The following is a 56854-nucleotide window of genomic DNA, read 5'->3' as shown; positions in this document are numbered from 1 at the left end:
TTCCCTTCAAAACCGATGGAAGAAAGGCGACGACATGCCGATTGAGGAAGCGGGTAAACCGGAAACCGCTGACTTGGAAAACTCCAAAATGGTAAACGAGGGATCTCAGTTCGGAGTACAATACTATAATGAACTGACAGAAAAGGAAAGAGAAATCCTGGAAAAAAGTAACAGCTAAATCCTCTTTAGGATTTAGCTGTTTTTCTGTACTAATCAGAATAAGACTGCTCATTTTCTACTTGATCCAGATTCTTCTGTTCTTCTTCCGGGATAGAGTCCTGGTTGTTATTTGACTTCGGCTCTTCATTGACAGGGCCTTCAGGCATATAGCGGGCTACAATCTGGCTGAGTTCGTCGGTTAATGCGTCTACAGGGTGTCCCTGGGCAATTTTGTCCCCAAGCCCCCTGAGTCGTTCGACGACATCAGCATCTGCAAAAACGGCGGCCTGTTTTCCGTAAGGGTCATTCTTTAGTGCTTCTGCAACAGAATACTTAATTACGCCGACACGGGAGCGGTCCAGGTCCTTGTCCACATCAATCCCGACGGCGACGTAATCACCTAGAACAACGGCTGTAGCATCGTGGACGTCGGGGACCTGTACTGCAAGCCCCGCTAAATGCTCAGCTGCTTCTTCTCTGGTCATCGTCTTTTTCTCAATGGGATCGGAGTCAGACACGTATTTGAATTTCGGATCGTTCTGCTTCTCCTCCAGGAGCGACTGTTCATTTCCGCCCTGCTGACAAGCGCTCAGTAAAAGGAAAGCCGTTAATAATAGGAATGTCTTCAAAGGAAACCACCACTTTTTTTACTTATAGCCTGTGCCGGAGAAGAGATAATATACAAAAAGGACAGCTGCGGGGAGCCGTCCTTCCTGATTATTGAAATACGATTTTTTTAATCCCTTTCACAGGTGTTTCCTTGTTGGAACCATCTCCAAAGTACAAGTGGACAGGGCCGTCCGTTTTCAATGGTTTTCCATTTTCCGCAAATAACAGCAGGGCATCCTTTAAATCATCGGCTTGGACAATTTCTTCTCCCTCATCGGAAACGAGGGCCGCTTTTTCTGCCTGCACCGATGGCTCGCTGGTTTGCAGAAAAGGCAGAAGGGGCATTAGAAAAGTGCCGTTAATGATCCGCTGCTTTTCATAGCGGTTGATGCTTTTATTCACAGGTGGATTCAGTTTCTGCTGATATACTTCCCTGTCGAAGCGGAGGGATTTCCGTTTCAATTCATCTTCCTCCTCGGGGGTTGTTTCTGATGGGCCCCCTTCAAATGCTTCAGAAAATGTTACTTTGCGGTCATCAAAAATCCATACGGTGGGATCTAAAGTAATGGGAAACTTTACTTTTCCAGTTAGTTGAACAATCATGGCTGAAGCCACCTTTCAAAATAGTAAGAATCATCCATCCAAAATCATAGCAGATAATGAATTCGATTTCATTAAAGGAGGCTCTTTTCTTTGATTAAAGATATTTCCGAACAAGTATTAAATGAATGGCTTGAAAATGTGCGTCCCTATGCGTACGACGGTCAGGTAGCCGACTATATACCGGCATTGGGCAGGCAGAATCCGGAAGACCTTGCCGTAGCACTCCATTATCTCGATGGGGACACGGTGGAAGCCGGACGGACGGAAGTGCGCTTTACCCTTCAAAGTATTTCCAAAGTCATATCACTCGCCCTGGCGCTTATGGATAACGGGGAGGAGTATGTATTTGACCGAGTAGGGATGGAGCCTACCGGCGATCCGTTCCACTCCATTTACAGACTGGAGCAGATCCCGTCCAAGCCGTTGAATCCGATGATTAATGCTGGAGCATTGGCTGTAACGAATATGATACACGGGGCAACCCCTGACGAAAAAGTCGGCAGGCTTTTGAGCTTTGTTCATGATTTAACGGATGATCACAGCATCGGATATAATGAAGAGGTAGCCAGTTCTGAATTTGAAACGGCATTTCTGAACCGTTCCCTGCTGTTTTATATGAAGCAGCACCAGATTGTTACAGGAAGCGTGGAGGAAACGCTCGATGCTTATACAAAGCAGTGTGCCATTGAAGTCAACGTCTGTCAGCTTGCACGGATCGGCGCTCTCCTTGCGAATGAGGGGCGCGATATTGCCTCCGGACGGCGGATTATTCCGAAGCACCTGGCCCGTATCTGCAAAACTTTCATGGTCACCTGCGGGATGTACGATGCCTCCGGCTCCTTTGCCATCAAAGTGGGGATTCCCGCAAAAAGCGGTGTTTCCGGATCGGTTTTAGCTTCACTGAATGATTTCGGAGGAATCGCCGTGTATGGTCCAAGCCTGGATGAAAAAGGAAACAGCGTCGTGGGCTTGAAACTTCTGGAAACGTTGTCCAACCGATACGACCTCTCCATCTTCTGAGCCGGCTCCATTCCATTGTTGCAATTTTCACGCCGAAACGATAATATAGTTAGAAGAAAGACTTGTGTAATGGAGGGGATTTCAATGTTGTCTGATGTGGCTGTGGATCATCGGGAAAAAGCCTATGCCCTTCTAAAAGCTGACGCTGATAAAATATTAAGACTGATTAAAGTCCAAATGGATAATCTCACAATGCCCCAGTGTCCACTATATGAAGAAGTATTAGATACACAGATGTTTGGATTATCCCGTGAAATACATTTCGCAGTTCGCTTGAATTTAATCAGCGAAGTAGAAGGTAAGGATTTACTGGATAACCTGGAGAAGCAGCTGAACGTTCTGCACGAAGCTGCCCAGAAGTCATAATGTAAAGCTCAAATTGCGACAGATGCTGTTGTGGTTTGAGCTTTTTTTATATCCTTCCATTGATGTTTGGCGTTCTTCCATCTGTTTAGACGTAAAATTGTCAGATTTGAAGGAATTTTGCAACGCAGCGGAGAATCTATGTAAGCGGAGAAGAAGATTTTACGTACATAGAGGGAGTGGGATAATGACAGAGGCAGTAAAAATCAATAAAGTGCTTGTAGCGAACCGTGGAGAGATCGCGATTCGTGTATTCAGAGCGTGTACAGAACTTAATATTCGGACAGTAGCGGTGTATTCCCAGGAGGATACCGGCTCCTACCATCGTTATAAAGCGGATGAGGCTTATCTTGTCGGGGCAGGGAAAAAGCCGATTGATGCGTATCTTGATATTGAAGGAATTATCGAAATTGCCAAAAGTGTCGGAGTAGATGCCATTCACCCCGGTTACGGTTTTCTTTCGGAGAATATTCAGTTTGCCAAACGCTGTGAAGAGGAAGGGATCGTTTTCATCGGTCCTACAAGCGCACACTTAAACATGTTTGGAGATAAGGTGAAAGCAAGAGAGCAGGCTGTTCAGGCAGGAATACCAGTGATACCGGGCACCGATGGACCGGTGAAAGGCCTGAAGGAAATCCACGATTTCGGAGCCCGGCATGGATTTCCGATTATGATCAAAGCGGCTATGGGCGGCGGCGGTCGTGGGATGAGGGTGGTCCGAAGCGCTGAAACCCTCGACGAGTCGTATGAACGGGCCCGTTCCGAAGCACGCGCAGCTTTTGGAAGTGATGAAGTCTATGTGGAAAAGCTGATTGAGGAACCGAAGCATATCGAAGTACAGATCATTGGTGACAGAGATGGGAATATCGTTCATTTGTATGAACGGGACTGCTCAGTTCAAAGGCGTCATCAGAAAGTGGTCGAAATTGCGCCCAGTGTGAACTTAAGTGATCAATTGAGAGAGGACATATGTCAGGCTGCGGTCAAGTTAATGGAAAACGTTTCCTATATTAATGCGGGCACCGTTGAGTTTTTAGTGACGGATGAAGAGTTCTATTTTATTGAAGTGAATCCCCGTGTCCAGGTAGAGCATACCATTACGGAGATGATTACAGGGGTGGACATTGTTCAAACACAGATTATGGTGGCTGAAGGCCGCAGCCTCCACAGCAGCTGTATCGGAATTCCAAAGCAGGAGGAGATCCGTACCCACGGGTATGCGATTCAATCCAGGGTCACGACAGAGGATCCATTGAATAACTTCATGCCGGATACCGGCAAGATTATGGCCTACCGATCCGGTGGAGGGTTCGGCGTCCGTCTCGATGCGGGGAATGGATTCCAGGGAGCTGTTATTTCCCCTTATTATGATTCCCTGCTCGTAAAACTATCGACATGGGCCCTGAGCTTTGATCAAGCCGCACATAAAATGCTGCGGAACCTTAAAGAGTTCCGGATCCGCGGAATTAAAACGAACATTCCGTTTCTTGAAAATGTCGTCCAGCACAAGCAGTTCCTGTCAGGAGAATATAATACGACATTTATCGACCGGTCTCCGGAGCTCTTTGTTTTCCCTAAGCGGAAGGACCGGGGGACAAAGATGCTTACCTACATTGCCGACCGGACCGTGAATGGGTTTGAAGGGTATGGAAACCGGAAGAAGCCGGTCTTCCACAAGCCGCGTATACCTGCAGTCAAACATTCTGAACCAATGCCGGAAGGGACGAAACAGCTGCTTGACGAACGAGGACCTGAAGGCCTGGCCGAATGGCTGAAAAGTCAAAAGGAAGTGTTATTGACAGACACGACTTTCCGCGATGCCCATCAATCCCTTCTGGCTACACGTGTCCGGACGAAAGATCTGGAGAACATTGCCGAACCGACCGCCCGTCTGCTTCCAGATTTGTTTTCGCTTGAGATGTGGGGAGGGGCGACCTTTGATGTATCCTACCGCTTCTTAAATGAAGACCCATGGGAAAGGCTGTTGAAGCTGAGGGCCAAGGCACCGAATCTCCTGTTTCAAATGCTTCTGCGTTCCTCCAATGCTGTCGGTTATAAAAACTATCCGGATAACCTGATTCGGGAGTTTGTTGATAAAAGTGCGTCAGCGGGCATTGATGTGTTCCGTATTTTCGACTCGCTGAACTGGGTGGAAGGGATGAAGCTCACTATCAATGCTGTTCGGGAATCCGGTAAAGCAGCGGAAGCCGCTATGTGCTACACCGGTGACATCCTTGACAGAGGGAGAGGGAAATATGACCTGGCCTATTATAAAAAACTGGCCCGGGAACTGGAAGCTGCCGGTGCGCACATCCTCGGAATCAAAGATATGGCCGGCCTGTTAAAGCCTGAAGCAGCCTATCAGCTGATCTCCACCCTGAAAGAAACTGTGGACATTCCGATTCATCTTCACACGCACGATACAAGCGGCAATGGACTCCTGACGTATCATAAAGCTGTTGATGCAGGTGTGGATGTCGTTGATGTTGCTGCAGGAGCGATGGCCGGCCTTACTTCCCAGCCGAGTGCCAACAGTCTCTATTACGCATTAGAAGGTCATGAGCGGAAGCCGAAGCTGAACATCGATTCCTATGAGAAGCTCGGCCACTACTGGGAGGATATTCGAAAGTATTATAAGGATTTTGAAAGTGGGATGAATGCCCCCCACACGGAAGTGTACAAACATGAGATGCCGGGAGGTCAGTACAGCAATCTCCAGCAGCAGGCGAAAGCCGTCGGCCTTGGTGAACGCTGGGATGAAGTGAAGACCATGTACCGCCGGGTCAACGATATGTTCGGAGATATTGTGAAGGTCACCCCTTCTTCCAAGATTGTAGGGGATATGGCGCTTTATATGGTTCAGAATGAGTTGAATGAGGATGACATTTATGAAAAAGGGGAATCCCTGGATTTTCCTGACAGTGTCATAGAATTTTTCCAAGGATACCTCGGCCAGCCTTATGGAGGATTTCCAGCTGAACTGCAGCGGATTATCCTGAAGGGGCGGGAACCGATTCAAGTGCGCCCGGGAGAACTGCTGGAACCGGTCGATTTCAATAATTTAAAGGAAACGCTCTTCCATTCTCTCGACAGACAGGTCACAAGCTTTGATATGATCAGCTATGCCTTGTATCCAAAAGTATTCATGGATCACCAAAAGTTCAGAGAGCAGTATGGGGATATGTCTGTACTCGATACACCCTCCTTCCTTTATGGGATGAGGCTGGGAGAGGAGATCGAAGTCGAAATCGAGCAGGGGAAAACCTTGATTGTAAAGCTTGTTTCAGTCGGTGAACCTCAGGTGGACGGTACGAGGATCGTGTATTTCGAGCTGAACGGTCAGCCAAGGGAAGTTGTAGTGAAGGACGAAAATGTCAAAGCGGCCGTACAGGAGCGTCCGAAAGCGGATAAAACGAATGAAAGACATATCGGTGCGACAATGCCGGGGACCGTCATCAAAGTTTTATCCAAAAAGGGAGAAAAGGTGAACAAAGGGGACCACTTGATGATCACAGAGGCTATGAAAATGGAAACCACTGTTCAGGCTCCGTTTGATGGTGTGATCAAAGACATCTACGTCAACAATAATGAAGCCATTCACGTCGGTGATCTCTTAATTGAGTTTGAGTAAAAGATTTAATGAGCAGCTAAATGATTCAGACTATCGCAGCCCCCGCTTCCGCGCTCTTAAGAGAGCAGGAAGGCGGGGGTTTGTTCTGCTTCATGATTCAGCATGAAAAAGGTTAATAAATGGGTAGGAACAGGAGGGAATCGGGGCAGACTGATGAAAAAGGGCATTTTTGTCATAGAACGTTCACTCCTCGTGGTCCATGTTTCCCGAAACGTCGTGTAAAATAGTTGAGGTGGAATTTTACAGTGTTATGACACTTTGAGCTTCTTTCTTTTTAAAGCCGGTCAGCGTATGAAAACAGCTGAGCATTCCCATGAATGTTGTCAGCGCTCCCGAGAGTGAATGAATAAAAGCGGTCGTGGTAGATACTAAACAGGAGGAGGGCGGGCTTCACAAATTTGTCACAAATTCATAAAATTGTCCGGTTTAAATAGATAGAAAAAACATTACATGATACAATTATTTTGATGTTTCTTGTCACTGTAATACGTGCAAGGACGGAAACATCTCCTGTTTTGTCATGAAATTGTTACAATGATGAATCAGGGGAAGTAGAAGGAGGGAGATAAACGATGGACAATCCAAGAACAGTCGAATCTGCTTCTACAGAAATGATCCAAACAAAAACCCAGGAAACTACTTTGTTAGCTGATATAAAAAGTTTAATCAAAGTTGGTATTATTAACTCTAATTTGATTACCGCGTTTACAGGGTTCTGGCTGGCCTTATACTTTACAGGCACTCCATTCACAGACCAGTGGGTCACTTTCCTGTTAACGATGCTTGGTACCGCTCTGGTCATAGCGGGTGGCTGTGTTATTAATAACTGGTATGATCGGGATATTGACCCGATCATGTCGAGAACTCAAACGCGTCCCACCGTTACAGGCTCCATATCACTGCCTGTAATTAAAAATATGGGAATCGCCCTCTCCATACTGGGGTTTGTTGTTCTGCTTTTCACGACATGGCAGGCAGCATTATGGGGGGCGTTCGGCTGGTTTGTCTACGTCGTTCTTTATACGATGTGGTCAAAACGCCGGTACACGATCAACACGGTGATCGGAAGTTTCTCGGGTGCTGTCCCGCCTTTAATCGGCTGGGCTGCGGTAGACCCGGGACTTCAGCTTGAAGCCCTGATTCTATTTCTCATCATGTTCATCTGGCAGACGCCTCACTTCCTGGCTCTTGCCATGAAGAAAAAAGAGGAATATAAAGCAGCAGGGATTCCGATGCTGCCGGTGGTCCACGGTTTCAAGATGACAAAGCGCCAGATCGTCGTCTATGTCGCCTGTCTGCTGCCGCTTCCCATATATCTGGCATCTCTAGGCCCCGTTTTCCTTGTCACAGCCTTTCTATTATCCTTCGGCTGGCTGGCTCTGGGGATCGCCGGCTTCTTTATGAAGAATGATGATAAGTGGGCCACATGGATGTTTGTTTATTCTTTGAACTATATGACTATCCTGTTTTTTATGATGGTAATTGTTACACTACCTTTCCCATTTTAATGAATCGACCCCCTTTCCGGGGGTTGGTTATTAAATAAATCATGCATGACAAAAGAAAGAGAGGTATTACAGATGAGAGGTTGGATGGGAAAATTCCGTTCGTTATTTCTCTTTGGTGCACTGACACTGATCCTTACTGGTTGTGGTATTGAAAATGTTAGCGCTTTAAAACCAAAGGGGTACGGCTCGGAATTATTATTTGATCTAATGATGATCAGCATTGCAATCATGATCTTTGTCTTTGTTATCGTCATGGCAATCTATGCCTTCGTTCTATTCCGGTTCCGGGAGAAAAAAGGGCAGGAAGACAGGATTCCAAAACAGACGGAAGGAAACAAGGCGTTGGAAGTGATCTGGACAGTCATTCCAATTATCCTCCTGCTTGTACTTGCGATACCGACGGTACAGGCAACGTTTGATCTTGCGGATCAATCTTCCCAGGATGATGAAGGGACATTGACGATTGATGTAACAGGAAACCAGTATTGGTGGCAGTTTACATACGCCGACCAGGAAATTTCAACGAGTCAGGAACTCTATATACCTACAAATGAAAGGGTATACTTAAACATGAAATCCAGTGATGTTATTCATTCATTCTGGGTTCCTGCTATTTCTGGTAAGATGGACACCAACCCTGGTGAGAACATGAACACGATGTACTTAGAAGCTTATGAAGAAGGGGTTTATGAAGGATTTTGTGCTGAATTGTGCGGTCCTTCCCACTCATTGATGTACTTTAAAGTCATCGCGGTCAGCCCTGATAAGTATGACCAGTGGGTGGAAGATATGAAAAATGTAGACCCTGAAGCCGAACCTGAAACCGCTTCAGCTCAGGAAGGTCAGGAATTGTTTAACAACAATTGCATGAGCTGTCATGCCATCGGCGGAGGTTCCGCCGGAGTCGGACCCAACCTGGCCAACTTCGGTAACCGTTCTAAAATCGCCGGTATTCTTGAACCTACAAAAGAAAACCTGAAAGACTGGATTGTACACCCTGACGAAATCAAGCCGGGCAACCAAATGCCTGCAGAGCTTGTGACAGAGGAAGAAGCTGATAAAATTGCGGATTACCTGTTGGAACTGCAGCACTCTGATGTCGGTCAGGACGTACCTGTAATTGAAGAAAGCGATTAAGTTATAAGAAAGAGGTTGAAAAGGGAGGTTAAAGCGTGAGTACTGCAACAGCACAAAAGCGTGGGCTCGGCGCTGCGATTTGGGATTACTTAACAACGGTAGATCACAAAAAGATAGCCCACTTATATCTGGTAGCCGGTGGATTGTTTTTCTTAATCGGCGGAATTGAAGCCATGCTGATCCGTATCCAGCTGATGAAACCGGACAATAATTTCATCTCTGCTGGACTATATAATGAAATGATTACGATGCATGGAACAACAATGATCTTTCTGGCAGCAATGCCGCTTATATTTGCTCTTATGAATGCGGTCGTCCCTCTGCAGATAGGGGCCAGGGACGTAGCATTTCCATTCCTGAACTCACTCGGCTTCTGGCTGTTTCTGTTCGGGGGGCTTTTACTGAACGTATCCTGGTTTACAGGCGGAGCGCCTGATGCAGGCTGGACCAACTATGCACCACTTTCCACGTCTTCACCAGGGCACGGGGTTGATTATTACGTAATGGGGCTTCAAATTTCAGGTGCAGGTACGTTAATCGGGGGGATTAACTTCCTTGTCACAATCGTGAACATGAGAGCACCTGGTATGACCTATATGCGTATGCCGCTGTTTACATGGTCAACCTTTGTCACGAGTACGCTGATCTTATTTGCATTTCCGGCTTTGACCGTCGGATTGTTCCTGATGATGTTTGACCGGATGTTCGGGTCTGCGTTCTTTGATGTAGGTCTCGGCGGAAACGTCATTATCTGGGAACACCTTTTCTGGATATTCGGACACCCGGAAGTATACATTCTGATTCTTCCATTGTTCGGAGCATTCAGTGACATTTTCTCCAACTTCTCCAAGAAGCGTTTGTTCGGTTATTCCGCAATGGTATTTGCAACTGTTCTGATCGGCTTCCTTGGATTCATGGTATGGGCTCACCATATGTTTACAGTCGGGATGGGACCGATAGCCAACTCCATTTTCGCTGTTGCTACCATGGCGATTGCCGTACCTACAGGAATTAAAATCTTCAACTGGCTGTTTACGATGTGGGGCGGTCAGATTAAGATGACTTCCGCTATGCTGTGGTCCATTGCCTTTATCCCGTCATTTACTATTGGGGGAATGACAGGAGTTATGCTTGCAGCAGCTGCTGCAGATTATCAGTATCACGATACGTATTTCGTCGTCGGACACTTCCACTACGTTATTGTTGGAGGGGTTGTCTTCGGTCTATTTGCATCCCTTCATTACTGGTGGCCGAAGATGTTCGGTAAAGTTCTGAACGAGAAGCTTGGAAAACTGGCTTTCTGGCCGTTTTTCATCGGTTTCCACCTGACATTCTTTATCCAGCACTTCCTGGGTCTTATGGGTATGCCCCGCCGTTACTGGGTCTTCCTGGAAGGTCAGGGACTTGATTCAGGAAATTTAATCAGTACGATTGGTGCTTTCCTGATGGCCATTGGTACTGTGATTTTCCTGATCAACGTTGTCTACACGTCTGTAAAAGAGAAAAAGGTCAGTGGCGACCCTTGGAACGGCCGTACGCTTGAATGGTCCATTCCATCACCACCGCCGCACTACAACTTCGTTCAAACGCCGCTGGTACGTGGTCTTGATCCACTGTGGGTTGAAAAGATGGATGGAAAAGAAGGGATGACACCGGCTGAACCGCTGGGAGATATTCACATGCCTAACGCATCGATTCTTCCGTTCACAATTTCTCTTGGACTGTTCATCGCAGGGTTTGGGTTTATTTACCAGGTGGATGATTCAGCATGGCTGATCGCTGTTTTCGCAGGTATGGGCATCACGCTTGCTTCTATGCTGATCCGCTCCCTGAAAGATGATCTCGGACATCATATTCATAAAGAAGACCTGGAAGAAGATATTAAGAAAGGGGTGGGCAGATAATGAGTCATGACGACGTTCTAAATCCGAAACATATGCCCCATGATCCTGAAAAGGCCACCCTGGAAGGTAAAAATAAATTCCTCGGTTTTTGGTTTTTTCTAGGCGGAGAAACGGTCCTTTTCGCGAGTCTCTTCGGAACCTATCTCGCCCTTAATGGATCCACACAGGGGGAGAACACACCTGAGCACCTGTTCGGGCTGGAACTTGTTTTCATCATGACAATGCTCCTCCTTACCAGCTCATTGACAAGTGTGTATGCGATGTACCATATGAAAAATCATAACTTCGGCAAGATGCAGACGTGGCTTGCTATTACAGTCTTTCTTGGCCTCGCGTTTCTTGGTTGTGAGATCTATGAGTTCTATCATTACATCCATGAGTATGGATTCACGTTCCGCTCTTCGGCCTTCGGCTCTGCGTTTTATACGCTTGTCGGTTTCCACGGCGGACACGTCTTATTCGGACTCAGCTGGATTACGGCTCTTCTTCTTCGAAACCGGAAGAGAGGACTGAACCTGTACAACGCTCCGAAGTATTACATTGCCAGCCTTTACTGGCACTTCATTGACGTTGTATGGGTGTTCATCTTTACCGTTGTATACCTTATGGGAAAGGTGGGTTAACGGATGGCTGATCAAACACAATCCAAACCGATGCACAAAGTTGAATATGAGAAACAGCTGCACAAAGAGGAAATGAAGCATCAGGTTCTGACTTTTGCGTTAATGATCCTGTTTACGCTGATTGCCTTCGGAATGGTCATCATGGAAGTCAATTCCTACTTCATCATTCCTACTTTGATTATCCTGGCTGTTGTCCAGGTCGCTTTTCAGCTTTACTATTTCATGCATATGAAAAACAAAGGCCATGATATGGTTGCATTGATGATGTATGGAGGGGCAGCTGTCGCCCTTCTGACCATTATCACCTTTACTTCCATCATCTGGTGGTAAGTACTCAAAATCAGATAGGTGAAATGCAGAAAAGACCGGATATCCGGTCTTTTTGCGTCTATCAGCAGTTATGGCTAATTTATGAACAATCGTAAAATTCTGGCTGGAAGGCTCGTTTTTTATGAAAAACTTAGGTAAAATGAAATCGTATAAGTCTACAATCTGAGGTGAGACACCAATGTGGTTGGAACTACAAATATTCGGGTTTCGGGCATTATGGAGTCCTTTCTACTTCCTGTTTGTTTTTGGACTGGCCCTGGCCTATTTTTATTTGACAGGTCCCGGCAGGAAAAAGGGGGAGGAGAGGCCGAATGCAGCTCAGCAGTTTATGTTTTATTCCGGCCTTATCCTGCTGTACATCGTAAAGGGATCGCCTGTCGATCTACTGGGACACATTATGTTCACGGCTCACATGACACAGATGGCTTTGTATTATCTTTTGTTCCCGATCCTCATTATCCGCGGGATTCCCGCATGGATATGGGAATGGGTGTTTAAACAGAAGATTGTCCGTCCGGTATTGAAGCTGTTGACGAAGCCTCTCATATCTTTGATTTTGTTTAACGGGTTGTTTTCGCTTTATCATATGCCGGTCATCTTTGACTATGCTAAATCCAGCGAAACCGCCCATGCGGTGATTACAACGGTCATTTTGATTACCGCCTTCTGTATGTGGATATCGATATTTCCACCGCTTGAAAACATGGACGCTCTCAGTCCGATAATGAAAATTGGATTTATATTTGCCAACGGTGTATTAATCACACCTGCCTGCGGATTGATTATTTTTGCGGGGTCTCCGCTGTATGCGACTTATTCAGAAGCAGGTTCATGGCTGCAGGCGATGAGTTTGTGTGTCCCGGCCAACGTGCTGTCCGATTTGTCCGCAAGCTTAAGTGGGCCTGCTTATTTCACTCCGATGCCGCTTATCGAGGACCAGCAGCTGGGAGGAATCATTATGAAGGTGACCCAGGAAATCATTTTCGGTTCTGTGATCGCCTACATTTTCTTCAGCTGGTTTAACCGTGAGCGTGATACCATTGATCCGCTTCCTGGTGAGCTGTCGTCGGAAACATAGAGAGATTTGATTGAGGAGAGGTGAAGGTATGCCTTTGCTGCCGACGTTGAGTACGTTTTTCATCGTTTTAAGCGCTGTATTGGTTGCGATCGGCTGGGTACTGATTGTAAAGGACAGGCGGGATCCACACAGGAAAGTGATGATCGCCGCCGCTGTCAGCGCCCTGACGTTTTTTATCATTTACTTAAGCCGGACCATTGTTGTAGGAAACACCAGTTTCGGTGGTCCGGACGATATTAAAATTTTCTATACCATTTTTTTGATATTCCATATCTTCCTGGCAACCGTAGGGGCAGTCTTTGGAATTGTCACGCTCGTTCTTGCTTTTAAGCGGAAGATCGGCAGGCACCGGCGGGTGGGCCCCGTGACAAGCGTGATCTGGTTCTGTACGGCGGTTACCGGCGTAGCCGTTTATCTGCTTTTATACATTATCTATGATGGTGGAACGACCACAAGTATGATTAAAGCCATATTGGGAGGGTGAGAAACAACGGGCCGTGCGGACGGTCCGTTGTTTTATTTTGAAAGACGTGTTTTTGTTGTTTAAACCACAAAGATAAAAGGAATAGGAGAAGCGATGGACATAATCTTCCTACATAGCGAAAGGGATGGATACTAGTGGAAATAAATACAGAAAGGCTGCGGATTTTTCCGGTTACCCTTGATCTTGCTCAAACATTGATGAAGAATTCCCTGGCTTTTTACTACCAATATCAGCTGCCGTGGAACAAAAACTGGCCGCACGACGGGTTGAAGGCGATGCTGCCGATTTATACTGAGCGGTTGGAAAATAATGCTGGGGAAATGGGTTTCGGCCCCTGGGTGATGATTGATGCAGCCGGAGAACATGTCATTGGGGATATCGGATTCAAAGGGAGCCCCGATGAGGATGGAAATATTGAAATCGGCTATCACGTCGTTGCCTCTGAGCGCAATGCAGGGTATGCCTCTGAAGCAGTCGGAGAACTGTGCCGCTGGGCTTTTACAAAGAACGGTGTGGAAGGCATTGAAGCCCAGTGTGATAAGGGAAACATTCCTTCTCAGAAAGTTTTGATCAATAATGGCTTTTCCCATACAGGAAGAAGTCAGGATATCCTGGTTTTTAAGAAGGAAAAAGCAAGGAACGATCATAAACAAAACTCATATAAGGCAAAAGAATAGAGCGTACAAAAAAACCTGAAGCACAGCTTCAGGTTTCTTTATGTTCTTTATAGTTTATAGTTCCATTTAATTATCCCGGCTTCCTTAGCTGAGTTAAAGGCGATGACGACCAGTGGTCCAAGAATGAAACCTAGAAGGCCGATCAACTGAAGTCCAAGATACATGGCAATCAATGTAGCCAATGGCGATAATCCGATGTGCCGTCCCATGACTTTCGGCTCGACGGTTCTTCGTATAGCCAGCAGGATAACCGCCAGTACACCGAGCTGTGTGCCCATTGCAATATCTCCAACTATAAACATATACACCGACCACGGGCCGAGAATAACAATGGATCCGATAATCGGGACAAAATCAATGGCCCAGATAATCAGGGACATGATAACAGCCACGTCCGGCGTAATCCAGAGCAGGCCGATGAGGGAAACTACAAAAATAAGGATACTTACGAGAAACTGTGCCTTTAAAAATCCGAAAACGACATACCCAAGACGGGCGTTCATGAACTTCACTTTTTCAGAAGTCGCTTCGGTAAAGGAATCGTGCATTTTTTCACGCAGCCGTGGAAGTTCAAGCATGAACAGGAACAGCGCAATTAAGTATACGAGGAAGCTGACCAGCAGTTCGGGTATTTTCGCTGCAGCTGCCGCAATATTTCCAAGCTGGAGCTTTTCAGAAATCGCTGTTGTCGTCCGGTCGACGGTGTTGTAAATTTCATTGGTCACTTTATCGACGAATTCCTTCGGCATGTTTTGAGTAAAGCTGGCCATATGTTTTTCCCAGTCCAGCAGCACATTGTTAATTTGATTAATGTACAACGGTGCATTATCCGCAAGCTGAACCACCTGTGTGACCGCTCTTGTGACGGCAAAGGCCCCAAGCAGTCCAAGCAGAATGAGGAACAGCAAAAAGACGATCGTTACCGACATTTTCCTGTTAATCCGAAAACGGAACTGGATCAGACGGACGGCGGGGTTTAAAAACAAAGCCGTCACAAACGCAATGATCAAGGGAATGGATACAGGAAGGATAAAGTAACCAGCTATTATGAGCAGGATGGAAAGTATAATCAGAATCCATTGTTTTTTTGAAAGAAATCGTAACAATTTATGTAATTTTCTCCTTTCCCCATTAAAGTCAAGTGACTTTATGAACCGGGGTATTCCGGTTTTAAAAAAAGCCGCTCACCATACAATGATGTGCGACTAAAGAAATCACTTATTGGGTGAACCTCAGCGGCGTTCCGGGTTGTTTGAAAGCTCTTCCACTTTTTGAAGGACTTCGTCGTTTTCATTTTCCTGCGCCCATTTTTTCAGCTTGTCCAGAACGACGTGCTCCGGCACCTGGCTGTGATATTTTTTCGCAGGTTCAGCTACTTTGGCGATCAGTGTTTTGGCTTTCTGGATCATGTCATCTGAGAATCCTTCCTGATGGCCGTACTCTACACCGTGAGGGTAGTAATGGCGGCCGAGCAGGGGCTTCATCATCCGGATCACCGCATCTCCTTTATCAACGTCACCTTCAAGGGCGAAGCCTTGGATCCGGACGTAGTGGGTAATGTTTTTCTCAGGAGCCATTAGTTTGTAATCATATGTAACACGTTCATAATCCCAGGAACCACCAAGGATGAATCCGTTTTTTTCCATGATTTCAGTCAATGGTTTGTAATCGACCACAAGACCTTCAATACCAGTGCCTTCTAATTTCATTACTTTCCACCTCACTATTTGGTATGTATCTTTCTTCATTTTAGTATGAATTGAGTCCGGTTGCAATTCCTGGCAGAATCACCAGGGCGTGTCAGCGTATTCTACATCATTATACTATAAATGACCGGCGGCTGCATGTAATAAATTCGATCAATCGGGGACACTAAACAGTGATCATGATCAATGAGGAGGATCTTTGAATGAAAACAGTAAAAGATATCATGACAAAGGATGTTTCCGTCTGTCAGACGAGTGACCAATTAAGTGATGCAGCAAAGCTGATGAAAGACAAAAATGTCGGTGCTGTACCTGTGTGTGATGATCAAGGCAATGTGATGGGTATGGTGACAGACCGTGACTTGGTTATCCGGGGCTATGCGGATAAAAAACCGGATTCCACACCGATCCAGCAGGTAATGAGTGACCGGATGTACAATTGTGCGCCGGATTGTTCACTGGAGGAAGCGAGCCGGATCATGGCAGATCACCAGGTTCGTCGTCTGCCGGTCGTTGAGAACGGACGTCTGGCTGGAATCATCTCCCTCGGAGACTTGTCCACGGAAGAGATGTCTGATCATGCAGCAGGAGCAGCGCTGCAGGATATATCCGAACGTCCTGAACTTCATTAACGATGGGAAAGCCTGCCTGCCGCAGGCTTTTTTTATTGGATGGCAGAGGTGGATTTCCTGTTTTGAATGAACGCCTGAGACGGGGATGCATAGGCTATACTGTAGTTTTAGTGTGAGGTGGGATGAGGATGAGTACAGGGGAACTGCATCCATCTGTCCAGCAATTCAAAGCATTTGTCGATCAGCACCCCAGCGTCAAAAACCAGCTGAGAAAGAATCATAAGCTTATTCAAAGCTATTATGAAAAGTTTATGATCCTCGGTGAAGATGATCCATTCTGGGAAAACCTGCCCGAGGATGATAAAAGAAGTGAGTTGACAAAGAAAATGGATTGGCTGAAACAACTGGGTGTACTTATGGAGGATGTAAACTGGGAAGAGGTCTCAAAGCAGATCGATGAATTGAACGGGGCGATTGGACAGTTTCAGCAGTTTATGACGGATGTAAGAAAAACGAGGGAAAAAGACGAGCAGGAATTTGAATATCCGTATTATTAATTTGAAGCAGGTGGAAAGTTTCTCTCATTTCCATCTGCTTTTCTATTTGATAAGATAGAGAGGGAGGTGGACATACAGTATGTTAGCAACAATGGAAATTGTCGATCTTTTAGACCGTTCAGAATCGATTGGACAGATGGTTCTCCATTCTGAAACGATGCAGCAATATCAAGAGGCAAAAATGGCCCTTGAACAAGATAAAGAGGCGCAGAGACTCATTAAAAGCTTTGCAGATATGAAAGACCATTATGAGGATGTACAGCGCTTCGGACGCTATCACCCTGATTATAACTCCATCATGAAGCAGGTCCGCTCCGTGAAAAGGGACATGGATATGCATGAAACGGTGGCGCAGTTCAAGCGGGCGGAACGAAACCTTCAAAAACTGCTCGATGAAATCAGTGAAAGTGTCGCGTTCAGTGTCAGTGAGCAGATCAAGGTGCCGAAAAACGGCATGGCCCTCACCGATACCGGATGCAGCGGCGGCTGTGGCAGTGGTGGAAGCTGCGGCTGCGCTTCCTGATTACGGATTCGTAAAACGGATGCAGTCATCACAAAAATTCCCACAGCAGAACATTTTTCTCTGTGGGACAAGAAACCGCACACGGTAAACATAAAACGTCTGAGTTCTGCGTACATAATTCATCGCAAGACTCAGGCGTTTTCCTTTCATTGCTTTCGCCGCGCACCACTTTAACCGGTCTTCAATACCTTCACGCGCGGTGTTTCCGCTTGGATACACATAAACAAAAGGAAGGCCCGTAAACGATTTAAACTCCGCCCCCGCTATCTCCGCGGATTCATTCAGCAGCTGCTCAAACAGATGAACGGCTTGTTCCTGGTCTGTCCACATCATTGGATCCCTCCCTGAAATTGTCTGATTTCATTGCCCCCGACCTTAGGATTTGGTACACTTACGGTAGAAATCAACGTTCCACAGGGAGTCGAGGGATGGTATGAACAAAACAAACCGGCAAGGTCTTATCGTATATTTTCAGCATATGAAAAATATTAGACAGATAAAAAAACACGGCCATTTGATCTACGCCTCCAAAAAGATGAAGTATGCGTTACTTTATGTGAATCAGGAGGATGTCGAATTCAAGATGGAAAAACTGGAGCGTTTACCCTTCGTTTCCCGTGTTGTCCCATCGTATAAACCGGAAGTGCGTACGGACTATGAAAATTCGAAGCCTGATAAAGCGAAACAGTATGATTATAAAATGGGAATATAACCAAAAAAAGCGCCCTCAGGGGCGCTTTTTTCAGCTTAATGGAGCAATGTAACGGTTCATGCGTAAAATTCCAATCAAATGCTGGTAGTACAATTCAGTTTCAGGAAACAGGGAGGAGGGCTTGATCGTAAACTCATGCACTTCTTTTCCAGCTTCCTGTACCATCTTTTGAAAAAGCTCGAACCGCTGATTCGGCACTTCGTGGGGGTTTGGAATTCCTTCCCGACACATGTAAATCGGCTGGAACCTGCCGTTGTCCGTCGGGTGCATAATTAACGCAAGGGATGCGGAGGGCCTCCCGTCTTTTTCGCAGTAAAAAGCAACGGCATGCTTAATGCGGCCGGGCATCTGCTTCCCCATTTCAATCAGTTCATAAATATCCGCATAGCCTTCGCCGAGTTCAATAAATTTTTGTATCATGATGATGTACGTCCTTTCTCCTATCCATTAAACTAAACGTAGCATGTTTTTTTCTAAATGTGAACGGTAAATATAGCAGAAGCTGCAGGTGGGTGTACGTATGAAACGCTTTATAAAGATCGCGTCCACCGTTTTGATGAGCGGGGCGGTTTTTTTATTTTTCCAATGGAGTATGACAGAGCAGATGGATCAGGAAGCCGCAGGGGCAGGGGAGATTGTCGTTCATAAGGAAAGTGGGGCACTCACCGTTTCCTTGACTTATCATAATCTGGCTCCCGGCATTTATAAAGTGTCATGGCCGGAGCCGGCCGGGGAGGTTTCCTGTTCGTATGAGGACGAACGTCCCTGTTGGTTGGAAAGGGATCAGTTGAACTACGAAGGCGGTGATCCGGTCACCGTTCATTATCAACGGCCTTTTGATGGTGGTTTTCTGCCTGCGTCGTGGCTGGTGGAGCTGTATAAAGATGGTGAATCCAAGGATATTCCTTTGACCGTGACCGTAAAGGATTTTTCAGGGGAAGCTTTTGTATGGACAGCGCCCGTGACAGTAGAAAGTGATATTGCTATGGAACATGTCCATTATTACCGTTTCCAGCGGACTGGAGAGCCTTTTCCTCTTTTTGCAGCCCATGCAGCCGAGGATGTATGGAGGACTGGAGATAATGTGGTGATCTACCATAAGAGTGATCCTCTGACTTATGCACAAAAAAAGGTCCTCCGCCGGGCGTTGAATGGGCTGAACGGGACAGTGGTTGAGCTGGATCACAATCACACAGGCGGCACGGTTCCCTTTATGACCGTGAAGAACAGGGAAGTGGAGAAGCTTGAGGGGGAAATTCTTGGTGCGCACCTTCAACAGGCATCCTCCGGTTCATCCGATTTTTATGAACGCGTGCTGAAGGACCTCTATCTTTCTGAACCTCCGGGTACGAAAGCTTCTGGTAAGCTGAGGGAAGGACTGGCAGAACCGCAGCTCCAGGCGTGGAAAAAGCGGATGCTCGCAGCTGAGCAGGTGGAAGACATACCGGCTTTTTTGGATGGGACGCTCTCCGAGGTGAATCAGGGGGAGACCCGTTTCTTTCAAAAGAGGAGAAATGATAAGGATGCGCCCTTCTTTTTCACGTTTGATCACGACCTCTATTTTCATAATACCCGGATGGAGGGGCAGGTGGTCCAATACAAGCAGACCATTTATTTTCCCCTCGTTTCCATATTGGAAGCCTCCGGGTATTCGTGGGCCGTTCTGGACGACGGGAAGGTCTTCCGGATACAGACAGAGGATAACCATTATCGTTTTTTCCTGGATCAGGAGACCTTTATCGTAAACGAAGAGAGTTTTGGCACGGGGAAAGAGGTGATCATCTCCCTGGATAAGACGGTATACATGAAGCAGGACGAGTTGAAGCAGCTTCTTGACATTCAAGCGGTAAAGGGAAAAGGTGTGTGGAATCTCCAAAAAAAATAGGGCTGTCCATGAAGGACAGCCCTGCTTTTTTGTATCATGTGAAATGAAACAAAAAAGTAAAGGGAGAGGAGAAACCGGAGGAAGAGCTTATGGGGATGTAAGCCTTCTCCGTTTTCAGAAGCAGTATCATCCGCTTCAACAACTAGTATGGACGGTGGGGTTTTCTTTTATTCATGATTGGATAAATTTTTTTCTTCCTGCTGGGTCACAGGGTTGTACTTCCCTGCTTGTTCGGATTTGTGGTAGGATTATGGGGAATGCTGACAAGTGAGGTGTACTGGATGCGAGTAATTGCAGGCGATTATAAGGGAAGACCATTGAAGTCGGTCCCTACACATAAAACACGTCCAACGACAGATAAAGTGAAAGAAGCTGTATTTCACGGGATCGGCCCTTTTTTTGACGGAGGCAGAGCTCTTGATCTTTTTGCGGGAAGCGGAGGTCTTGGAATAGAGGCGATCAGCCGGGGGGTTGATTCCTGTGTGTTTGTTGACCAGCAGCATCAGGCGGTCAAGACAGTGTATGAAAATATAGAACTGCTGAAGCTGGAGGACCGCGCAGAGGTATTCCGCACGGATGCGTACCGGGCTATGAAAGCGGCTGGTAAACGCGGGCTTCAATTCAACTATATCTTCCTCGACCCTCCTTATAAAAAGTTTTCCTATAAGGAACTGATGGAAGCGCTTTTAAAGTACGGTCTTACCGCAGAAGGAGCGAAAATCATCTGCGAACACGATGCTTCGGAAAAAATCCCTGAGCAGGTGGGGCCGTTTAAACGGGTGAAAACCGATCATTATGGCAGTAATATCGGTGTATCTATTTTTGAATGAGGAGTGAAACGTATGACACGGCTGGCAATCTGCCCGGGAAGTTTTGATCCCGTTACATATGGACATCTGGATATCATCCGCAGGGGGGCAAAAGTATTTGACCACGTCATTGTGGCGGTCTTTAATAACCAGAGTAAATCCCCGTTGTTTGATGTGAATGAAAGAACGGCCCTGTTAAAAGAGGTGACAAAAGATCTTGATAACGTGTCTGTGGATGCGTGTAACGGTCTTTTAATGGATTACGCAGAAGAAAAGGGCGCCCAGGCCATTATCCGTGGATTAAGAGCGGTTAGTGACTTTGAATATGAAATGCAGATTACGTCCATGAACAGAAAATTGAACGATGATATTGAGACGTTTTTTGTCATGACAAATAATCAGTATTCCTTCCTGAGTTCCAGTATTGTGAAGGAAGTAGCTAAATACCGGGCCAATATCGGTGATCTTGTGCCGCCGCCGGTGGAAAAGGCACTCGCTGAAAAGTTCTGATAAAAAAAGTGCTTTTCACCCTGGTTAATATAAGATTGTCTGTCCATGTACGGCAGACCATAGGGAAACGAACGGTCATTCTAATAAAAGACCTTGTTTCACAGAATAACAAATCCATCAACGAAGGCTGTCGGGCATTTGCCCGACAGCCTTATTTTTTCAATGAAAAACATTCATCAGACACGGGAGGTGTTTCCCTCATGGAATGTGAAAAATCAATTCCTCGGGCGTGCCCGCCAGCGGATGAAGATCATCAGCAGGATTGCCCCCATAGTCACAGGAGGCCCATACTGCTGGAAAAACGCCAGTATGGAAAAAGGATCCGACCGGGCAGGGTTCCAGCTTGGGATGGTGGATGTTTGAAAGGGCTGGTACAGAAAGTACAGCAGGTAGATCAGGCAGGCGGCGATAACGGCATGGGCACACCTGGCCAGTGCATAGGGGAGAAAACGAATATCTGTTTCTGCCAGAATGCTTGCGATCTGGGCTTGTATAGAAAAACCGTGAAACCCGAGAATGAAGCTTACTGCCACCAGCTGAGCCAGGAGTGCCTCATGGGATTGGGTGACAGCGCCGATTCCTGTCGTCAGTTCCAGCAGTCCTGCTGTTAAAGGGACATGGAAACCCTCCGGCAGGCCGGTAAGAGCCAGTACATGAGTGAAGAGATGGATGAGCCCGGTCTGCTTCAGTAATTCAGTGAGAACAGAAAACAACATAATGAATCCGCCCACCATCAGCAGGGTATCGACGGATTTTGTCACAGCGTCGCCCAGCAGTTTTCCGAGCGTCCGTCCATCTTTGATTCTGGAATGGTGCATGATCCAGAAGGCTTCCTTGAGAGAGGGAGAGGTGTGGTCCCGGATATGTGACCGCTCATTACCTTTATAGAACCTCATCATGATACCAATGAGAAAGCCGCCGCCGTAATGGGCGAGGGCAATCAAAATCCCAAGCCGGGCGTCGTGGAAAAAGCCGACGGCGACGGCACCGAAAATGAATAAAGGGCTGGAGGCATTCGTAAAAGCCACGAGCCTTTCCGCCTCTGTTTTTGTTACCTGTCCATTTTTGTACAGGTCCGTCGTCCACCTTGCGCCTGCAGGGTATCCGCTTGCCATCCCCATGACCCAGACGAATCCTCCGCAGCCGGGCACGTTGAATAACGGACGCATGATCCGTTCACTGACGGCTCCGAGACCGTGTACAACGCCGAATCCGATTAAAAGTTCGGCTGTGATGAAAAAAGGAAGCAGCGAAGGGAAAACGACTTCCCACCAAAGATCAAGTCCTCTCAAACTTGCTGTTAATACAGGGGTGGGGAAAAGGATTAAGGCAGCAGCCAGCCCGGCTGCGAAAACAGCGAAGACGATGGTTTTAATCACAGGTATGGAACCCCCTCCTTTCCATTCGCAGTTTCCTGTACTTATGACTGGGGAAATAGTAAAATGGTGATAGATTTCGACAAAGATACGACTTGTCCCTATATCATTTGTACGCTCATAAGGGAATGGTTTATTCCATAAAATAAACCACATGATGAAGGGGGAATAGGCATGAATAAACCTGTCGTTGGACTGGCGCTTGGTTCAGGCGGAGCGCGTGGTTTCGCTCATCTGGGCGTCATAAAAGTCCTTCATGATCATGATATTCCTGTGGATATGGTGGCGGGAAGCAGTATGGGAGCTCTTGTCGGCTCTTTTTTTGCTGCGGGGCAGAGCATCGAGGATATGTATAAGCTGGCCTTAACCTTTAAGCGGAAGTATTACCTGGATTTTACCGTACCTAAGATGGGCTTTGTGCTGGGACGCAGAATTAAGGAGTATATCCGGCTGTTTACATTCGGAAAGAATATCGAGGACTTCAATATTCCTCTCTCGATTGTAGCTACAGATTTGTATGCAGGAGAAAAAAAGGTGTTCACCACCGGGCCCGCCTGTGATGCCGTCCGGGCGAGTATCGCCATACCGGGGATCTTTGTGCCTGAAAAAATTAATAACCGGCTGTATGTGGATGGCGGTGTCATTGACCGCGTTCCTGTTTCCGTTGCCAAGAAGATGGGGGCTGATTTCATTATTGCCGTGGACTGCGCCCATTTTGATTCTGATCCCAATATTCATTCCATTTATGACGTGATTACCCAGAGTATCGATATTATGCAGGATGAGCTCGTCAACGCCATCGGGGTGTCCTCAGACGCGGATGTTATGATAAAGCCCGACGTTGCTGCCTACAGTTCAAGGGCGTTTACGAACCTGGAGGATATAGTGAAAGCGGGGGAAAAGGCTGCGGAGGACAGGATAGAGGAAATCAAGGAAAAGCTTGCGGCTTGGAAGGAGTTAAAAGATCATGAAAGCGAATAGAAAGCTGGTTATTACAGGAATAATCGTTATCTTAGTGACGGTCCTGTTAACCTCATGGCGACTGCCTTATTACATATATAAACCAGGAACTGCGGATGCGCTGGATGATATTGTGGAGGTGGCCGGGGGCTATCCGAGCGAAGGGGATATGCACCTCGTCACGGTCCGGGGTGGACAAGCGACACCCATTCTCTGGCTGCTTGCCCAGTTTCAGCCGTTCCATCAAATCTACCCTATCGAAGACATTCGTCCGGAAGGGGTAAGTGAGGAAGAATACTATCACGCCCAGCTGCAGATGATGGAATCCTCCCAGGAGGCGTCCAAGGTAGTCGCTTACCAGGCAGCAGATCGGGATATTGATATCAATTACGAAGGCGTCTTTGTCATGAGTGTCATTGAAGGAATGCCGGCGGAGGAAGTATTGGAGATCGGTGATCAGATTACAAAAGTAGATGGAAAAGATATTCAGGAAACGAGTGATTTGATTGATTATGTCAATGGAAAAGAAGCCGGTTCTCAAGTTACCTTAACCCTCGTCCGGGGAGAGGAAACTCTGGAGCGCGACATTGAGCTGGCTCCTTTTCCTGACACGCCTGAAAAAGTCGGTGTAGGGATTTCCCTGGTAACAGACAGAACGGTCGAAGTGGACCCTGAAGTAAAAGTGAAAAGTGGAGAAATCGGAGGACCGAGTGCTGGTTTAATGTTCTCCCTTGAAATCTATGACCAATTGACAGAAGAGGATATCACACAAGGCCTTGAGATTGCTGGAACAGGCGAAATCAATTACGAGGGCGTCGTCGGCAGAATCGGTGGTATTGATAAAAAAGTTGTTGCGGCTTCGGAACATGGAGCTGACGTTTTCTTCGCCCCTAATGAAGAAGGAAGACAGGGTTCGAACTATGAAACAGCTAAGGCAGCAGCGGAAGATATCGATACAGAAATGGAAATTGTCCCTGTAGATACCTTCCAGGATGCCCTGGATTATTTGAAGAATCGAAACGCTGATCAAACCTGATCTGCTGATAAAAAGCGCTGGGTCACCTGAGAAAACAGGCGACCCAGCGCTTTTTTTTTACATATTCGTAGACAAAATGACCGGGGCTTCGTATTCCCGGTTTAACCGGCTGACGCGATCAGCAGCAGGTAAAAGGCTGTAATAAGCCGCTGCCGCCCGTGATTCCAGATCCAGGAGCGGGTGCTGCATCGCCTGGGGCTGGGTGATAAACGATGTTTCGGTCTCTTTCTTGGCCCATTTTAAATATTTCCTTCCGGTCTCGTTCATGCCGAGGATACGGGCGTAGGGAGGGGGCGTTTCTCTTAAACCCCGTCGTGCTTCATCCTTGTCTGTACCGACGAGAAGATGCGTCATCGTGCGCTGCAGCCTCGTCCATGTATACCGTTTTGTTTTGACGCGGTTCATGAAATCCTCAAATGTAACAGCTTTTTTCATCGCTCGTTTCAGCCGGTATTCAAGCCCCTCATCCATGCCGTGGAAACACCGTAGTGTCTCTTCATCCATCGTGAGGACTTTGTATTGGAGCAGGTGGAAATACGCTTCCCACTGATGCCAGCAGCCGTAGGTGTTTTTATAGTCATCAAGAAGGTCAGGGACCTCTGCGGGCATCGTCTGCTTTGTTTCCTTTGTCAGGGCTCCAGCCTCGATCATCTGCCGGCGGATGCTTGTAGCACTGGCGATAGGCCCTGTGATGTGCTCGTCGTGGTAATGGCTGCTCTTCCTATGGATGGTCAAAGGGGTGACAGAAGGGGCGTAGGACATGATCTGCTTTACATAGCTGTATCCCAGGATGTTGTTGGGCTGGGATAGATCAACGGCTTCTGAAGGGAACTGGATGGACTCATAAGCCAGACGTGAGGATTCGGGGAACGAGTGTCCTTCGTTTAAATGGGTCCTTAAGGCTGTGTTATATTCCTCCTGATAGTCATTCATATGGCTGTATGCCTTCATAAAAGCATCGATATCCCCGCTTTCACTACCGAAGCATATGGCGTCGACTCCGGCTTCAATAAGTGTCTGTACAGCGCCCTGGCTGAAATAATCGCTGTGCTGGACGGCATACAGGAACGGTAATTCAAGCACAAGATCCGCTCCGTTTTTCAAGGCTGCCTCGGCCCGGTGCCATTTATCCATTATGGCCGGTTCCCCTCGCTGAAGGAAATGACCGCTCATAATGGCGATCATCACATCCGCACCGGAATGTTCCCTGGCTTGTTCCAAATGATAGTAATGCCCGTTATGAAACGGGTTGTACTCGACAACAACCCCGCATGATCTCATAAAAAGCCTCCTTTAGCTGATTTCCGCTGTTGAACATGTGTTTGGTTTATTTTATCATGGAATAGGGAAAAATTCGCTTGTCATCCCCGAAATATGTTATCTTTATTAAACAACACAGCTGAGAGGAAATGCTGTAAAGAAAAAATATTGACAAATCAGCGAAATCCTTTTACAATAACTCTTGTTGCCATGAGGTGATAACTATGAAATTTCCTCTACAAAAACTCAAGCAGGCGGGTGATGATCCGTTTTACTTTGAGGAACATGTAGATATTCGCGAATTAGAGCAGATGAACAATGACATTCGCAGGATTTCCCCTGTTCATGTCAAAGGTCAAGCAGACACACGAGGAAATGATATAACGGTAACTTTTTCAATTGATGGAGAAATGGTGTTGCCTTGTGCCCGGACGTTAGTAGATGTGACTTATCCATTTCACATTGATGCTCTGGAGGCATTCAATCTGTCACCTTACCATACAGAAGAAGATGACTCTGAAGTTCATCCCGTGAATGGAGAAGTGCTTGACTTAACGCCTTATATCAAGGAAAATGTACAACTGGAGATTCCGACACGCGTATTTTCCGAAGATGATGAGGCTCATGAAGCAGCCCCCGGACAAGGGAAAGGCTGGCAGGTGGTTACAGAGGAACCAGAGGAAAAGAAAGTGGATCCTCGAATGGCTAAACTGCAATCATTATTGAATGACAAAGAGAACGAATAAGACTATCTTCATGGTTCTCAGATTCTTACTTAAAGGAGGTGTACAACATGGCAGTACCTAAGCGCAGAACGTCTAAGAAAGTCAAGAACCAACGCCGTACGCACAAGAAACTTCACGCACCAGGAATGGTGAAATGTGATAACTGTGGCGAGTTCTCAAAACCACACCATGTTTGCAAATCTTGTGGACAATATAATGGAAAACAAGTGGTGAACAACTAATTCACCAGGAAAGCCTGACTTCGGTCAGGCTTTTTTTTATGCCTGTATAGGATTGAATGCCATCATCTGGTACATTGAAGAAAGAAGAGGAAGGGAGAGGTGCAGATGAACCAGATTACCGTAAGGCGCTGTGAAGGTATGGCTGAAATCGTGCTCAACAGACCGGAGAAGATGAACGCTCTGTCTTCGGACATGGCCATGGAACTGAAGCGTCAGCTGGAAGAACTGCGGGAAAGGGAGGATGTGAGCTTTGTCGTTCTTACGGGAGCGGGCAGTAAAGCCTTCTGCACAGGCGGGGACTTGACAGAGTTCCACGGGGATTTAACAGCACTGGAGGCGTACGAGAAGCTGAACCGGGTCAAGGACGTCGTCTACGATCTTCTGACATTTCCTGCTCCCGTCCTTGCGCTTCTGAACGGTCAGGCGAGAGGGGGAGGCTGTGAACTGGCTACCGCCTGCGATTTCCGATATGGTCTCGAGACAGCTTCCTTCGGTTTCGTTCAGGGAAACCTCGGTCTTGTACCGGGGTTCGGCGGCGGTGAACTGCTTTATGAACGGGTCCACCCATCCATGGCAGCGCACTGGCTGATGAGCGCACGTATGTATACAGCAGAGGAGGCTTTTCGAATCGGCTGGCTTCAGAAGATATGGACTCAGGAAGACATAGAGGCGGAGGTTTTTTCAAGCTTCATGAACAAAACGCCGAGACAGATGAGAATTTTGAAAGGGCAGTATCTGAAACATATGGATACAGGGAACCTTTTGGACCGGATGGAGGCGGAAGTGCTGCAATGCTCCAGGCTCTGGGAGTCTGCGGAACATAAAAGAGCCGTAAAAAAATTCTTGCAGACGAGAAAAAGATAAAAGGTTACGATTCTATCAAACATCCCTCCTGCATAACTATAAGCAAACGATAGAGGAGGGATGTTTATGGATGCCCCTAGGCAAGACGCGTGGAAAGATGATGAGGATCTACTGCTCGCGACAACGGTCTTAAAATACATCCGGGAAGGGAAGACACAGCTGGAAGCATTCCAGGAAGTAGCCACTCATCTTCACCGGACACCGGCAGCCTGTGGTTTCCGCTGGAATGCCACCGTCAGAAAGCAGTATCATAAGGAAATCCAAGAGGCGAAAAACAGCCGTAAAGCCACACGCACTCTCTACACCCCCCCGGCAACTGCGGAAGAAACCCCTATGTCTCTCGATGCAGCGATTTCTTTTTTGAAAGAAATGAAATCAAGGCAGCATGACGAAGAAGGAAAGGCGAGTCTCGAAGATCAGTTGAAGCAGTTGAATGAAGACAATGAAAAATTAAGGCAGGAGCTCAAACAGTGGGAAGCTGCCTGGAACGAGATGGATAAACTCGTGCACTGGGTGAAAAAGCACCGCACTAGTGAAAGTGGTGTGTAAGCGGTTCGGCATTGTCATTGGTTTTATTACCGTTATTTTATCTATCCTCAAAAAAAGGCCCCTACAGCAGAGTGTAGCGGCCTCATTCTCCTTCCCATCAGGATTCTCTTTCCTCCACGCCGGAAGGCATCCAAATGAGCGGGTTTTCTCCCAGATCTCTTTCCATATCATACTGAGCTTTTTGGAAGCCCATTTTTTCCCAGAATCCATGGGAATTGATTCTTGGGTTGGTTTTTATAGGAAATTCGAAACTCTTGGCGAATTCCACCAATGATTGGCCGAAGCCCTGGCCGCGGTAATCGGGCAGAACTTCCAGCTTCCACAACTCCAGGTAATCCTGGGCAGGGTCGAAATAGTGGTCGTATTTTGCCCTGACTCTGTACAAGCTCATACGCGCGACTAAAGCGCTTCCATAGTATATGCCGTAAAAAGGAGACTCACTGTCGTTTTCGACAATGTTACTTTCCAGATCCTCGAGCATGGCAAGCTCCTGATTGCCGTATTCTTTAAAGCGTTTAAATTCTTCCAGTGTTTTGTAATTGACTAATAAAGGTTCTACTTTTGTTTTTGTCATCATGAAAGAAACCCCTTTCAATTATCTATATATACATCTATTATAATATAAAAATATTCAGAAAGAAATGAATAATTACCGGCAGGACAAGAATCGACTGCAATTGTGAAAAAGTTTCTGCTACAATGAGAACTTAGATAAGGATGAACGGGGGATGGGGGATGAGAATAGGGATTATCGGCGGCGGAGCTGTCGGGTTGTTAGCCGGGGCTTATCTCGGAAGGAAACATGACGTACATATAGTGGTCAGAAACATGGAGCAGAGAACTATCCTCGACAGGGAAGGTGTCCTGTGTGACCAATTGTCTTCGCCTGTGCCGGTAAAAGCTCATTTGAAACCACACCTGCCGACCGATGTGGACGTCTGGTTGATCAGCGTGAAGCAGTATGACCTTGAGGAAGTCCTTTCTCTCCCTCTTCCGAAGAACGGAAAATACCTTTTCCTCCAAAACGGTATGGGGCACTTAAGCCTTCTTCAAAGCCTTCCTATGGATTCGTTTGCTGCTGTAGTGGAGCATGGAGCGCTGAAAGTTTCATTCAATGAAGTGGAACATACAGGGAGGGGGCGGATAAGAGCCGCACCTTTTACAGGTTTGTCTGCTGACATGGAGGAGCTGGCAGAAGCTCTCCATCAACCGGACTTTCCTATCCTTGTTCAGGACGGAGCTGTAAAAATGCTCTCTGAAAAAATGGTGATTAATGCCGTCATCAATCCGTTGACCGCATTATTCAAGCAGAAAAACCGGGCTGTGAAAGAAAACCCTTATATCCGATCGCTGGGATACCGTTTGTGCGAAGAAGCCTGCCGCACGCTTGGTCTCGACCTTCAAACCCAGTGGGACCGGGTGCTTACCATAGCTGAACAGACGGGTGGAAACCAGTCCTCCATGTGGAAGGACCTTCAGGAGGGGCGGCGCACGGAAATCGATGCCATCTCCGGATTCATTCTTGAGCAGTCCTCTGAAGATCTTCCCTGGCATGAGTTTGTCGTAGAAGCTGTCCATGCCATGGAATTCGAAAAGGGGGTGAACATCGATGAGTGACTGGCTTGCCTATGGGATCGCAGCTGTCCTGACTCTCCCTCTCCCGTTTTTGTTTGTATTTTATTTCTTCGCTCGGAAATGGAGCAAGCATAAGTGGAAAGCCATCCACCGGACCGCGGGCTTTACGGCTCCTGTATTTGTTCTGGCCGTCCATGTCCTGCTGATGGTGTTGTTTGAGCGCAGCTTTTTTCCTTTCATTCTGATTTTTCTTCTCCTGCTGCTGGGGGTGTCCATCATCACCCAGTACAAATTAAAAGAGGAGGTTCAGCTTTTCCGTGCGGTAAGAGGGTTTTGGAGGGTGAGTTTTCTCTTATTCGGACTGTTTTACGTAGGGCTGTCAACCTTTGGGTTGATCCTCCGGTTGTTTTTCAGCTGATTTTATCTGTCCGTGTTCATAGGCTGGCGTGGGAACGGAAATACTACAGTGGTGAACTGCTCTCTATGAAGAGCAGTTTTTTTATGAATCCGGGCCTGCTGACCACGGTGTCTCAAGGCAGGATGAGAAGAATATTCATCTTATAAACAGATAAGGTGACCTCCTGGTTGGTTTTTTGTACAATACAATAGGATACATACTGTAAAGTGTAATCTTGCCTATAAAGGAGCCGTAATTGTTATGCGTATTGATTCTATGAACATGAAGCCGAAGCAGACGCTGTTTCGTGATTATAAATATGATTATGAAAAAATTGCCGACCGTTTTTCCTATTCCCCTTATGATGAAAATATCTGGACCGACCGCCTGGAGGATTTGAGAGCGCAGACCTATCAGCGGGAGGCGCTCTCCGGAGTCTTAAAGACGATGAACGAAAAATGGGAGGTTCCGAGAGAAACTCTGGAAAACATTGAACGCCTGAAGGATGAGGAAAGTGTTGTGGTTATCGCCGGCCAGCAGGCTGGTCTGCTTACTGGACCTTTATATTCCGTCCATAAAATCATTTCTGTGCTTCAGCTGGCAAGACAGAAAGAAAAAGAACTGGGCCGGCCGGTCATTCCGGTGTTCTGGATAGCCGGGGAAGATCATGACTTTGATGAAATCAATCACATCATGATGAAACAGAACGGACGGATGGATAAGAAAACAATCGGGCACGTGCCTGAAGTGAAATCCTCTGTGTCCGAACTGCAGATGGATCAGAAAAAAGCGGATGCCTGGCTGGAGGACGTTTTCCGGATGGTGCCGGAGACCGAGCACACCAATCACTTCTACCAGCTTGTGCAGGAGCATCTCCACCAGTCCGACAGCTATACGGACTTTTTTGCCCGCCTGATCTATCAGTTGTTCCCTCATGAAGGGCTTGTCTTGATTGATGCTCATGATCCTGAAGTGAGAAGGCTTGAAACCCCTTATTTCACGACTATGATCCGTCAAAATAGGGAAATAGCCGGGGGCGTCTTTTCCGTCCTTCAGAAAAACCGTCAGGAAGGCTATGAAACGCTGCTGGACAGTGAAATGGAGGATGCCCATCTGTTTTACCATGACCGGGGCGACCGCATTCTTCTCGTCCGTGATGAAGAAGGACAATTCCGAGGGAAAAACAATGAAGTGGTTTTATCAAGGGAAGAACTACTTCAAATCGCAGAGGCATCACCGGAAAAGCTAAGCAACAACGTTGTTACACGACCGCTTATGCAGGAATCCCTGTTCCCGGTACTGGCTTTTATCGGGGGTCCGGGAGAAATCAATTACTGGTCCGCATTGAAGCCGGCATTTGATGCCGCTGGACTCTGTATGCCGCCTGTCTTCCCGCGGTTGTCCTTCACGCTGGTAGACAGGAAAACAGACCGCAGCATGCGTCACTTCCAGCTTTCTGTTGAAGAAGTGGTGCAGAAGGGAGCGGCTGAGAAGAAAATGAACTGGATTGGTGCGATGAGTACGCCGCCGGTGAAGCAGCTGAGTGAGCAGGTGAAGGAGGAAATGGCCCGGATCCATGCTCCGCTCCGCCAGAAAGCCGAAGAGCTTGGAGGGGATCTCGGACAGCTTGCCGATAAGAACCTTGCCTACTTGCAGGAGACGGTGGCCTTTCTTGAAAAACGGATGCTCCAATCGCTGGAGGGTACGTATCGGAGTGAGCTTGGACAATTTGATGATATCGATATCACCCTGCACCCTGCCGGCGGTCTGCAGGAACGAATGTGGAACATTCTCCCATGGGTCAATGACTACGGCCTCTCTCTGTTTCAGGAGATGAACAGACACCATCTGAGTTTTGAACACGACCATTATGTCGTTTACTTGTAGGAAGTGTCCCCCACATTCCTCCACCTGTACGGAATGTGGAAATTCCTTTGAAAATCCTGCCTTCACGGGCAGGATTTTTTTTATGGGGGGAGAATCATAAAAAAGTAAGTGGAGAAAAGTGGGGCGATGTGGTAAGGTGAAAATAGAAGGTGGGGGACCTCTATGTTCATGGGAGAATATCAACACAACATTGATACGAAGGGGAGGATTATCGTTCCTTCGAAATTCCGCCCCGGTCTGGGTGATAGTTTTGTCCTGACCAGAGGATTAGATCAATGCCTGTTTGCCTATCCTATGAATGAGTGGAAACTGCTGGAAGAGAAACTGAAAAAGCTTCCCCTTACCAAAAAAGATGCCCGTGCTTTCACCCGGTTTTTCTTTTCAGGAGCTGTAGAGTGCGAAGTGGACAAGCAGGGACGAATCAATATCCCGGCGCCTCTGCGCAAGTATGCCTCCCTGGAAAAAGAATGTGTGGTCATCGGCGTTTCCAACCGGATTGAGTTTTGGAGTCACGATGAGTGGGGAAGTTACTTTGATGCATCGGAAGAATCCTTCTCTGAAATTGCTGAAAACATGCTGGATTTTGATATTTGATATTTGACAGATTAGAAACGAGTGAAATTTATGTTTGAACATTACAGTGTACTGAAAAATGAAACGATCGAATCTTTGAACGTGAACCCGGAAGGCATTTATGTCGACTGCACCCTTGGTGGAGGAGGACATTCGGAAGTCATTGCTTCTGCGCTGACAGGTGAGGGAAGGCTCATCTGTTTTGATCAGGATGAAATTGCCCTTGAGGCCGCAAAAGAGCGTCTGAAACCTTATGAGGAACACATTACGTTCGTCCATGCGAACTTCCGCCAGCTGAAGGAAAAGCTTCAGGAGCTCGGCCTTACGGAAGTGGATGGAATCATCTATGACCTGGGAGTGAGCAGTCCGCAGCTGGATGTCGAAGAGCGCGGCTTCAGCTACCATCAGGATGCCCCGCTTGATATGCGGATGAACCAGGACAGTGATTTGAGTGCATGGGAAGTCATCAACGAATGGGCATATGAAGATCTGGTGCGCATTTTCTTTAAATACGGCGAGGAGAAGTTTTCCAAACAAATTGCCCGTAAAATTGAAGCCGCCAGGGAAACCAAACCCATCGAAACGACCGGGGAACTGGTTGAATTGGTGAAGGAAGGCATTCCTGCACCGGCAAGAAGGAAAGGCGGCCATCCGGCCAAGCGGATTTTTCAGGCCGTCCGGATCGCTGTCAATGATGAGCTGGGTGCTTTTCAGGACAGTCTTCAACAAGCCGCCGAAATGGTTGCTGTCGGAGGAAGAGTTGCCGTCATCACTTTCCATTCCCTTGAGGACCGGTTATGCAAGCAGACCTTCAAGAAATGGAGCTCCAACCCACCACTTCCAAAAAATATTCCAATGATTCCAGAGGACAAACAGCCACCTTTCCGTTTAGTCAGTCGAAAGCCTATAGTAGCGGAAGAGCGCGAATTGGAGGAAAACCGCCGTTCACGTTCAGCGAAATTGAGGATTGCCGAGAAAGTCAAACCTTGGAATGAAGAATTTGAATTTAATGAAGGGTGGAAACAAACATGAGTGCTGAAAAGATTAGAAAACAGCAGCCTTTACAGCAGCCTGACAGACAGAAACAGGTGAAAGTAAAGGTACATAAAAAGAAATGGTTAAGTACCGGCGAAAAATTTTTGTATTCCATTACCACATCTGTGGTACTGGCAGCTTCTGTTTTTTTAATCCATACCTCAGCAGAGACGGATGCGATCAACCGTGATATCCGCAGCCTGGAGCAGGACATCTCCAAACAGGAATCCCAGAATGAGAATCTGGCCTACCAGGTGAAAGAACTAAGCAACCCGGACCGTATCCTGAGTATAGCCAAGGAGAACGGGTTGAATATTCAAAATGCCCAGGTGAAACAGGCCGGCAAAATCAGTCAAGAATAAACGCTGGTGATCATCTATGAAGGACAATAAAAATAACCGTAGTTCAATAATATTAACCGCCGTATTTTCCTTGTTCTTTCTCGTCATCGTCGGACGCTTCCTCTATATAGAAACCGCCGCCACCATCGAAGGGGTGGATCTGTCGGAGTATGCCGAGGATATTCGTACGAGTTCCTATGAGATCGATGCCGCACGGGGGAAAATCTATGATAAGAACGGGATGGTACTTGCTTATGACCGCCCGACCTACCGGCTTTATGCTGTCGTAGATCCCGACTATTCCAACAATCTCCCTGAGCCCCAGCATGTGGATGATATCGATGAAACCGCTTCGGGGCTCGCTCCTTTATTAGGGATGGAAGAGAGTGAAATTGCTGATAAACTCCGGTCCGCTCAGGAGAACGGCCGTTTCCAGGTGGAATTCGGGACGAATTCCAGTTCTCTTACCCAGGAGGAAATGGAAGAAATTAAAGATCTCGATCTGAATGGCATTGCCTTTAAGGAAGAATCCAAAAGGTATTATCCTAACGGTATGTTCGCTTCGCACCTGATCGGTTTTGCCCGCACTCAGGAAGGAAGCATTTCCGGGGTGACAGGCATCGAAAAACAGATGGAGGATTACCTTCAGGAGGAAAAAGGTAAGATCAGCTATGAACGGGATAAATACGGGACAAAGCTGCTGAATCCGAATGAAATCATGACTGAACCGGAGGATGGCAGCGATGTGTATTTAACGATTGATCAGAAAATCCAGACGTTCCTCGAGGACGCCATGTCCCAGGTGGATGAACAATACAGCCCCGAGAAAATTATGGCCGCTGTGATGGACCCTGAAACGGGGGAAGTGCTTGCCATGAGTAACCGCCCGAGCTATAACCCGAATGATATCGGAGACGTGGATAACTGGTACAATGATTTAATTTCCTACCCATTTGAACCGGGTTCTACGATGAAAATCTTCACATGGGCAAGCGCCATGGAAGAAGGGGTCTATAATGGGAACGAGCTGTTTGAATCGGGGACTTATAAAGTAACCGAAAACTCCCCGACCATCGGGGATCATAACAACGGAGTCGGATGGGATGCCATCTCCTATGATGAAGGTTTCCGGAGATCCTCCAACGTAGCCTCATCCAAACTGGCTTACGAGGTACTTGGACCGACGAAACTGCGGGAGTATTTGTCCGGTTTCAATCTTGATCAGAAGACCGGGATTGATCTGCCTAATGAAACGACCGGGAAATTCGTGTACGAGCGTCCGATCGAGCAGATTACAACTTCCTTCGGTCAAGGCTCAACATTTACTCCGATCCAGCTGATGACAGCGGCTACGGCTATCGCCAATGATGGAGAGATGATGCGCCCCTACATGCTTTCCAAAATCACATCCAGTGATACAGGAGATGTGATCGAGGAAGGGCAGCCGGAGAAAATCGGGGAGCCGGTGTCCGCTTCTACTGCAGAACAGATGCGGGAGCTGATGGGAACGGTGATCACCTCAGAAGACGGTACAGGCCAGTCGTTCAAGCTGGATGATTATTCCCTGGCTGGAAAGACAGGAACGGCTCAGATCAGTGAGCCCGGCAAGGGGTATCTGACCGGTCGTAACAACTACGTGTTCTCCTTTATGGGGATGGCTCCTGCGGAAGATCCGGAGCTGTTGATGTATGTAGCAGTGCAGCAGCCGGACCTTGAAGTGACGGAGCTCGGCTCTGAACCTGTTTCCTATATTGTCAGGACCGTTATGGAAAACAGTCTTCATTACTTGAACATCCAGCCTGATAAAGATGCAGAAGAGTCTTTATCCCCTGTAACCATTCCGGATGTGTCTGGAAAGTCCGTACAGGAGGCAGAGGACACGCTTCAAGCTTCTTTCCCAGATGTGGAAGTCATCGGTGATGGAAACACTGTAGAAGCTGTTCTGCCCTCATCAGGGGAGCAGATTGTCGAAAACCAGCGGGTGTTTCTTGTAACCGATCAGCCTGAAATGCCTGACTTGACCGGGTATTCCCTGCGGGATGTCCAGCGTCTGGCGAAGCATTTCAACTTGAATATGGAAATTATGGGCAGCGGCTATGTGGAAACACAAAGCATTGCTGCAGGTTCGGATATGAAGGACGGCGGCTATTTAGTCGTTGAGCTGGCTGTTCCGGAACAGCCGTAATCCCTTGTCCAGGCAGTGTTCTAATCGTTTTCCGATTGCATATAGTGATACAAGCTGACTCTACGACTGCTAAAGGAGTTATGGAGATGAGACGAGTATCACAGGTGATCGTGAAGAAACGGTTAGTCACTGTCTTTTTTGTGGGCATGTTTATTTTTATGGTAATTGCCGGCAGGCTCGGGTATGTTCAGTTTTTCTTAAGCGACTTTCTGATCGCAAAGGCTGAGGAATCCTGGAGCAGGGATATCACATTTGAGCCGGAGCGGGGGAAAATTGTTGATACGAATGGGGAAGTTCTTGTCGGCAACCAGTCGGCTCCGACGGTCATGGTTGTGCCAAGACAGATTAAAGAACCTGAGCAGACAGCGGAGAACCTGGCGCAGATTTTGGATATGAGCGTGGAAAAAGCCTACACGCACGTGACGAAGCTGATTTCCATCGAGAAAATCCACCCCGAGGGGCGGAAGATTTCAGAGGAGCAGGCGGCGGCGATTCAGTCTTTGAATATGCCGGGTGTCTATATTGCTGAGGATTCCGAACGCTACTATCCACACGGATCCTTCTTATCGCATGTCCTTGGGTTCAGTGGAATTGATAACCAGGGCCTCCTTGGTCTTGAAGCTTATTATGATGAAGAGTTGAAAGGGGAGAAGGGGGCGTTATCCTTTTTCTCCGATGCGAAGGGAAAGCGCATGCCTGACATGGCCGATGTGTACGAGCCGCCCGTCGACGGCAAGGATCTGAAGCTCACCATCGATTATCAAGTGCAGTCAATCATTGAAAGAGAATTGGATATCGCCCAGGCCAAATACAACCCTGACGGAGCGGTGGCACTCGCTGTTGATCCGGACACGGGAAAGGTAGTGGGAATGGCATCCCGCCCGAATTTCGATCCGGCGGATTATCAGAAAGTGAAACCGGAGGTATACAACCGGAATCTACCCGTGTGGAGTACGTATGAGCCGGGATCGACGTTTAAGATTATCACGTTGGCTGCCGCCCTGGAAGAAGGGCTTGTGGATCTTGAAGAGGAACATTTTCATGATTCAGGAGCTGTGAAAGTGGACGGAGCGACCCTGCACTGCTGGAAGAGCGGGGGGCATGGAGATCAGACGTTTTTGGAAGTTGTCCAGAATTCCTGTAACCCGGGTTTTGTTGAACTTGGAGACCGGCTTGGAAAAGAAAAGCTGTTCGATTATATTGACCTCTTTGGCTTTGGATCCAAGACAGGCATTGACCTTGAGGGAGAAGGAAGCGGTATATTATTCAAGCGTGAGAATGTGGGGCCTGTGGAGCAGGCAACGACTGCTTTTGGACAGGGTGTATCCGTAACACCGATCCAACAGGTTATGGCTGTAGCTGCCGCTGTAAACGGAGGCTATTATTTTGAGCCTTACATTCAGGAAGCCTGGCTCGATCCTGTGTCAGGAGATGTGCTCGAGGAGAATGAGCCGGTGTTGAAGGAGCAGGTCATTTCAGAGGAAACCTCTGCTCAAATCCGTCATGCGCTGGAAAGTGTCGTGGCACAGGGAACGGGAAGGGGGGCTTACGTTGAGGGGTACCGTGTCGGTGGAAAGACGGGAACAGCACAGAAAGTGGGTCCTGACGGGAAGTATATGGAGAATAACCACATCGTGTCTTTTATCGGCTTTGCTCCCGCTGACGACCCGGAGCTGGTGGTCTATCTTGCCATTGATAACCCGAAAAACACCGTCCAGTTCGGAGGTGTTGTAGCAGCACCAATAGTTGGAAGTATCATGGGCGACAGCCTGCGGGCGATGGGTGTGGAACCACGCAACGATGGTTTGGAAAAAGAATACGCCTGGCCGGAGGAACCTCTCGTAGCAGTACCTGAAATTACCGGGATGGACAAAGAAGATTTAAGCCGCATGCTGATGAATCTGGAAGTGGAGGTCAGCGGAGAAGGGACGAAGGTCATCACACAGGCGCCGGAACCGGGTGTGAAAGTTCCGACAGGCTCCACCGTCCGTGTTTACCTTGGTGATTAACGCCTCCCCGTCCAATTATTAAATCTGTAAACAGGTGAGGGTGACAGTGTTGAAATTAGAAAAGGTGCTCCGCTTTGTCCCTTTTTACCAAAGTTCACGGCCGTTGAAAAACGTCAACATAACAGGTCTCAGTATGGATTCACGTTCAACCTCCCACGGTGATCTCTTTATCTGTCTGCGTGGGGTGAACATGGATGGTCATCGTTTTGCAGCTGACGCCGTCAAGCGCGGAGCGGCAGCTGTCTTAGCTGAAGTTCCGCTGCCTTTGAATGTTCCGGTTATTCTGGTCAATGATACAACCAGGGCGGCTGCTATGACAGCCGCCGCTTTTTATCATAATCCATCCGAAGATCTGCATGTAACAGGAATTACAGGCACCAACGGCAAAACGAGCATCAGTTACCTTCTCTATGATATCTTCCAGCGGATGGAGAAGAAAGCAGGATTGATAGGAACCATTGAAGTGGATATCGCAGGGAAGAGGCAGCCGGTTAAAAATACAACCCCTGATGCCTTGACTCTTCAGCGGTATTTCAGCGATATGAAACGAGCGGGTGTGGAGCATGCGGTGATGGAGGTCTCTTCTCACGCACTCGACCAGGGCCGGGTATACGGGTGTGATTTTAATGTGGCTGTGTTCACCAACCTGACGAGGGATCACTTGGATTACCATGATCATTTTGATGATTATCTTCGTGCAAAGTCCCTATTGTTCGCACAATTGGGGAATGGGTATAATAAAAAGCGGGAGCGGTTTGCTGTCATCAATATCGACTCTCCCTCGGCCTCGAAATTCATCCGTTCCACCTCTCAGGGACTTTTGACATATGGGGTGAAGGGCCGGGCAGATGTTCAAGCTCGAAACTGCCGCCTGACGGAAAAAGGTACGTTCTTTCGATTGGAGACACCGATCGGAAATATGATGATTGAAAGCCCGTTAATGGGGGAATTCAGCATTTATAATATGCTGGCCGCAGCATCAGCTGCTATCCTGTCCGGTGCTTCCCTGGAAACGATTCAGCAGTCTTTCCTCCATACCAAAGGGATAAGAGGGCGTTTTGAATCGATAAGGGAAGGGCAGCCCTACGGGGTGGTGGTCGACTATGCCCATACGCCCGACTCACTTGAAAATGTCCTGAAAACCGCTACAGCAGTCACCAGCGGGAAAATCATCCTCGTCGTAGGGTGTGGAGGAGACAGGGACAGGAGTAAGCGGTCCGTCATGGGGAATATCAGTGTGAAGTATGCAGATCAAGTGATCTTCACGAACGATAACCCCCGCTCGGAAGATCCAGAACAGATTTTTGCAGATATCACCGCTGATCTGAAGGGGAACTACCACATTGTCGAGGACCGCAGGGAAGCCCTCAGGCAGGCAGTGGTTTCCGCAGGCAAAGGGGATATGATTCTCATTGCAGGGAAAGGCCATGAGACGTACCAGGAGATTAAAGGGGTCCGGTATCCCTTTGATGATAGGGAAACAGCAAGAGAGATAATAAGAGAAATGAAGGAGCATTTATGATGATTTTTGAAGTTCAGGAGCTTACACATCTATTTTCAACTTATAAAGGAGCCGGCGCAGATAAAATCGCTGTCGACTCGATCATGACAGATACAAGGAAGTCAGCTCCTCAGAGTTTGTTTGTGCCCATTGTCGGAGAGAGCTTTGATGCCCACCAATTTGCAGGCGAAGCCATAAAGCAGGGAGCCGTGGCAGCTTTGTGGCAGGAGGACCAGCCGCTGCCTGGTCTGATCCCGACTGATTTTCCGGTCTTTTTTGTAAAGGACACCACCAAAGCGCTCCAGGACCTCGCCTCCTGGTATTTAAAAAAAGTGGATCCTATTGTTGTGGGAATCACAGGTTCCAATGGAAAGACGACCACGAAGGATATGACCGCTTCTGTTCTCGCGGCAAAATTTAAAACCCATAAAACAGCAGGGAACTTTAACAATCATATCGGTCTTCCCCTGACGGTCCTGTCTATGCTGCCGGACACAGAGGCTGTCGTCTTGGAAATGGGCATGGACAGAGCCGGAGAGATTTCGGTGTTGTCACATATCGCACAGCCGGATCATGCGATTATTACAAATATCGGTGAATCCCACATCGAAAATCTGGGCACTAGAGAAGCCATCGCTGCCGCCAAACTGGAAATTACAGACGGACTGGCTGATGAAGGATGCCTGATTATTGATGCGGATGAGCCGCTGCTTGATCATGTGAAAACAAGAGCAGGTACCATCGGATGCGGCTTTGGTTCATCATGCGATTACAAAGCTGAGATTACCGGGATGACCGATGAAAATTCTACGTTCCGGCTGATGGAAGAAGACTATGAACTCCCAATGACAGGCCGTCATAATGTGAAAAATGCTTCGTTTGTCATTGCCCTTGCCAAGCGTCTGGGCATGACGAAAGAGGAGATTCAACAAGGGTTCCGGCAGATGCAGATGTCCGCGATGCGCTTTGAAAAGCACGAGGGTTATCAGGGCTCCCTCATCATTAATGATGCTTATAATGCGTCCCCTACGTCCATGAAGGCGATGATTGAGGTCATCCGGCAGTTGACATCCAAAACAAAAAAGGTGTTAATATTAGGGGATATGTATGAGCTCGGCGGGAAATCCGAGGAGCTGCATGCTGGTGTAGCCGAAGCAGTAGATGAAAAGATTGACGCTGTCTTTACAATCGGTGTCCATTCTGAGAAAATTTCAGAGGCTGCTTCCTCCCGGTATCCGGACATGGAAGTCAAACATTTTAAAGAAAAGCAACAAGCAAGTCATCATATCCGCCCGTTATTAACAGCGGATACCGTCGTACTCATGAAAGCATCACGTGGAATGAAATTGGAAGACATGCTGCCAGATCTTGTGAAGTGATCGACCGGCGATGATGTTGCAAAAGGAGGAAAACAAACAATGAATGAATACATACTACTGTTAACTATGGTCCTTTCATTCGCCATCACTGTAGTCATTTCGCCGATGATCATTCCATTCTTAAGACGATTGAAATTCGGTCAAAGTATTCGAGATGAGGGACCCGAGTCCCACCAGAAAAAATCCGGCACCCCGACAATGGGTGGTGTCATGATTATCGTATCTGTTGTGATCACAACATTGATTTCATCCTATTGGTTTAACCCGGACACGGGGAACATCCAGTTGTTCCTTGTGTTATTTGTTTTGGTCGGCTACGGCCTGCTTGGCTTTTTGGACGATTATATTAAAGTAGCCTTAAAACGGAACCTCGGCTTAAAGTCCAAACAGAAGATGCTCGGGCAGATCATCATTGCCCTTGTGGTTTATCTCATTCTGCGCCGGTCCGATTTCCCGACCTATATCAGTGTTCCAGGGACGTCCATTGATGTGGACCTTGGCTGGGGCTACGCTCTGCTGATTTTATTCATGCTCGTCGGAGCATCCAATGCGGTCAACTTAACGGATGGCCTGGACGGTCTTCTGGCCGGTACGGCTGCGATTGCCTTTGGTGCATTCGGAATTCTTGCGTGGACAGGACAGCTGAACGTGGAAGTCACCATTTTTTCTCTGGCTATTGTCGGTGCCCTGCTCGGGTTCCTTGTCTTTAACGCCCACCCTGCCAAAGTATTTATGGGGGATACGGGTTCCCTGGCTCTCGGCGGAGCCATTGCCATGATTGCTATTTTAACAAAAATGGAACTGATTCTCGTCGTGGTCGGCGGGGTCTTCGTCCTGGAAACCCTCTCGGTCATTATCCAGGTCATTTCCTTTAAAACAACTGGAAAACGCGTGTTCAAAATGAGTCCGCTTCACCACCATTATGAATTGAAGGGCTGGTCTGAGTGGCGTGTCGTGACGACATTCTGGGCAGTCGGACTGATTTTTGCCGTGCTCGGTATCTATATTGAGGTGATGTTTGGATGAAGAAGTTAAGCGGATTTCCTTATACACGTGTGCTCGTCCTCGGCCTCGCTAAAAGCGGGACTGCAGCGGCACAGCTGCTGCTTGAGAGTGGAGTGAAGGTAAGAATCAATGACTTTAAAGCGGATCCGGACAGCCCGGAAGTGCTCTACTTGAAGGAAAGCGGGGCGGAAGTGATTACAGGCGGCCATCCGCTATCTGTGCTGGATGACGTCGATTATGTAATTAAGAATCCCGGCATTCCTTATGAGAACCCGGTGGTGGCGGAAGCGGTCAACCGCCGTCTTCCTGTCGTAACAGAAGTGGAACTGACGGGATGGCTTCACGAGGGCCCGATGATCGCGGTGACAGGTTCCAACGGAAAAACAACGACAACGACGCTGATTCATGAAATGATTCAAGCGGATCACAAGCCTGTTTCCCTGGCCGGCAACATCGGCCATGTATCCTGTGAAGTGGCGAGGAATACGTCAGAAGATGAAACCATGGTGACTGAATTGTCCTCTTTCCAGCTGCTGGGAACAGAAACTTTCCGTCCGGATATCGCTGTCTGGCTGAACCTGTATGAAGCCCATCTGGATTATCATCACACGCTGGACAATTATCATAAAGCCAAAGCCCGGATTACAAAAAACCAGACAGAAGAAGACGTTCTTGTGTACAACGCTGATGATGCAGCTATTGGATCCTTCCTGCCTGATGTGAACGCGGAGCTTATCCCTTTTTCCCTGAAGGAACAAGGGAAAGGAGCCTGGGCTGACGAGACTTTCATCTACTTTGAGCAGGAAGCCATTATGAAAAAAGAAGACATTGTTCTCGTAGGAGAGCAGAACCTGCAGAACATTCTCGCTGCTGTAGCGGCGGTAAAAGCGAACGGCATCAGAAGTGAAGCGATCGTTGAGGTGCTTTCAACATTTGCCGGGGTTCCGCACCGCCTGCAGTATGTGACAAACAAAAATGGCCGGCTTTTCTATAACGATTCAAAAGCAACGAATCTCCTGGCAACCTCCTATGCGCTGAGGTCCTTTGAGAAGCCTGTCATCCTTCTGGCCGGCGGTCTGGACAGAGGTACGAGCTTTGATGGTTTGATTCCTTATCTGGGCGGAGTGACATCCATGGTTGTATTTGGTGAAACCGCGGACCTGCTTGCAGGCACGGCGGCACAGGCTGGGATTTCTGACGTCGTGAAGGTTGAAACGATGCAGGAGGCTGTCAAGGAAGCCTATCAGCGCTCCCGGGAAGATGATGTCATCTTGTTGAGTCCCGCCTGTGCAAGCTGGGATCAATACAAAACATTCGAAGAAAGAGGCCACATGTTTATAGAAGCTGTGCATACCCTTTAATAAGGGCTTATGTGACAAGCTTAAGCCCTGTTTTCCATTTCAGATGGGAGGTAGGGCTTTTCTTATGGAAACGAAAAAAAAGCCGGATCTATGGTTGGTCACCGCTATTCTCGGCATTTTGATCATGGGAATTGTTATGGTTTACAGTTCCTCCAGCATCTGGTCGGAATACAAATTTGACGATCCATGGTTCTTTGCCAAGCGGCAGATCCTTTTTGCAGCTGCGGGATTGATAGCCATGGTCGTCCTTTCCAGGATTCCATATTATGTCTGGCATCCGCACTCAAAGAAGATCATGATTATCTGCCTGGTTTTTCTTGCTGCTGTTCTCATCCCGGGTGTCGGGATGGTGAGAGGGGGGGCAAGGAGCTGGATTGGTGTCGGCATGTTCAGTATCCAGCCGTCTGAATTTATGAAGCTTGGGTTAATATTGTATCTCTCACGTTTTCTATCGGAACGACAGAAGAAGATGAATTCGTTCCAGGAGGGCTTTCTTCCTGCATTGGCCCTGATCCTTTTTCCTTTTGCCCTGATTATGCTGCAGCCGGATTTAGGGACAGGCGTTGTTATGGTTGGGACATGTCTTGTCATGTTGTTTACGTCCGGTGCAAGGATCAGTCACTTCATGTGGATTGCAGCCGCCGGAATGGCGGGGATGATCGGATTGATTGCCTCTGCCCCTTACCGGATCAAAAGGATTACCGCTTTTCTTCACCCGTGGGAAGACCCGCTCGGGGCGGGGTTTCAAATCATCCAGTCGCTGTATGCGATCGGCCCGGGTGGTCTGCTTGGACTTGGTCTTGGTAACAGTATGCAGAAATTCTTTTATCTTCCAGAACCGCAGACCGATTTTATATTTGCTGTCCTAGCCGAAGAGCTTGGATTCCTTGGTGGTTTTTTTATCCTTTCTCTATTCTTCATCGTCCTCTGGAGGGGGATCCGCACAAGCCTGCTGGCTCCGGATTTGTTCGGCTCGCTGCTTGCTCTGGGTATTGTGGGGATGGTCAGTATCCAAGTGATGATTAACGTCAGTGTTGTCACTGGTCTGATTCCTGTAACCGGCATCACTCTGCCGCTTGTCAGTTATGGCGGATCTTCCCTGACTTTGACGCTCGCTTCACTTGGACTGCTGCTCAGCGTGAGCCGCTATTCCAGCCGTTGAGACCGCTGCCGTTGATGGCAGCGGTCTCAACGTTTTTCAGGGAGGACAAAGCCAAGAAAAAATTGGCAGGGAAATGAAGGTTTGTCCATGGAAGTACCGGGGTAATTATGTGTGCGGTGCTTCTCGTTGGAAACAGGAAAGAAGCCCCTTTTTACATAATGATCAGATAAGGGACGGCTTCTGCACAAAAATGTTAGGAATCTAGTAAAACTCACTCAATCTCCGCCCCTTATTTTGTGATATAATGGGAACCAATTAGGTGTAGCAGGGAATCCCGGCACCTTTGCGAGGACAATCATTCTTTCAAACACCTAGAGAGACAGCGGAAGGGTGTCCAGTTAGAAGGAGAAATGCCCGTTATGGAAGAAAGAAAAGTGGTTTCCATAGAAGACCGTATACCAAAATTGAAACAGACGAGGCGTAAAAAAGCCAACCGCCGTTTAATCTTATACTTAACGATTTTATTTTTTCTAATTGCTGCTGTTGTTTATCTGCAGTCTCCACTCAGTAATGTCCGGAATATCACCGTGGAAGGGGAGTACCATGTCTCGGCAGAGGAAATCCAGACGCTTGCCGGAATCACCACCGAAACGAATTACTGGAGGATTGATCCGGAAGCATTAAAGGAAAAGATTGAATCCCACGAGGAAATTACTTTTGCTTCTATAGACCGGTCCTTTCCAAACAATGTAACCATCGAAGTGGAGGAAGCGGCACGGATTGGATATGTACAGAGCAATGGCCGGTACGATGTCATAATGGAAGACGGTTCAAGGCTGGAGGAAGAAACAGCCCTCCCTGGCGGGGACGCTCCGGTTTTAGCAGGATTCAATAAGGAAACCTATCTGAAGGAAATGTCCAGGGAATTAAAGGAACTTCCTTCAAGTGTTTCTGACTTGATTTCAGAGGTTCACTGGGAGCCGGAAGACGGGAACCCTTATAAAATCCGTCTGTATATGAATGATGGGTACCAGGTGGAAGCATCCATCCGGACGTTCTCAGAAAAAATGCCGGCCTATCCTTCGATTGCCGCACAGCTGGAAGAGGGTGCGGAAGGCATCATCCATATTGATGTAGGGGCCTATTTTGAAGAATTCAATGCTGCTGAAGGCAGTGAAGAGAATGCCGGGACCGGTGAATCCTCCGGTTCCGGGGTGGAGAGTGAAGAACCGGTTGAAGAGGGTGGACAGCCGTCCGGAGAACCGGAGCAGGAAGATCCAGCCGCTGACCCTGAACGTTCACAGGAACCGGTCGTCGACGAACCTTTAAGACAGGAGTAACGACACTTCTGTTTCCGCGGGCCGGGCGCAGGGGGGAAGCGTGTGATCCAATTTTTACCTGAATCCTGTGGTTATCCTGGAATGACTAGTGGAAAACAAAAAAAATAAGCGTATGTAAGAGGAAATTAACGAAAGTCTGTGGAAAACAACTAATGTACTGGTTTTTTATACTGAAATCAAAGGATATGACCCATGTAATATATCATTTCATTTACGTTTATATTGCAATGATTGTATTTTCTACATGAATTCGATATGCTTTGAACTACTCATATGGCTTGTAACAGGAGGTGCGTCACTGGTGAATCAAAATGAAATACTAGTAAGTTTAGATATAGGCACAAGTCGAATTAAAGTAATCATTGGTGAAATTATGAATGACAGCCTCAACATCATTGGGGTTGGTACAGCAAAATCGAATGGGATGAAAAAAGGAGCGATCGTGGATATCGATCAAACCGTTCATTCGATTCGGTCAGCCGTCGAACAGGCGGAACGTATGGTGGATATGAAAATCGACCGTGTCGTCGTAGGCGTCAACGGCAATCATATACAACTGCAGCCGTGTCATGGAGTTGTGGCGGTTTCCAGTGAAACGAGAGAAATCGGCAACGAGGATATAACAAGGGTGATTGATGCTGCCCAGGTCCTCTCCATTCCGCCGGAGCGCGAAATCATCGATGTGATTCCGCGGCAGTTTATTGTTGATGGGCAGGATGAAATTACTGACCCACGTGGTATGATCGGTGTCCGTCTTGAAATGGAAGGCATGATTATAACCTGCGCGAAAACCGTTTTACATAATACACTCAAATGTGTGGAACGAGCAGGGCTGGAAGTGCTTGATGTATGTCTGCAGCCTCTTGCCTCCGGGACCGTATCCCTTTCCAGCGACGAGACGAATCTCGGCGTTGCACTGATTGATGTAGGGGGCGGATCGACTACGATCTCTGTGTTTGAAGAGGGTCACTTGAAAGGTACGAGCATGATTCCTTTCGGCGGCGATAACCTTACTAAGGATTTATCCATTGGTCTGCGTACATCAACGGAAGAAGCGGAACAGGTGAAAGTGGAACATGGACACGCTTTTTTTGACGATGCGAATGAAGATGAAAATTTTTCCGTCACAATTATTGGCAGTAATCGTCAACAGGCATTCAATCAATTGCAAATCTCTGATATGATTGAAGCTAGACTAGAAGAAATTTTCGTCTTTGCAGCACAGGAACTTCAGAAAATGGGTGTTCGTGAATTACCAGGAGGTTTTGTGCTCACCGGTGGTACGATGAATATGCCGGGAGTGCTTGAGCTTGCCCAGGATGTATTCCACGCTAACGTAAGACTGGCTATCCCTGACTATATCGGTGTTCGTGAGCCGCAGTTTACGAGCGGCGTAGGCATCTTGCAATTCGCCTATCGTAATGCGAAAATACAAGGAAAAGAGATATTTCCTTCTGTCTCAGATGAACTTCAGGAAAGACCTCAGCCGAAAAAGCAGAAGCGTTCGGCAAAACCACAGCCTAAAGAAGAAAAAGAAAAAACAGAAAAGAAAAAAGAGTCAGGCTTCAGCAATCTCTTAAAGTATTTCTTTGATTAAATCACAAGTTTGAGTCGGTCGATCGACGGACGAAGCAATAAATCTTGTAATCTCGTGTATTAGGAGGAACGGAAGATGTTAGATTTTGATACAAGCATGGATCAGCTGGCAACTATTAAAGTAATCGGTGTAGGAGGCGGCGGAAGCAACGCCGTCAACCGAATGATTGAACATGGAGTCCAGGGTGTGGAATTTATCGCTGTCAATACAGACGCCCAGGCATTGAACTTATCTAAAGCAGAAGTGAAAATGCAGATTGGTGGAAAATTGACACGCGGACTTGGCGCCGGAGCCAACCCGGAAGTCGGCCGCAAAGCGGCTGAAGAAAGCAAAGAGCAGATTGAAGAAGCTCTTCAAGGGGCCGACATGGTCTTTGTTACCGCTGGAATGGGCGGAGGAACCGGTACTGGTGCAGCTCCTGTCATCGCACAAGTCGCTAAAGAGCTTGGTGCACTGACAGTCGGAGTTGTGACACGTCCGTTTACGTTTGAAGGGCGTAAGCGCTCTACACAGGCTACAGGCGGAATCGAAGGCTTGAAAGGCGCTGTAGACACATTGATTGTGATACCAAACGACCGCCTTCTTGAGATTGTAGATAAGAATACACCAATGCTGGAAGCCTTCCGTGAGGCAGATAACGTCCTTCGTCAAGGTGTACAGGGGATTTCCGACTTGATCGCCGTTCCTGGTCTGATCAACGTGGACTTCGCCGACGTGAAAACGATCATGGTGGACAAAGGCTCTGCCTTGATGGGTATCGGTATTGCTACAGGGGAAAGCCGCGCAGCAGAAGCTGCTAAAAAAGCGATTTCCTCTCCGCTTCTTGAAACATCCATTGATGGTGCCCACGGGGTGCTGATGAATATCAGTGGAGGTGCGAATCTGAGCTTGTACGAAGTACAGGAAGCCGCTGATATCGTAACATCAGCCGCTGATCAGGAAGTAAACGTCATCTTCGGTTCTGTTATCAATGAGAACCTTAAGGATGAAATTGTTGTGACGGTTATTGCAACTGGATTTGACGAGTCTCAGCTGGCTCAGGGACAGCAGAAAAAGCGCCCTCAGATCAACCAGCAGAAACCTGCTCCTCAACAACAGCAGCCGACGGAACGTGAACGCAGTACTGTTCGTGAAGAACAACCGCGTCGTGAAGCACCTCAGCCACAGCAGAAAGGGAATACTCAGGAAGAAGATACCCTGGATATCCCAACATTCCTAAGAAATCGTAACCGCCGCCGCTGATGATGGCCGGCAGCCGCCGTACTCTCCAAGAGTACGGCGGCTTTTTTTTGACATTTTCAGTCTTCTACAAAACTTGCCAGCAGCATAATCAGATTGCGACAGACTTTTCAGCAGGACGGGCTTATACTCGGTGTAACAACAGATAAAGGGAGGGAGAGAGGATTTTATACCTGGATGCTGTCTGGCTGCTTAATCTTTTGATGGACGGCATGATTCTGTCGCTTACCCAGGGCCTCACCCGTGCGGGGTCCTCGAGATGGCGGATGGCTGCCGGAGCTCTTGCAGCATCGCTCATAGTGCCGGTGACCATTTATATGCCCGACTCATGGCTGGTGGGCAGTGCAGGGAAAATAATCTTTTCCATGGGCATCGTCCTTACTGCCTTTACCTTTACTTCCCTCCGGGCTTTTTTCGTCCAGTGGGTTACGTTTTATTTCGTAACCTTTGCCATTGGAGGCAGCATGATGGGGGTTCACTTCTTTCTGGCTTCCGAAGTGGACGTTCTGAAAGGAGCGGTGGTCACGTTCAGCGGCGGGTACGGGGATCCGGTGAGCTGGCTGTTTGTAGCTGCCGGGTGTCCATCGGCTTATGTGTTTACTAAATGGCGCTTCAACCAGATTCAAATTCACCAATTGAAATATGAGGATGTTTATGAGGTGGAAATGACGTGGAACGGTCAAACTGCTGTGTGCAAAGGACTAGTCGACAGTGGAAACCAGCTGATCGATCCAGTAAGCAGAAAAATGGTTTTTCTCGCTGATCCGTCGGTCTGGAAGCAGCTTTTGGCAGAGGGAGAACTGGAGAAGTTAACGGAAGAAGAAGTGCTTGCTTCTCTTCATGAACTGCCGGAAACCATCCAATCTGCTGTGCGGCTCGTTCCTTATCAGGCCGCGGGGATCTCCGGCAGGCTTCTCGTTACACTCATGATTGATCAAATCACAGTGAAGACGAGTGAAGGTCCGCTGGTGATCAAACAGCCTCTCGTCGGCGTCCAGCATCAACCGTTAACACGTGACGGACTATATCAAATGCTGATTCACCCCCATGTCATGGTCAAAGGAAAATCTGCGTAATGGAGAAGGAGGATTCCATGTTCAAGTGGCTGTTCAGAGCGCGGCTCTGGTATTACCGGTTGTTAATGAAGCTCGGGATCAAGCAGGATGAAATTTACTATATCGGGGGCAGTGAGGCACTTCCACCGCCCCTTTCCAGAGAAGAGGAAAAAGAGCTTCTGGAGCGTCTTCCGAAAGGGGACAAAGCTGCCAGGGCTATGCTGATTGAGAGGAATCTGCGTCTTGTTGTTTATATTGCCAGAAAGTTTGAAAACACAGGGTTAAATATAGAAGACCTGATCAGTATCGGGACCATAGGGCTGATCAAGGCTGTGAACACGTTTGACCCGGAGAAAAAGATCAAGCTTGCCACCTATGCCTCCCGCTGTATTGAAAATGAAATTCTGATGCACCTGAGGAAAAGCAATAAACTGAAAACCGAAGTTTCCTTTGATGAGCCGCTGAATGTCGATTGGGACGGCAACGAACTGTTATTATCCGATATTCTTGGAACGGAAGAAGATTTGATTACGAAAGGGATCGAAAAGAAAATCGATAAAAAACTGCTCAAATCGGCACTCGAACAGTTGAACGACCGGGAAAAACAAATTATGGAGCTGCGCTTCGGGCTGATAGGCAAGAAAGAGAAAACCCAGAAAGATGTAGCCGATATGATGGGGATTTCCCAGTCATATATATCAAGGCTTGAGAAAAAAATCATCCGCCGACTGCAGCGGGAGTTCGATAAAATGGTCTAAAGGCACCGAATAAAGTGGATGCATAAAATTCCCACCCAGGGAGATACTGAAAACTGATTACAGCTTCCTGGGAGGGTCTTACATTGACACGACATAAAGTAGAGATATGCGGCGTAGATACATCAAAACTTCCGGTACTGAAAAACACAGAAATGAAAGACCTGTTTGTACGACTGCAGAGTGGAGAGCTTGAAGCCAGGGAACAGCTGGTGAATGGTAACCTCCGCTTAGTTTTGTCCGTGATTCAACGCTTTAACAATCGTGGAGAATATGGGGACGATTTATTCCAAGTGGGATGCATCGGCCTTATGAAGTCCATAGATAACTTCGATCTCAGTCACAATGTCAAATTTTCCACCTATGCTGTACCTATGATTATCGGAGAAATCCGAAGATATTTAAGAGACAATAACCCGATCCGTGTTTCACGGTCCCTTCGTGATACAGCCTACAAGGCCCTGCAGATGCGGGAGAAGATGATCAGTGAAACGAATAAGGATCCGGCGCCACATGAAATCGCCGATCGGATGGGTGTTCCTCACGAAGATGTTGTATTCGCCATGGACGCTATTCAGGATCCGGTCTCTTTATTTGAGCCGATCTACAATGATGGGGGCGACCCGATCTTTGTGGTGGATCAGCTGAAGGATGATAGGGAGAAAGATACCGTATGGATTGATGAACTGTCTTTAAGGGAAGGAATGAAAAAACTGAACGACAGGGAAAAGATGATTTTGACCAAGCGCTTCTTTCAGGGAAAGACCCAGATGGAAGTGGCAGAGGAAATCGGAATCTCCCAGGCGCAGGTGTCGAGGCTTGAAAAAGCTGCGATTAAAGAAATGAATACATCCATGTTTCAATAAAAGAACTTTTCTGCCGGGCATCCGGCAGAAAAGTTCTTTTTGTTTCCCATCCTTTCCACACATTTTTGCAACGGTTGAAGAATACCGGGAGCCCGGCTGTTTTTCTATTCTCCACAGCCGCTGCATATAGTAAGATAAGGAGTGTGAGCTGAAATGAAAATCACCGAGCTGCAGATGAAAGACGTTATCGCCATGGAAACCGGAGAACGTCTCGGGTATATCAGTGACCTTGATATTGATACTCAGCGGGGCCGCTTGAAAGGAATTGTGCTGACGTTGAAAGGAAAGGCTATGGGGCTGTTTGGAAAAGAAGAAGAGATGATCATCCCGTGGGACCAGATTGTCAACGTAGGGGCGGACGTCATATTAGTAAAAAAGTCTGCTTACAAAGGTCTGCCGACAGTCCAAAAGACAGATTCAACAGAATAGAGCAGGAAAACAGAAGAAAAATGTGTTAAAATGAATGAAATTGAGGTGGTAAAGAAATGGAACCCTTCAAACAACAATCAATACGACAGCTGTCCTGTTTCCATCAGTATCCTGAAATCATTTCCGGGATAACGACACGGAACGGGGGGCTCAGCCACGGTTCTTATGCATCCATGAATATGGGGCTCCATGTCCAAGATGAAAAGGACCTGGTCATTGAAAACCGTAAGCTTCTTGCGGATGAAATCGGTATCCCATTGTCCCGGTGGGTCATTGGTGAGCAGGTTCACGGCACAGAAGCTGCTGATGCCGGCTCCCAGCCGGCGGGTGCTGGTTCCAAGTCACTGGATACAGCTGTTGCCGGCGTGGACGGGCTGATCACAAAGGAAAAGAACCTTGTTCTCGGAGCTTTTTATGCCGATTGTGTGCCCCTTTATTTTTTCGATCCTGAATCCCAGTGGATTGGGATTGCTCATGCGGGGTGGAAAGGCACCGTCCACGGGATGGCCGGCCGAATGATTTCCGCTCTGGAGGAGAAAGGATGTTCCAGGGAGGATATACAGGTGGTCATCGGTCCATGCATCAGTGCAGAGCATTATGAAGTGGACGATAACGTCATACGTCATATACCGAAGCACTATCATGAATCATGTGTTTCGGATAAAGGCGGAAGCCGGTATCAGCTGGATTTGAAAGAACTGAATAGACAAATGTTAATGGAAATGGGAATGCAGGAATCCGCTGTTCAGGTTTCCAGTGCATGTACATATGAGAAGGAAGATCAGTTTTACTCCCATCGCCGCGATCAGGGAAAAACAGGGCGGATGCTCGGTTTTATTGCTTTGAGAGCGTAAGGGACGGGAAGGAGTTTAGAAATGTCTGTAGCAGAAAATCTGGCACAAATTAAAGAAAATATTGAGCAGGCCTGCCAAAGGTGTGGTCGTGACCCCAAGGAAGTATCCATTGTAGCTGTTACGAAATATGTGTCTGTCGAACGCGCACAGGAAGCGTTGGATGCTGGTCTTTGCAACCTTGGGGAGAACCGGAAGGAAGGATTGCTCGAAAAATATGAAGCCATCGGCGCTGAAGCCACCTGGCATTTTATCGGGTCGCTGCAGTCACGTAAAGTGAAGGAAGTCATCGATTATGTGTCGATGATCCATTCCTTGGACAGGCGTTCACTCGCAAAGGAAATTGATAAGAGAGCCTCCGCGACCGTGCCTTGCTTTGTTCAGGTGAACATCAGCGGAGAGGACTCGAAGCATGGACTGCCTGCCTCTGAAGTAGAAGGTTTTGTAGAAGCAATGGAAGCCTTCCCTAATGTCAAAATCGTCGGACTGATGACAATGGCCCCGCATATTGAAGATGAAGAGCGGCTGCGCGGCGTGTTTCGTCAGCTGCGGGCCGTAAGGGACCGCATCAGGAATAAAGGGTACGCCCACGCCCCGTGTGAATATTTGTCCATGGGAATGAGCAATGATTATGCGCTGGCGGTAGAAGAGGGAGCTACCCACATACGATTGGGTTCCTGTCTTGTCGGCGGACAATAAAACAATGAGGTGATGGAAATGAGCCTGAAAAATAAATTCCGTTCATTTTTTACGTTAGACGATGAATATGAATATGTTGAAGAAGAAGTCGAAGAGGAGGATGAAGAGTCTCATCAGCCGCAGCGCAGCACGAAGAAGCAGGACGGTACGAATATCGTCAGCCTGAAAAGTGCCAAATCTTCATCTAAAATGGTTTTAAGTGAACCGAACAGCTATAATGAGGCACAGAATATTGCGGATCAGCTGGTCAGCCGTCGCGCCGTTGTCATTAATCTTCAACGTGTGGATCATAATCAGGCGAAGCGGATAGTAGATTTTTTAAGCGGAACCGTATATGCTATAGGTGGAGACATTCAAAAACTAGGTTCACAAACCTTCCTCTGTACACCGGATAATGTAGAAATATCCGGATCGATTTCTGATATTATGGCAGCAGAAGAAGAGGACTTGAACAGAAGGTGGTAAGTCATGGCTTTTGTTTTTAACATTTTAACGACAGCACTACAATTATACAGCTGGATCTTAATCATTTACATCCTGCTTTCCTGGTTTCCCGGAGCGCGTGAATCCAGCTTTGGGCAGATTCTGGGCCGGCTGGCCGAACCGTTTCTTGAGCCCTTCCGGAAAATCATTCCGCCGCTTGGGATGATTGATCTTTCCCCGCTGGTGGCTATTATCGTTCTGCGGTTTGCTTCACAGGGATTGAATCAACTCTACTGGATACTTGCAGGGTTATAAAAGAAGGAACAGAAGCTAGAGCATTGCCCGCTCTTTTCTGTTCCTTTTGGTAGTTATGGAGGGTTTTTTTATGGACATTTACCAGCATTTCAGAAAGGAAGAGCATTCGTTCATCGACCAGGTCATCTCCTGGCGGGAGGATGTAGCTTTAAAGTATCAGAGGCGGTTATCCGATTTCCTTGATCCGCGTGAACAAATGATCGTCAAGGCGGTTATGGGGAACGATGCGGATTTGATCTACCAGCTTGAAGGCGGTGCTGAGGACAGTGAGCGGAAGCGGGCGGTCATTGCACCGGACTATGAGCAGATTGACAAGGAGGATTTTCAGCTGACCCTTCTTCAGGCTGATTACCCGGTGAAGTTTGTAGCGTTGGAACACCGCGATGTCCTTGGTGCATTTATGTCGCTCGGCATCCGCCGGGAGAAAATCGGGGATGTCGTCGTGAAGGATGGAACGATTCAGCTGACAGCTGCGTCGGAGATCAGCGATTATATCAAGATGAATTTGACAGGGATTAAACGTTCGACCGTTGAATTCAAGGACGTTCCATGGACAGAGCGCATCGAAAGTGATGAAACATGGACAAAAAAAGAAACAACTGTCTCATCCCTCCGTCTGGATGTAATCGTCAAAGAAATCTACGGCATGTCCCGAAAGAAAGCCGGCCTTTTTATCGAAGGCGGTCATGTAAAGGTGAATTTCAGAACGGTGGAGGACGGAGCATTTTCTCTGGAGGCGGGGGATTTGATCTCTCTCAAGGGAAAAGGGCGGAGCCGGCTTGATGAAGTAACAGGACAGACGAAGAAGGAAAAGTACAAAATTATAACAGCCCGGCTGAATTAATCATGCCGAAAAGAAGGAATTCGTAGGTTGTTGTCGAATCTTTAACATAACGAGTAGATGGGGAGGTGGCTGGTGTGCCTTTAACACCATTGGATATTCATAACAAAGAATTCACCCGGGGCTTCCGTGGGTATGACGAAGATGAGGTGAACGAATTTCTTGATCAGGTCATCAAAGATTATGAAATCGTCATCCGTCAAAAGAAAGAACTGGAGCGGGAAGTGAATCAGCTGAATGAGAGGCTTGGTCATTTCAATGATATCGAAACCACATTGAATAAATCCATCCTTGTTGCCCAGGAGACGGCCGAAGACGTGAAGACCAGTGCAAACAAAGAGTCGAAACTCATTATTAAGGAAGCGGAAAAGAACGCTGACCGTATAATCAATGAAGCACTGGAAAAATCACGCCGGATCTCCATTGAAGTCGAGGATATGAAAAAGCAGGCCAAAGTGTTCAAAACAAGGCTCCGTATGCTTGTAGAAGCCCAGATAGATATGATTGAAAATGATGACTGGGATCATTTGTTTGATACAGAGATTGACAATGAGCAGGAAGTGGAGCGGAAAATGGAACAGGAGTACAGCTCCCAGCCATAAGCCTTCTACATAAACTGGTCCGTGCCATTCATCAGGCACCGTTCTGTGCAGCGGTGCCTTTTCCTATGGGCGCAGGTTTCGGCCGTCAAAATGTGGTACAATAGCCAGGGATAACAATTGTTTGATGGAGGACGCGTATGTATGTGTATTATCTGACAGCCCTGGTGCTGATCATTCTGGACCAGTGGACGAAGTATCTGGTCGTTACCAAAATGGAAATAGGGCAGAGCATCCCGATTATCGAGAATTTCTTCTATTTGACGTCGCATCGGAACCAAGGGGCGGCCTGGGGAATTCTACAGGGACAAATGTGGTTTTTTTACATTATTACGGTTGTCGTTATTGGATTTGTCATCTACTACCTTCAGCAGATGGGGAAACAGAGCCGCCTCGTAGGTACGGCCCTCTCCTTGATTCTGGCTGGAGCTGTCGGCAACTTCATTGACCGTATTTTCCGGAAGGAAGTCGTGGATTTTGCCAACACGTATATTTTTACGTACGATTTCCCCATTTTTAATGTCGCCGATTCGGCGCTCGTCATCGGTGTTGCGTTCATTATGATCGCTGCTTTTTTAGACGAGCGTAAAAAGAAAGGAAGTTTAGAATCTTGAGTGAACAATACCACGTAACAGAAAAAGACCAATCCACCCGGATTGATAAATTATTAACAGAAGTCATTGAAGATGTGTCCCGGTCCCAGATTCAAGGGTGGCTGAAGGATGATGTCATTCTTGTGGATGGGAAAGCTGTAAAAAGTAATTATAAGGTTCAGGAAGGCGAAACCATTACATGGCATGTTCCTGAGCCGGAGCCTATGGATATTCTTCCGGAGGATATGAACTTGCACATTGTATATGAAGACTCCGACGTGATTGTCGTCAATAAACCTTCAGGGATGGTCATCCACCCGGCTGCTGGACACTATTCCGGCACACTCGTCAATGGGCTGCTTCATCATTGTACTGATCTATCCGGCATCAACGGAGTGGAGCGTCCGGGAATCGTCCATCGCATTGACAAGGATACGAGCGGGCTCCTTATGGTGGCTAAAAATGATAAAGCCCACCGATCGCTCGCTGA

At 47.5% G+C, this 56854-nt stretch carries 62 protein-coding genes (2 of these 62 cut by a window edge); 53 read left to right on the top strand and 9 right to left on the bottom strand.

The genetic code is table 11. From position 1 onward, the window contains the following. Window positions 1–178, top strand: partial view of a hypothetical protein gene (locus tag GLV97_RS08585; RefSeq protein WP_160835475.1) — the 3' portion only. Its footprint begins 107 nt before the window's first position; the window shows 178 of its 285 coding nt (coding positions 108–285); its start codon lies off the left edge, out of view; its stop codon occupies window positions 176–178. Between the two features lie 31 nt (window positions 179–209). Here the strand turns inward: GLV97_RS08585 and GLV97_RS08580 are convergent, their stop codons facing one another. Both GLV97_RS08580 and GLV97_RS08575 read right to left on the bottom strand, forming a co-directional pair. Continuing rightward, window positions 210–788, bottom strand: a complete 579-nt coding sequence (locus GLV97_RS08580) for a YhcN/YlaJ family sporulation lipoprotein (protein WP_160889502.1) — start codon at window positions 786–788, stop codon at window positions 210–212. Between the two features lie 88 nt (window positions 789–876). Continuing rightward, the gene (locus GLV97_RS08575; protein WP_160835477.1) at window positions 877–1371 is read right to left on the bottom strand and encodes a hypothetical protein; all 495 of its coding nucleotides are present in this window, start codon (window positions 1369–1371) and stop codon (window positions 877–879) included. A 90-nt stretch (window positions 1372–1461) separates the two neighbouring features. Between GLV97_RS08575 and glsA the strand changes: the two genes are divergently transcribed. The 11 genes from glsA (at window position 1462) to GLV97_RS08520 (ending at window position 14126) form a co-directional block, all read left to right on the top strand. Then, a complete protein-coding gene (gene glsA / locus GLV97_RS08570) occupies window positions 1462–2391 on the top strand; it encodes a glutaminase A (RefSeq protein WP_160889501.1) in 930 nt (309 codons plus the stop codon). 84 nt (window positions 2392–2475) lie between these two features. After that, window positions 2476–2757 carry a DUF1507 family protein gene (locus GLV97_RS08565; RefSeq protein ID WP_027954072.1) on the top strand — a complete coding sequence of 94 codons (282 nt, stop codon included), beginning with the start codon at window positions 2476–2478 and terminating at the stop codon, window positions 2755–2757. Window positions 2758–2941: 184 nt separating this feature from the next. Then, on the top strand, window positions 2942–6385 hold the full coding sequence (pyc, locus tag GLV97_RS08560) for a pyruvate carboxylase (RefSeq protein WP_160889500.1): 3444 nt from the start codon (window positions 2942–2944) through the stop codon (window positions 6383–6385). A 572-nt stretch (window positions 6386–6957) separates the two neighbouring features. Next, the gene (cyoE, locus tag GLV97_RS08555) at window positions 6958–7893 is read left to right on the top strand and encodes a heme o synthase (protein WP_160889499.1); all 936 of its coding nucleotides are present in this window, start codon (window positions 6958–6960) and stop codon (window positions 7891–7893) included. Window positions 7894–7965: 72 nt separating this feature from the next. Next, the gene (gene coxB / locus GLV97_RS08550; protein ID WP_160835481.1) at window positions 7966–9030 is read left to right on the top strand and encodes a cytochrome c oxidase subunit II; all 1065 of its coding nucleotides are present in this window, start codon (window positions 7966–7968) and stop codon (window positions 9028–9030) included. Between the two features lie 35 nt (window positions 9031–9065). Further along, window positions 9066–10934, top strand: a complete 1869-nt coding sequence (ctaD, locus tag GLV97_RS08545; protein ID WP_160840200.1) for a cytochrome c oxidase subunit I — start codon at window positions 9066–9068, stop codon at window positions 10932–10934. After that, window positions 10934–11557: a cytochrome (ubi)quinol oxidase subunit III gene (locus GLV97_RS08540; protein WP_160835483.1), complete on the top strand. Its 624-nt coding sequence runs from the start codon at window positions 10934–10936 to the stop codon at window positions 11555–11557. Before ctaD ends, GLV97_RS08540 begins: the two co-directional genes overlap by 1 nt. A gap of 3 nt (window positions 11558–11560) precedes the next feature. After that, the gene (gene ctaF, locus GLV97_RS08535) at window positions 11561–11887 is read left to right on the top strand and encodes a cytochrome c oxidase subunit IVB (protein WP_160835484.1); all 327 of its coding nucleotides are present in this window, start codon (window positions 11561–11563) and stop codon (window positions 11885–11887) included. Window positions 11888–12065: 178 nt separating this feature from the next. Next, the gene (ctaG, locus tag GLV97_RS08530) at window positions 12066–12965 is read left to right on the top strand and encodes a cytochrome c oxidase assembly factor CtaG (protein ID WP_160835485.1); all 900 of its coding nucleotides are present in this window, start codon (window positions 12066–12068) and stop codon (window positions 12963–12965) included. A gap of 28 nt (window positions 12966–12993) precedes the next feature. Then, entirely contained in the window at window positions 12994–13449 is a 456-nt protein-coding gene (locus GLV97_RS08525) for a DUF420 domain-containing protein (protein ID WP_160835486.1), read from the top strand. A gap of 134 nt (window positions 13450–13583) precedes the next feature. Continuing rightward, window positions 13584–14126, top strand: a complete 543-nt coding sequence (locus GLV97_RS08520) for a GNAT family N-acetyltransferase (protein WP_160889498.1) — start codon at window positions 13584–13586, stop codon at window positions 14124–14126. A gap of 47 nt (window positions 14127–14173) precedes the next feature. Here GLV97_RS08520 and ytvI read toward each other — a convergent pair whose 3' ends face one another. Both ytvI and GLV97_RS08510 read right to left on the bottom strand, forming a co-directional pair. After that, window positions 14174–15232: a sporulation integral membrane protein YtvI gene (gene ytvI, locus GLV97_RS08515; protein WP_160840202.1), complete on the bottom strand. Its 1059-nt coding sequence runs from the start codon at window positions 15230–15232 to the stop codon at window positions 14174–14176. A gap of 126 nt (window positions 15233–15358) precedes the next feature. Continuing rightward, the gene (locus GLV97_RS08510; protein ID WP_160835489.1) at window positions 15359–15835 is read right to left on the bottom strand and encodes a YugN family protein; all 477 of its coding nucleotides are present in this window, start codon (window positions 15833–15835) and stop codon (window positions 15359–15361) included. A gap of 200 nt (window positions 15836–16035) precedes the next feature. On the opposite strand from GLV97_RS08510, the gene GLV97_RS08505 reads away from it, so the two are divergent. From GLV97_RS08505 to GLV97_RS08495, 3 genes are all read left to right on the top strand, one after another. Then, on the top strand, window positions 16036–16464 hold the full coding sequence (locus GLV97_RS08505) for a CBS domain-containing protein (protein WP_160889497.1): 429 nt from the start codon (window positions 16036–16038) through the stop codon (window positions 16462–16464). Window positions 16465–16592: 128 nt separating this feature from the next. Further along, window positions 16593–16961 carry a spore coat protein YlbD gene (gene ylbD, locus GLV97_RS08500; protein WP_160840204.1) on the top strand — a complete coding sequence of 123 codons (369 nt, stop codon included), beginning with the start codon at window positions 16593–16595 and terminating at the stop codon, window positions 16959–16961. Between the two features lie 79 nt (window positions 16962–17040). Beyond that, window positions 17041–17484: a YlbF family regulator gene (locus GLV97_RS08495; protein WP_160835492.1), complete on the top strand. Its 444-nt coding sequence runs from the start codon at window positions 17041–17043 to the stop codon at window positions 17482–17484. Here GLV97_RS08495 and GLV97_RS08490 read toward each other — a convergent pair whose 3' ends face one another. Then, a complete protein-coding gene (locus GLV97_RS08490; protein ID WP_237416805.1) occupies window positions 17485–17817 on the bottom strand; it encodes a hypothetical protein in 333 nt (110 codons plus the stop codon). 100 nt (window positions 17818–17917) lie between these two features. On the opposite strand from GLV97_RS08490, the gene GLV97_RS08485 reads away from it, so the two are divergent. Beyond that, complete coding sequence (locus tag GLV97_RS08485) at window positions 17918–18196, top strand: YlbG family protein (protein ID WP_160835493.1); 279 nt, start codon at window positions 17918–17920, stop codon at window positions 18194–18196. A gap of 30 nt (window positions 18197–18226) precedes the next feature. Here GLV97_RS08485 and GLV97_RS08480 read toward each other — a convergent pair whose 3' ends face one another. Continuing rightward, window positions 18227–18616: a DUF7147 family protein gene (locus GLV97_RS08480; protein ID WP_160889496.1), complete on the bottom strand. Its 390-nt coding sequence runs from the start codon at window positions 18614–18616 to the stop codon at window positions 18227–18229. 100 nt (window positions 18617–18716) lie between these two features. Here GLV97_RS08480 and GLV97_RS08475 point away from each other — a divergent pair, with 100 nt between their 5' ends. From GLV97_RS08475 to coaD, 3 genes are all read left to right on the top strand, one after another. After that, the gene (locus GLV97_RS08475; RefSeq protein WP_160889495.1) at window positions 18717–20081 is read left to right on the top strand and encodes a hypothetical protein; all 1365 of its coding nucleotides are present in this window, start codon (window positions 18717–18719) and stop codon (window positions 20079–20081) included. Window positions 20082–20338: 257 nt separating this feature from the next. Beyond that, window positions 20339–20911, top strand: a complete 573-nt coding sequence (rsmD, locus tag GLV97_RS08470; RefSeq protein WP_263620957.1) for a 16S rRNA (guanine(966)-N(2))-methyltransferase RsmD — start codon at window positions 20339–20341, stop codon at window positions 20909–20911. Between the two features lie 12 nt (window positions 20912–20923). After that, entirely contained in the window at window positions 20924–21400 is a 477-nt protein-coding gene (gene coaD, locus GLV97_RS08465; RefSeq protein WP_160835496.1) for a pantetheine-phosphate adenylyltransferase, read from the top strand. Between the two features lie 215 nt (window positions 21401–21615). Here coaD and ylbJ read toward each other — a convergent pair whose 3' ends face one another. Then, window positions 21616–22779, bottom strand: coding sequence for a sporulation integral membrane protein YlbJ (gene ylbJ / locus GLV97_RS08460; RefSeq protein WP_337192689.1), 1164 nt, complete (start codon window positions 22777–22779; stop codon window positions 21616–21618). 171 nt (window positions 22780–22950) lie between these two features. On the opposite strand from ylbJ, the gene GLV97_RS08455 reads away from it, so the two are divergent. Beyond that, window positions 22951–23757: a patatin-like phospholipase family protein gene (locus GLV97_RS08455; protein ID WP_160835498.1), complete on the top strand. Its 807-nt coding sequence runs from the start codon at window positions 22951–22953 to the stop codon at window positions 23755–23757. Continuing rightward, window positions 23744–24772 (top strand): SepM family pheromone-processing serine protease, encoded by a 1029-nt coding sequence (locus tag GLV97_RS08450; protein WP_160840206.1) that lies wholly within the window; start codon window positions 23744–23746, stop codon window positions 24770–24772. Before GLV97_RS08455 ends, GLV97_RS08450 begins: the two co-directional genes overlap by 14 nt. 57 nt (window positions 24773–24829) lie before the next feature. On the opposite strand, the gene GLV97_RS08445 is transcribed toward GLV97_RS08450, so the two are convergent. Then, a complete protein-coding gene (locus GLV97_RS08445; RefSeq protein WP_160835500.1) occupies window positions 24830–26053 on the bottom strand; it encodes a nucleotidyltransferase in 1224 nt (407 codons plus the stop codon). 203 nt (window positions 26054–26256) lie between these two features. Here GLV97_RS08445 and GLV97_RS08440 point away from each other — a divergent pair, with 203 nt between their 5' ends. From GLV97_RS08440 to GLV97_RS08425, 4 genes are all read left to right on the top strand, one after another. Then, window positions 26257–26778 carry a YceD family protein gene (locus tag GLV97_RS08440; RefSeq protein ID WP_160835501.1) on the top strand — a complete coding sequence of 174 codons (522 nt, stop codon included), beginning with the start codon at window positions 26257–26259 and terminating at the stop codon, window positions 26776–26778. A 47-nt stretch (window positions 26779–26825) separates the two neighbouring features. After that, entirely contained in the window at window positions 26826–26999 is a 174-nt protein-coding gene (gene rpmF / locus GLV97_RS08435; RefSeq protein ID WP_027954099.1) for a 50S ribosomal protein L32, read from the top strand. 105 nt (window positions 27000–27104) lie between these two features. Continuing rightward, on the top strand, window positions 27105–27863 hold the full coding sequence (locus GLV97_RS08430; RefSeq protein WP_160840207.1) for an enoyl-CoA hydratase/isomerase family protein: 759 nt from the start codon (window positions 27105–27107) through the stop codon (window positions 27861–27863). Window positions 27864–27929: 66 nt separating this feature from the next. Then, window positions 27930–28412, top strand: coding sequence for an RsfA family transcriptional regulator (locus GLV97_RS08425; RefSeq protein ID WP_160835503.1), 483 nt, complete (start codon window positions 27930–27932; stop codon window positions 28410–28412). Window positions 28413–28509: 97 nt separating this feature from the next. Here the strand turns inward: GLV97_RS08425 and GLV97_RS08420 are convergent, their stop codons facing one another. Beyond that, window positions 28510–28986: an N-acetyltransferase gene (locus GLV97_RS08420; protein ID WP_423784965.1), complete on the bottom strand. Its 477-nt coding sequence runs from the start codon at window positions 28984–28986 to the stop codon at window positions 28510–28512. A 161-nt stretch (window positions 28987–29147) separates the two neighbouring features. Between GLV97_RS08420 and GLV97_RS08415 the strand changes: the two genes are divergently transcribed. The 28 genes from GLV97_RS08415 to GLV97_RS08280 form a co-directional block, all read left to right on the top strand. Next, window positions 29148–30029, top strand: a complete 882-nt coding sequence (locus GLV97_RS08415; protein ID WP_160889493.1) for a ketopantoate reductase family protein — start codon at window positions 29148–29150, stop codon at window positions 30027–30029. Continuing rightward, complete coding sequence (locus tag GLV97_RS08410; protein WP_160840209.1) at window positions 30022–30405, top strand: DUF3397 domain-containing protein; 384 nt, start codon at window positions 30022–30024, stop codon at window positions 30403–30405. The genes GLV97_RS08415 and GLV97_RS08410 overlap by 8 nt, the downstream gene beginning before the upstream one ends. A gap of 240 nt (window positions 30406–30645) precedes the next feature. Beyond that, window positions 30646–32271 carry a bacillithiol biosynthesis cysteine-adding enzyme BshC gene (gene bshC / locus GLV97_RS08405; RefSeq protein WP_160835506.1) on the top strand — a complete coding sequence of 542 codons (1626 nt, stop codon included), beginning with the start codon at window positions 30646–30648 and terminating at the stop codon, window positions 32269–32271. 162 nt (window positions 32272–32433) lie between these two features. Continuing rightward, on the top strand, window positions 32434–32865 hold the full coding sequence (gene mraZ, locus GLV97_RS08400) for a division/cell wall cluster transcriptional repressor MraZ (RefSeq protein ID WP_160835507.1): 432 nt from the start codon (window positions 32434–32436) through the stop codon (window positions 32863–32865). A gap of 30 nt (window positions 32866–32895) precedes the next feature. Then, a complete protein-coding gene (gene rsmH, locus GLV97_RS08395; protein ID WP_160889492.1) occupies window positions 32896–33876 on the top strand; it encodes a 16S rRNA (cytosine(1402)-N(4))-methyltransferase RsmH in 981 nt (326 codons plus the stop codon). Then, window positions 33873–34241, top strand: a complete 369-nt coding sequence (gene ftsL, locus GLV97_RS08390; protein ID WP_160835509.1) for a cell division protein FtsL — start codon at window positions 33873–33875, stop codon at window positions 34239–34241. The genes rsmH and ftsL overlap by 4 nt, the downstream gene beginning before the upstream one ends. Window positions 34242–34257: 16 nt before the next feature. After that, window positions 34258–36405: a penicillin-binding protein gene (locus GLV97_RS08385; protein WP_160889491.1), complete on the top strand. Its 2148-nt coding sequence runs from the start codon at window positions 34258–34260 to the stop codon at window positions 36403–36405. An 86-nt stretch (window positions 36406–36491) separates the two neighbouring features. Beyond that, entirely contained in the window at window positions 36492–38414 is a 1923-nt protein-coding gene (locus tag GLV97_RS08380) for a stage V sporulation protein D (RefSeq protein WP_160889490.1), read from the top strand. A 46-nt stretch (window positions 38415–38460) separates the two neighbouring features. Continuing rightward, entirely contained in the window at window positions 38461–39936 is a 1476-nt protein-coding gene (locus GLV97_RS08375) for a UDP-N-acetylmuramoyl-L-alanyl-D-glutamate--2,6-diaminopimelate ligase (RefSeq protein WP_337194090.1), read from the top strand. Beyond that, complete coding sequence (locus tag GLV97_RS08370) at window positions 39936–41294, top strand: UDP-N-acetylmuramoyl-tripeptide--D-alanyl-D-alanine ligase (RefSeq protein ID WP_160889489.1); 1359 nt, start codon at window positions 39936–39938, stop codon at window positions 41292–41294. Before GLV97_RS08375 ends, GLV97_RS08370 begins: the two co-directional genes overlap by 1 nt. Window positions 41295–41333: 39 nt before the next feature. Continuing rightward, window positions 41334–42320 carry a phospho-N-acetylmuramoyl-pentapeptide-transferase gene (gene mraY, locus GLV97_RS08365; protein ID WP_160889488.1) on the top strand — a complete coding sequence of 329 codons (987 nt, stop codon included), beginning with the start codon at window positions 41334–41336 and terminating at the stop codon, window positions 42318–42320. Continuing rightward, on the top strand, window positions 42317–43660 hold the full coding sequence (gene murD / locus GLV97_RS08360) for a UDP-N-acetylmuramoyl-L-alanine--D-glutamate ligase (RefSeq protein WP_160835514.1): 1344 nt from the start codon (window positions 42317–42319) through the stop codon (window positions 43658–43660). Before mraY ends, murD begins: the two co-directional genes overlap by 4 nt. A gap of 64 nt (window positions 43661–43724) precedes the next feature. Further along, window positions 43725–44822 carry a stage V sporulation protein E gene (gene spoVE, locus GLV97_RS08355; RefSeq protein WP_160835515.1) on the top strand — a complete coding sequence of 366 codons (1098 nt, stop codon included), beginning with the start codon at window positions 43725–43727 and terminating at the stop codon, window positions 44820–44822. Window positions 44823–45181: 359 nt separating this feature from the next. After that, window positions 45182–46102: a cell division protein FtsQ/DivIB gene (locus GLV97_RS08350; protein WP_160840216.1), complete on the top strand. Its 921-nt coding sequence runs from the start codon at window positions 45182–45184 to the stop codon at window positions 46100–46102. Window positions 46103–46403: 301 nt separating this feature from the next. Then, window positions 46404–47699, top strand: a complete 1296-nt coding sequence (gene ftsA / locus GLV97_RS08345) for a cell division protein FtsA (RefSeq protein WP_160835517.1) — start codon at window positions 46404–46406, stop codon at window positions 47697–47699. Window positions 47700–47774: 75 nt separating this feature from the next. After that, the gene (ftsZ, locus tag GLV97_RS08340; RefSeq protein WP_160835518.1) at window positions 47775–48941 is read left to right on the top strand and encodes a cell division protein FtsZ; all 1167 of its coding nucleotides are present in this window, start codon (window positions 47775–47777) and stop codon (window positions 48939–48941) included. A gap of 161 nt (window positions 48942–49102) precedes the next feature. Further along, window positions 49103–50014 (top strand): sigma-E processing peptidase SpoIIGA, encoded by a 912-nt coding sequence (gene spoIIGA, locus GLV97_RS08335; protein ID WP_337194091.1) that lies wholly within the window; start codon window positions 49103–49105, stop codon window positions 50012–50014. Window positions 50015–50031: 17 nt separating this feature from the next. Further along, complete coding sequence (sigE, locus tag GLV97_RS08330; RefSeq protein ID WP_160835520.1) at window positions 50032–50751, top strand: RNA polymerase sporulation sigma factor SigE; 720 nt, start codon at window positions 50032–50034, stop codon at window positions 50749–50751. 83 nt (window positions 50752–50834) lie between these two features. After that, entirely contained in the window at window positions 50835–51614 is a 780-nt protein-coding gene (gene sigG, locus GLV97_RS08325) for an RNA polymerase sporulation sigma factor SigG (protein WP_160835521.1), read from the top strand. Window positions 51615–51767: 153 nt separating this feature from the next. Beyond that, on the top strand, window positions 51768–52043 hold the full coding sequence (locus tag GLV97_RS08320; protein WP_160835522.1) for a YlmC/YmxH family sporulation protein: 276 nt from the start codon (window positions 51768–51770) through the stop codon (window positions 52041–52043). Between the two features lie 56 nt (window positions 52044–52099). Next, window positions 52100–52897, top strand: a complete 798-nt coding sequence (gene pgeF / locus GLV97_RS08315) for a peptidoglycan editing factor PgeF (RefSeq protein WP_160889487.1) — start codon at window positions 52100–52102, stop codon at window positions 52895–52897. Between the two features lie 21 nt (window positions 52898–52918). Next, window positions 52919–53593 carry a YggS family pyridoxal phosphate-dependent enzyme gene (locus GLV97_RS08310; RefSeq protein ID WP_160840217.1) on the top strand — a complete coding sequence of 225 codons (675 nt, stop codon included), beginning with the start codon at window positions 52919–52921 and terminating at the stop codon, window positions 53591–53593. A gap of 18 nt (window positions 53594–53611) precedes the next feature. Next, the gene (locus tag GLV97_RS08305; RefSeq protein ID WP_160889486.1) at window positions 53612–54058 is read left to right on the top strand and encodes a cell division protein SepF; all 447 of its coding nucleotides are present in this window, start codon (window positions 53612–53614) and stop codon (window positions 54056–54058) included. Between the two features lie 3 nt (window positions 54059–54061). After that, window positions 54062–54331 (top strand): YggT family protein, encoded by a 270-nt coding sequence (locus GLV97_RS08300; protein WP_160835526.1) that lies wholly within the window; start codon window positions 54062–54064, stop codon window positions 54329–54331. A 70-nt stretch (window positions 54332–54401) separates the two neighbouring features. After that, window positions 54402–55175 (top strand): RNA-binding protein, encoded by a 774-nt coding sequence (locus tag GLV97_RS08295; RefSeq protein ID WP_160835527.1) that lies wholly within the window; start codon window positions 54402–54404, stop codon window positions 55173–55175. Window positions 55176–55249: 74 nt separating this feature from the next. Beyond that, on the top strand, window positions 55250–55774 hold the full coding sequence (locus tag GLV97_RS08290) for a DivIVA domain-containing protein (protein WP_160835528.1): 525 nt from the start codon (window positions 55250–55252) through the stop codon (window positions 55772–55774). Window positions 55775–55911: 137 nt separating this feature from the next. Further along, window positions 55912–56385, top strand: a complete 474-nt coding sequence (lspA, locus tag GLV97_RS08285; RefSeq protein ID WP_160835529.1) for a signal peptidase II — start codon at window positions 55912–55914, stop codon at window positions 56383–56385. Beyond that, window positions 56382–56854, top strand: partial view of an RluA family pseudouridine synthase gene (locus GLV97_RS08280; protein ID WP_160835530.1) — the 5' portion only. The gene runs 439 nt beyond the window's last position; the window shows 473 of its 912 coding nt (coding positions 1–473); it begins with the start codon at window positions 56382–56384; its stop codon lies beyond the right edge, outside the window. Before lspA ends, GLV97_RS08280 begins: the two co-directional genes overlap by 4 nt.

It is taken from the genome of Halobacillus litoralis, from assembly GCF_009856355.1.
In the GTDB taxonomy this organism is placed as follows: Bacteria; Bacillota; Bacilli; order Bacillales; family Halobacillaceae; genus Halobacillus; species Halobacillus litoralis_B.
Note: the sequence above shows the minus strand (reverse complement) of the source record. Positions and strands in the feature narration are given on the sequence as shown.

Excerpts from the sequence above, each read along its gene's own strand:
- ftsL (WP_160835509.1), top strand. The coding sequence starts at position 33,873 with ATGAGTGCTGAAAAGATTAGAAAACAGCAGCCTTTACAGCAGCCTGAC.
- coaD (WP_160835496.1), top strand. The coding sequence starts at position 20,924 with ATGACACGGCTGGCAATCTGCCCGGGAAGTTTTGATCCCGTTACATAT.
- mraZ (WP_160835507.1), top strand. The coding sequence starts at position 32,434 with ATGTTCATGGGAGAATATCAACACAACATTGATACGAAGGGGAGGATT.
- GLV97_RS08300 (WP_160835526.1), top strand. The coding sequence starts at position 54,062 with ATGGCTTTTGTTTTTAACATTTTAACGACAGCACTACAATTATACAGC.
- GLV97_RS08380 (WP_160889490.1), top strand. The coding sequence starts at position 36,492 with ATGAGACGAGTATCACAGGTGATCGTGAAGAAACGGTTAGTCACTGTC.
- GLV97_RS08505 (WP_160889497.1), top strand. The coding sequence starts at position 16,036 with ATGAAAACAGTAAAAGATATCATGACAAAGGATGTTTCCGTCTGTCAG.
- rsmD (WP_263620957.1), top strand. The coding sequence starts at position 20,339 with ATGCTGACAAGTGAGGTGTACTGGATGCGAGTAATTGCAGGCGATTAT.
- GLV97_RS08310 (WP_160840217.1), top strand. The coding sequence starts at position 52,919 with ATGTCTGTAGCAGAAAATCTGGCACAAATTAAAGAAAATATTGAGCAG.
- GLV97_RS08370 (WP_160889489.1), top strand. The coding sequence starts at position 39,936 with ATGATTTTTGAAGTTCAGGAGCTTACACATCTATTTTCAACTTATAAA.
- pgeF (WP_160889487.1), top strand. The coding sequence starts at position 52,100 with ATGGAACCCTTCAAACAACAATCAATACGACAGCTGTCCTGTTTCCAT.
- ftsZ (WP_160835518.1), top strand. The coding sequence starts at position 47,775 with ATGTTAGATTTTGATACAAGCATGGATCAGCTGGCAACTATTAAAGTA.
- GLV97_RS08445 (WP_160835500.1), bottom strand. The coding sequence starts at position 26,053 with ATGAGATCATGCGGGGTTGTTGTCGAGTACAACCCGTTTCATAACGGG.
- GLV97_RS08485 (WP_160835493.1), top strand. The coding sequence starts at position 17,918 with ATGAACAAAACAAACCGGCAAGGTCTTATCGTATATTTTCAGCATATG.
- rsmH (WP_160889492.1), top strand. The coding sequence starts at position 32,896 with ATGTTTGAACATTACAGTGTACTGAAAAATGAAACGATCGAATCTTTG.
- GLV97_RS08565 (WP_027954072.1), top strand. The coding sequence starts at position 2,476 with ATGTTGTCTGATGTGGCTGTGGATCATCGGGAAAAAGCCTATGCCCTT.
- GLV97_RS08295 (WP_160835527.1), top strand. The coding sequence starts at position 54,402 with ATGGACATTTACCAGCATTTCAGAAAGGAAGAGCATTCGTTCATCGAC.
- GLV97_RS08430 (WP_160840207.1), top strand. The coding sequence starts at position 27,105 with ATGAACCAGATTACCGTAAGGCGCTGTGAAGGTATGGCTGAAATCGTG.
- GLV97_RS08385 (WP_160889491.1), top strand. The coding sequence starts at position 34,258 with ATGAAGGACAATAAAAATAACCGTAGTTCAATAATATTAACCGCCGTA.
- spoVE (WP_160835515.1), top strand. The coding sequence starts at position 43,725 with ATGGAAACGAAAAAAAAGCCGGATCTATGGTTGGTCACCGCTATTCTC.
- cyoE (WP_160889499.1), top strand. The coding sequence starts at position 6,958 with ATGGACAATCCAAGAACAGTCGAATCTGCTTCTACAGAAATGATCCAA.
- sigE (WP_160835520.1), top strand. The coding sequence starts at position 50,032 with ATGTTCAAGTGGCTGTTCAGAGCGCGGCTCTGGTATTACCGGTTGTTA.
- GLV97_RS08450 (WP_160840206.1), top strand. The coding sequence starts at position 23,744 with ATGAAAGCGAATAGAAAGCTGGTTATTACAGGAATAATCGTTATCTTA.
- lspA (WP_160835529.1), top strand. The coding sequence starts at position 55,912 with ATGTATGTGTATTATCTGACAGCCCTGGTGCTGATCATTCTGGACCAG.
- GLV97_RS08320 (WP_160835522.1), top strand. The coding sequence starts at position 51,768 with ATGAAAATCACCGAGCTGCAGATGAAAGACGTTATCGCCATGGAAACC.
- GLV97_RS08350 (WP_160840216.1), top strand. The coding sequence starts at position 45,182 with ATGGAAGAAAGAAAAGTGGTTTCCATAGAAGACCGTATACCAAAATTG.
- rpmF (WP_027954099.1), top strand. The coding sequence starts at position 26,826 with ATGGCAGTACCTAAGCGCAGAACGTCTAAGAAAGTCAAGAACCAACGC.
- bshC (WP_160835506.1), top strand. The coding sequence starts at position 30,646 with ATGCGTATTGATTCTATGAACATGAAGCCGAAGCAGACGCTGTTTCGT.
- GLV97_RS08415 (WP_160889493.1), top strand. The coding sequence starts at position 29,148 with ATGAGAATAGGGATTATCGGCGGCGGAGCTGTCGGGTTGTTAGCCGGG.
- GLV97_RS08480 (WP_160889496.1), bottom strand. The coding sequence starts at position 18,616 with ATGATACAAAAATTTATTGAACTCGGCGAAGGCTATGCGGATATTTAT.
- ctaG (WP_160835485.1), top strand. The coding sequence starts at position 12,066 with ATGTGGTTGGAACTACAAATATTCGGGTTTCGGGCATTATGGAGTCCT.
- GLV97_RS08575 (WP_160835477.1), bottom strand. The coding sequence starts at position 1,371 with ATGATTGTTCAACTAACTGGAAAAGTAAAGTTTCCCATTACTTTAGAT.
- GLV97_RS08490 (WP_237416805.1), bottom strand. The coding sequence starts at position 17,817 with ATGATGTGGACAGACCAGGAACAAGCCGTTCATCTGTTTGAGCAGCTG.
- ctaF (WP_160835484.1), top strand. The coding sequence starts at position 11,561 with ATGGCTGATCAAACACAATCCAAACCGATGCACAAAGTTGAATATGAG.
- GLV97_RS08305 (WP_160889486.1), top strand. The coding sequence starts at position 53,612 with ATGAGCCTGAAAAATAAATTCCGTTCATTTTTTACGTTAGACGATGAA.
- GLV97_RS08425 (WP_160835503.1), top strand. The coding sequence starts at position 27,930 with ATGGATGCCCCTAGGCAAGACGCGTGGAAAGATGATGAGGATCTACTG.
- coxB (WP_160835481.1), top strand. The coding sequence starts at position 7,966 with ATGAGAGGTTGGATGGGAAAATTCCGTTCGTTATTTCTCTTTGGTGCA.
- GLV97_RS08495 (WP_160835492.1), top strand. The coding sequence starts at position 17,041 with ATGTTAGCAACAATGGAAATTGTCGATCTTTTAGACCGTTCAGAATCG.
- GLV97_RS08420 (WP_423784965.1), bottom strand. The coding sequence starts at position 28,986 with ATGACAAAAACAAAAGTAGAACCTTTATTAGTCAATTACAAAACACTG.
- ylbD (WP_160840204.1), top strand. The coding sequence starts at position 16,593 with ATGAGTACAGGGGAACTGCATCCATCTGTCCAGCAATTCAAAGCATTT.
- GLV97_RS08440 (WP_160835501.1), top strand. The coding sequence starts at position 26,257 with ATGAAATTTCCTCTACAAAAACTCAAGCAGGCGGGTGATGATCCGTTT.
- GLV97_RS08455 (WP_160835498.1), top strand. The coding sequence starts at position 22,951 with ATGAATAAACCTGTCGTTGGACTGGCGCTTGGTTCAGGCGGAGCGCGT.
- GLV97_RS08510 (WP_160835489.1), bottom strand. The coding sequence starts at position 15,835 with ATGAAATTAGAAGGCACTGGTATTGAAGGTCTTGTGGTCGATTACAAA.
- GLV97_RS08540 (WP_160835483.1), top strand. The coding sequence starts at position 10,934 with ATGAGTCATGACGACGTTCTAAATCCGAAACATATGCCCCATGATCCT.
- GLV97_RS08525 (WP_160835486.1), top strand. The coding sequence starts at position 12,994 with ATGCCTTTGCTGCCGACGTTGAGTACGTTTTTCATCGTTTTAAGCGCT.
- GLV97_RS08410 (WP_160840209.1), top strand. The coding sequence starts at position 30,022 with ATGAGTGACTGGCTTGCCTATGGGATCGCAGCTGTCCTGACTCTCCCT.
- murD (WP_160835514.1), top strand. The coding sequence starts at position 42,317 with ATGAAGAAGTTAAGCGGATTTCCTTATACACGTGTGCTCGTCCTCGGC.
- GLV97_RS08475 (WP_160889495.1), top strand. The coding sequence starts at position 18,717 with ATGAAACGCTTTATAAAGATCGCGTCCACCGTTTTGATGAGCGGGGCG.
- pyc (WP_160889500.1), top strand. The coding sequence starts at position 2,942 with ATGACAGAGGCAGTAAAAATCAATAAAGTGCTTGTAGCGAACCGTGGA.
- mraY (WP_160889488.1), top strand. The coding sequence starts at position 41,334 with ATGAATGAATACATACTACTGTTAACTATGGTCCTTTCATTCGCCATC.